Below are 57,356 nucleotides of genomic sequence, written 5' to 3'. Positions count from 1 at the left end.
ATGTTTACTGCATGTACCTGACCGATGCGGCCAGCGCCAAGCAAACCCACTCTTAGCATCTGCGTCTCCCCCGATTCGCAATTCTGTTGACGTCTGTATCCTCATTTTTGCTCTCGTGTGCAAGAATTTTTGCACACGAGAGCAAAATTCATTGGAAGTTGGGGTCGTACAGGGTAGAAGGGCTGTGGAGGAGAGGAGCATCACCCATGGCGAGAAGCACCGAACCCGGAGACAGGGGCAATGTCACGGCCGATGAGGTCGCCGCCGTGGCAGGTGTATCGCGCTGGACGGTGAACCGTGCGTTTCGGCCTGATGCCTCAATTTCCAAGCGCAGCCGGGAACGTGTCATGCAGGCGGCGCAGCAGCTGGGTTATGTGCCGGACCTGATGGCGTCGAGCCTGCGTTCGGAGCGCTCGAACCTGGTTGCGGTGCTGGTGGATGATTTTGCCAATCCACATAAGCTTGTGATGATGGAGCGGCTGACGCGTATTTTGCGCAAGGCGGGGTCGGATACGCTTCTGGTCAATATGGTCGACGAGTCCGATGCCTCCGCGGCTTTGCTGAGCGCCAGTCAGAGACGGGTGGATGCGACCATTCTGATCGGCAGCGAGTTTGGCGAGGAGGTCGTGGCGACGGCGCTGGGGGCGCAGAGGGCACGAAAGCTTATTGTGTTCGCGCGGTATTCCGAAAACCCCAACACGATATCGATCTGTTGTGATGACGTGGCCGCAATGACCACGATCACCGACTTCATTATGGACAGGGGCTACCGGAACCCGCTGTTCCTGGCCGGGCCGCAGACGGTTTCGGCGCATCTGCACCGCAAGGAAACCTTTCTGGACCTCTGGTCCGCGAAGTTCGGGAGCAGGCCGGAGAGCACCTGGGTGCGGGCTTACGATCCGCAACTGGCCTACGAGCGGGTGTCGGAGACCCTCGGTGGCCGGAGCCGCGGGGAGCTGCCCGATCTTTTGGTTTGCGAGAACGACGCGCTGGCCGTGGGTGCGATTGACGCCATCCGGTTCAGTCTGGGTCTGAGGGTGCCGGAGGATATTGCGGTGACCGGGTTTGACGATGTGCCCCAGGCGTCCAGCCCGAACTACCGGCTGACCACGTATCGACAGCCGGTGACGGTCATGGCCGAGGCGCTGGCCGCAATTTTGGCGGGGAATGAGCCATCCGGTGATCTGAGCCGGTTTGAGGGTGAGCTGGTGGTGCGCGAGAGCGCATGACCGCGGCTACATCACCGACGTAAATCCTCCATCCGCGAAAATGAGCTGACCAGAGACGTAGTTTGAGGCATCGGAGGCGAGGAAGATCGCGAGGCCCGCGAGTTCCTCGGGTTTTCCCCAGCGGTGGACGGGTGTGCGGGATTTCACCCAGCTGTCGAAGTCCGGATTGGAGGTCAGGGCCTCGTTCATTTCGGTGTCGAAGAAGCCGGGGCCGATGGCGTTGGACTGTATGCCAAGCTCGCTCCATTCGGCGGCCATGGCCTTGGTGAGCATTTTGATGCCGCCCTTGGAGACCGCGTAGGGTGCCACGGTGGCGCGGGCGAGGTCGGAGGTCAGGGAGCCGATATTGATTATCTTGCCATGACCCCGGACGGCCATACGCCGGGCGGCCTCGCGACCGATTACAAAGGCGGCGGTCAGGTTGACGTCGAGAATGCGCTGCCAGTCGGCGGTGTCGAGGTCCAGCATGGGTTTGCGGAACTGGATGCCCGCGTTGTTCACCAGGATGTCGATGGTGGTGCCGCTGGCGTCAAAACCGGCGAAGGCCTCGCGGATGGCGTCCTCGTCCGTCACGTCGAACAGCGCGCCGCGGACGTCGTGGCCGGCGGCGGTCATTTCCTCCACGGCGGCGTTCAGCCGGTCGCCATTGGAGCCGTTGAGGATGACGCGCGCACCACAGGCGGCGAGGCCCTCGGCCATGGCGCGGCCCAGACCACGGGACGAGCCGGTGACGAGGGCGGTGCGGCCGGTGAGGTCAAACAGCTTTAAACTCATGAATTATTCCTTCGATATACGGGACGTGAGATCGCTTCGTTCAAAAAATGCGGGCAGGAGTTCGGTGCCGAGGCCTGGGCCCTCCATGGGGTGGATCCAGCCGTTTTCGATGCGCGGGACCTCGGTGACCAGTTCGCGGTACCAGCCGTTGTAGAAGGCGCGGACGCTTTCCTGAATCAGGGTGTTGGGCTGGCTGAAGGACATGTGCACGGCGGCGGCGAAGCCCACGGGACCAATGCAGTCATGGGGCGCAAAGGGGCGGTGGTGGGTGTCGGCCATGGCGGCGATCTTACGGCCTTCGGTCAGGCCGCCGGTCCAGCAGAGATCAGCCATCACGACATGGGTGGCGTCGCGGTCGAGATACTCCTTGAAGGCAAAGCGTGAGCCCAAAGTCTCGGAGGCGCAGGTCCAGACCGGGGTGGAACGGGCGAATTCGGCGAGCGCCTGCGGGTTGTTCATGCGGATGGGGTCCTCGTACCAGCGCGGGGCGTAGGGCTCCACCGCGCGGGCGATTTCCATGGCCGTGGGCAGGTTCCAGAGCGAGTGCAGCTCCAGCATGATTTCCATCCTGTCGCCCACGGCGCGGCGGATTTTCTCGAAAGGTGCAATGGCCGCCTTCATCTGGTCGGCGGTGATGTACATGCCGCGGTTTTCGATGCCCGCGGGATCGAAGGGCCAGATTTTCATCGCCGTGATGCCGTTGGACAGCAGATCCTCGGCCAGTTCGTCGGCGCGGTTCATAAAGGCGTCGAGATCCTCGTATGGCGAGGCCTCTTCCCCGAAGTTCCAGGTGTCGACGGGTTTGATATTGTTCGTGCGCACGTAGCGGGTGCCGGCGCAGGTGTTGTAGGTGCGGACCCTGTCCCAGCTCTGACCGCCGAGCATGGTGTGGACGGGCTGGCCCGCCACCTTGCCGAAAATGTCCCAGAGCGCGATGTCGATGGCGGAGGCGGCGCGGTACTCGACGCCGGTTGAGGCCTGGGCGTTGGGCAGGCTGACCATTTCGCGGTGAAGCAGTTCGATGTTGAGCGGGTTCTGTCCCAGCAGGCGCGCGGCGAGAGTGTTGTGGATATGCGCCTCGCAGGCCTCGGCGCCGTAGAAGGTCTCACCCAAGCCGGTAATGCCCGCATCCGTTTCCACATGGACCCAGAGGACGTTGGCAAATTCCTCCGCACGGAATGTGCCGATTGCGGTGATTTTCATGGATGTCTCCCCCCGGTGCCCTGACGGCCGGATTTATGTTGTTCGGGTAGAGGTTTATTGCGCCGCCCGGGTGGATTGCAAACCGAAAGGACGGTTTTAGTACGGAGTTTGGTGCGGCGGGCTGGTGCGGGAAATGATCCAGCGCGGGGTCTGTCGCGTATCTCACGCAAGCGACGGTACCGGCTGCACCCGTCCATCACCGCAAAGTGCCGCCCGTCAGGAAGGGAACCATGCTACAGATCTCGATGCTCTACGCCATTACCGCCGGCGTTTTTCTTGCGCTGGATGCGATCGGCATCCGGTATATCGTCAAGCCGGTTTTCGACCGGCACGTGGGGCATCTGCTCGCCGATCCGCTGCGGCTTGGGCCTGCGGCGCTGTTTTATCTCGCGTATGTTGGTGGCGTGTTGTGGTTCGTGTCCTGGCCCGCTCTGCGCGATGGTCTTCCGTTGCAGGCGTTGCTGGGCGGGGCACTGCTGGGGCTGATGTGTTACGGCACCTATGAGATGACGAATTATGCCACGCTGGCCGACTGGTCGCCACAGCAGGTGATTGTCGACAGTATCTGGGGCATGACGCTGACCGGTTTTTCGGCCTGGTTGGGAGTTGCGATCCTGTCGGGCAAAATGGCCTGATCAGCCGATCCGGCGGGTGAGCCGCAGCATCAGCGGATAGGGCAGGATCCGCAGGAACTTCATTGCAAAGGTAAAGCGGCGCGGGAAATGGATTTCGAAGCCGCTTTTTTTGAGGCCGCGGATGAGTGCATCGGCGGCCTCTTCCGGTTCGATCATGGCGGGCATGTCGAAGTCGTTCTGGTCCGTCAGACGGGTCCGGACGAAGCCGGGGCTGACGAGGCGCACGTCAACGCGCGGGGCCAGTTCCACGGCAAGGGACTCTGCGAGGCTGTTCACGCCCGCCTTTGTGGCGGAATAGGGCTGACCGGCGGGGAGACCGACATATCCCGCGACGGAGCCGAACAGCACGAGCTGGCCGCCATCGCGCAGGAGCGGGGGGCAGAGACGGCCGATATCGATCATGCCGAGCAGATTGACCCGGACCATGGCCTCGGCGTCCTCATGGGACAGTTCGCTGACCTTTTTCGGCTTGTAGAGCGCGGCGGTGCAGATGATTTTGTCGAGCGGGCCGTTTTCAGAGATGCGCTCGATCGCATCGCGCAGGCTCTTCTCATCCGCGAGATCCAGTGGAATGACACGGGCGCGGCCACAGTCCTGAGCGACCTCGGCAAGGTCGTCGCTGTTGCGGGCTGACAGGATCAGCTCCGCGCCGGTTTTGGCGTAGGCTCGTGCAACGGCCGCACCGATGCCGGAACTGGACCCGATGATCCAGATGCGTTCAGCCGAATTTTTCATGTGTCAGATCCGGAAAATCGGTTGCAAAAGACGCGGCAGCATGGAGTTGAACCGAAGCGGCGCGTCGGTCGCTGCGAGGCAGATGCAGGGATCGCCCTCACCGGCAATGGGCTGGTGGTCGATCTCCGCATGGGCGGTTTCAACATCGCCGCGGTGAAAGGAGCCGCCGCTGTCGGAGAAGCTGCCCTGAAGGACCAGTGTCAGCTCAAGGCCCTGGTGTCCGTGTTCGGGAACGGCCCGTCCCGGCGGGATGTAAAGCAGACGCAGGGAGCCGGCCTCATCCGACATCAGGATTTGCTGCCGGATGCCGCCGCCGAGCATGCGCCAGCGGGGCGGACCACCGCCAAGCGCTTCCATCACGGCGGAGGGAAAGATGCCGGAGGGTGCGGGCGCGGGTTTGGGCATGGGCCCGTCGAGTGCCGCCATCATGCGGGATTTCGCGTCCCCACTCATGGGCGCACCGCGCTCGTGATCGAGCACTACACCACCCAGCATGTCGATGGCTTCCATACGCGCACGGCAGGTCTCACAGATCGAGAGGTGCGTGGCAACAACCACGGCAAACGGTTCGGGCAGGGTGCCCGCGTGCCACTCGTCGAGCAGATCGTCGGGAATGTGATGGTTAACACCGCTCATGGCGCTATCCTTGCGAGTTCGTGCCGGAGGCGTTCGAGACCAAGGCGAATGCGGGACTTTATCGTGCCCAGTGGCATCCCCGTCATCTCGCTGATCCGGCTGTGTGAGAGTTCTTCAAAATAGGCGGCCCTGAGGGCCTCGGCCTGTTCCGGTGCCAGCCTGCCAAGAGCCTCGGCCAGGTGGCCGGCCTCCTCCTGCATGGCGAGAACCTGTGCCGCGTCGGGCTCCAGGCTTTCGGGCTCATACAGCTCATCGGGCTGTGGCATGGGTTTGCGTCGGGCCAGGTCAATGCGCCGGTTGCGGGCAATGCCGTATATCCAGGCGGACGCGTTGGCGCGATGCGGATCGAACTGTGCGGCCTTGTGCCACACGGAGAACATGACGTCCTGCACCACGTCCTCGGCGCTTCCGTCCCGCAGCCCGCCCGCCAGCATCATCGCCTTGAGACGGGGTGCGAAATGATCGAACAACCGGCCAAATGCCTCCCGGTCCCGGTGATCGCGCACTGCGAGCAGCGCTTCGGTCATGTCAGACACGGAAATATCAGCCTCGCGTTTCAAACCCTTACGCGCACCCGGACGGGGACGGGCCGAGCCGACATTGCGGAGCCTTGTGGGGCATCCGGATGCATCATCCGTGCCAGGTGCGAGAACAGTTTCCATACCGGGATTACGGGACGCAACCCCGACTGGATCACCTGGCGGGAATTTTTTTTGATTGTCGATGCGGGATGGGGCGTGTCCGGTTGCTGAAAAGCTGGCGGCGAAGACGTTGGAAACGCCGATGCAAGCAGTGGTGCACCAGTCATCTTCCCTTTAGCAAACTACTGCCTGCCGGAAGGTTTCGACAGCCGGATCTACACCTATGGACACCGGAATGTTCAGGGGATCGCCTTTCATCCGGAGACCGGGGCAGCGATCGCGGCGGAACATGGCCCGTGGCACTCGGATGAGATCACCATTCTGGAGAATGGCGGCAATGCCGGATGGGATCCGCGGCCGAACATGGCGGGGCGCGGTGACTGTCCCGATGACTATTGCGGCTACAGCCCGAACCAGGAAGAGGGCATGAACCGCTATGAGCGGGCGGCATGGATGCCGATGACCGATTTCGAGACCTATCCGGACGCCATGCCTCCGATCTGGAACAACAATGGCTGGTCGCAGGGTACGTCATCGGCCGCGTTCCTTGAGGGCGAGGCCTGGGGTGACTGGAATGGTGCCATGGTTGTTGGGATTATGGGGATCGGCTTCGGCGGCACGCCCATTGGCCAGCGCATTGATGTCATCGAATTCAATGACGGGAATACGGATGTCGAGGACGTGACGGAGATGACCCTGCCGATGGAGCCGGGCCGGTTCCGCTCCGTGGTCATGGGGCCGGATGGCAGCCTTTACACCTCGATTGACGAGGGCACGATCTACAAACTGACCCCTGGCAGTTGATCGGGGTTTAGGCCGTGCGGTGACTGCGCGGCCCATGTGAACCAGACCGGTGGCCCCATTCAATTGGGGGCGCCGGTCGTTTTGGTTGGGGTCTTTCCTTAAGTTGCGGGAAGATCGAAAAAATGTTTGATCCAAATGGCATCCCGGCGCGTAACCTCTCCTGAATAAACAAGGAGGCGGCATGCCGTTTGATCTGACGAGGGGCGCACCGAAGCGCATTGCCATTGTGGGTGGCGGAATTTCGGGGCTGGCATCGGCCTGGCTGCTTTCAGGCAGCCATCAGGTCACGCTGTTTGAGGCGGAAAAGCGGATTGGTGGCCACGCGCGGACCGTGATGGCGGGGCGCAACGGGGATCTCGCCGTTGATACCGGGTTTATCGTCTTCAACCATGTGAATTACCCGCATCTGACCAGCCTGTTTCGGGATCTGGAGGTGCCGATTGCGAAGAGCGACATGGGATTTGGCGTGTCGCTCGATGGTGGCCGGGTTGAATATGGACTGCGTACGCTCAACACGATCTACGCCCAGCGGCGCAACCTGCTCAGCCCGCGGTTTCACGGGATGATCCGGGACATTCTGAAATTTCATGCCGAGGCGGAGGCCTGCGTGGAGAATGCGCCGGACATGACGATCTCGGGCATGGTTGAGGCGCTTGGGCTCGGCGCGGCGTTTCGGGATGATTACCTGTACCCGTTCTGCTGCGCGATCTGGTCGACGCCAATGGAGGATATCGACCGCTTCCCGGCCCAGGCTCTGGTCAGGTTCATGGGCAACCACGCGCTCCTGTCGAGCCGGGACCAGCATCAGTGGTGGACGGTCGATGGCGGTTCGGTAGCCTATGTCGAGCGGCTGGTGGCGGCGTTGCTGCAGCGGGGTGTGACCCTGCGGGCCGGGTCGCCGGTGCAGGCGGTGACGCGGGACGAGGCGGGTGTGACGGTCCGGAGCCTCGGCGGTGAGCCGGAGGATTTCGATCATGTGATCATGGCGACGCATTCGGATCAGACACTTGGCATGCTCGCGGATGCGGATGAGGCAGAACGGTCGGCCCTGTCTGCCATTCGGTTTCAGCCGAACCGCATTGTCTTGCACCGGGATCCGACGGTGATGCCGAAGCGGCAGTCCTGCTGGAGTTCATGGATTTGTCAGAGCGAGGCGGGTAGTGGTCGCGAAGGCATGAAGGTCAGTTACTGGATGAACCAGTTGCAGAACCTGCCCAAGGATGACCCGTTGTTTGTGACGCTCAACCCCGACCGGGAGTTTGATGAGCGGATGGTTTATGACGAGAACTGGTTCGATCATCCGATGTTCGACCATGCGGCTCTCGAGGCGCAAAAGCGGATTCGGGAGATGCAGGGCAACCGCAACACCTGGTTTGCGGGAGCGTGGCTGCGTAACGGGTTCCATGAGGACGGATTTGCCAGCGCGGTGCGGATCGCGCGCAGGCTTTTGCCGGCAGAGGTGGCGATTTGACACTGGCGGAGCGCCTTGCCGGTGGTGACGTGCTGGCCATGCCATCAATGGTTACCCATGCCCGGCGCGGCAGTGTGCGGCATAACCTTAAGGTCCGGGCGGATTTTGTTCTGTTTGCGCCCGAGACGTTCCGGCCCCCGGCACTCATGTCCCATAACGGGTTCAACCTGACGGCTTGGCATGACGTGGATCATGGCGGCGAGCGCGGTGCGGGTCGTGGCGTGGCCTGGGTGCGGGAACAGATGGATGGCGCGGGCATAGCGACGGACGGGGACCGGGTGGTCGCGCTGCTGACGCAGCCGCGGTTTCTGGGCTACTGGTTCAATCCGGTCAGCTTCTGGATGGTCATTGAGGGCGATGACGTGGTGGCGGTGATTGCGGAGGTCAACAACACGTTCGGTCAGCGGCACAGCTATCTGCTGACGCCCGGTGCGGGGGATGTGATCGGGCCGGATGAGACACTGACGGCACGCAAGGTGTTTCATGTCTCGCCGTTCCAGGATGTCTCCGGCGAGTACCAGTTCAATTTCACGTTCCGCCCGAACCGGATTGCGATTGCCATTCGGCATGTAGATGGCGCGGATGGGGTGAACACCGCGATGGCGGGCGATCTCAAACAACTCGACAACCTGACCATACTGGCGGCGGCGCTGCGGCGGCCGGGTGGTCCGATGCGGGTGATTGCCCAGATTTACTGGCATGCCCTTCAACTTAAACTCAAGGGAGCGCGCTGGCGTGCCCGTCCCGCACTGCCCCATGAGGAGGTAACCCGATGACAGCCGTTTCCCAACAGTTACAGACCCGTTTTCTGGACAGCCTCGCGGGGGTCCGGAACGGATCGCTGCTCGTCAATACGCCTGACGGGGCAACGCACCGGTTTGGGGATGGTGGGCCCGAGGCCGAACTGCACATCCGGGACTGGCGTATGCTGTCGCGGCTGGCGCGACGGGGGAATGTGGGTCTGGGCGAGGGTTGGATCGCCGGGGACTGGCACAGTGACACGCTGGAAAACCTGCTGGTCGTCGCGCTCGACAACCTCGACCGGCTTGGGTCCTGGGCAACGCCTGGGCCGCTGGCGACCCTGCGGATGCGGCTGCATGACGGGCTGTCGCTGAGGCGGAACCACAGGGCCGGTGCGTCGCGCAACATCAAGGCGCATTACGACGTGGGCAACGAGTTTTTCCAGCAGTGGCTCGATCCGGGCATGACATATTCCTCTGCGCTCTTCGATGAGGGCGTTACCGATCTGGGTGCGGCACAGGCGCGCAAGAACCGCCGTATCCTCTCGCGACTTGGTGAGGGGGGGGACATTCTGGAGATAGGCTGCGGCTGGGGCGGTTTTGCGGAACAGGCGGCTGAAACCGGCCGCGACGTGACCGCGATCACCATATCGCCGTCACAGAAGGGCTATGCCGATGCGCGGCTTGACGGGCGCGCGGATGTTCGGCTGCAGGATTACCGGGATGTTCAGGGCAAATACTCCAACATTGTGTCCATCGAGATGATGGAGGCGGTTGGGGAGCGGTACTGGCCGGATTACTTTGAAGCGATCAAGGCGCGGCTGGCCGATGGAGGCCGGGCGGTGTTGCAGGTGATCACGGTGCCGGATGCGGAGTTCTCAGTGTACCGGCAGCAGACGGATTTCATCCGCCGGCATGTGTTCCCGGGTGGGATGCTGCCCTGTATGGCCGGGATCGGTCTTGAGGCCTCGCGGGCGGGCCTGACGGTAAGGGCGACCCATGCGTTTGGGCAGCATTACGCCCGGACGTGCCGGATGTGGTCGGACCGGATGAGCGCGGCGGAGAGCCGGATCCGGCGGCTGGGGTATGATGAGGCGTTTTTGCGTGGCTGGAAGTTCTATCTCGACGGGTGTGCGGCCACGTTTGCGACGAAACGCTGCGACGTGCTTCAGATCGAGCTGGAGCACACGGCCGGAACCTGAACCGGATCAGACGCCATTGGTGAGGTGGGGTTTGCGGACCACGATCTCCGTGCCCCACCGCTCGCATTTTTCCGGCAGTCCCTCGGGAAGCGTGTCGTCCGTGAAGAGCGTGCTGACATTGCGCAGAGAGCAGATGGTGATCGGGGCCTTGCGGCGGAATTTGGAGCTGTCGGCAACGACGAGAACCTGGCGCGAGCGTTCGATGGCGGTTTGGCTGACGAGGATTTCGCGGGCGTCGAAGTCGAGCAGGTCGCCATCGGGATCGAGCGATGAGCAGCCGATAATGGCGAAGTCGAACTTGAACACCTTGACCATATCAGCGGTCAGGTTGCCGACGAGACCACCATCGGTACGGCGCAACTCGCCCCCGGCCACGACGATTTTGCAGTCGTGGTTGGAGGAAAGCGTGTTGGCGATGTTGAGGTTGTTGGTGACCACGAGCAGGTTGCGGTGGGCCACAAGCTCGCGGGCCACGGCCTCGGTGCTGGTGCCGATGTTCATGAAAAGCGATGAGCCGTCGGGAATACGGTCGGCGCAGACGCGGGCGATGGCGCTCTTGTTTTCCTCGTTCAGGAGCCGGCGCTCCTCATAGCCGATATTCGACACGCCCGAGGGCAGGACCGCGCCGCCGTGCACGCGCTCAAGCTTTCCCGCATCGGCCAGTTCGGAGAGGTCTCGGCGTATGGTCTGGACCGTGACGTCAAACTCGCGGGCGAGGGCGTCGACGGTGACCTTCTGGTCGCGCTTGGCAATCTGTAAAATGTCCAGTTGTCGGATGCTTGTGGCCATGTGTTCTCCTGCTCGGAGCCCGAGGATAGGGTCGTTGCCTGGCAGATGGCAAGGGGGAGAGGCAAGCGACGGTCCGGCACGGGGGCATTGGATAAATCAGCTTTGGTGAATATATCAAAGAGAGTCCGGCCGGCCCGTGCCGGATGTTCTCTGCATGGAATGGTGAAATGACGGAACGCAGCGGTTTGAGATATTCGGTGAGCGGACTGTCCTGCGCGTCCTGTGCCGTGCGGCTGGAAAAAGCCCTTGCGGAGGTTCCGGGCGTTCGGTCTGCCCGGGTGAATTTCGCCACTGCGAAGGCGGTTGTGGAGGCCGATGACGCTGTCGGGGATGCGATCCTGAGTGCGGCCGAGCGTGCCGGCTATCCGGTGGAGCCGGCAGAGGAGGCCGGGCGCAGCGTTGGGCAGCGGGAGAACGAGACGCGGGATGCCGGACAACGGGCGCTGGTTGCGGCGGTTCTGGCCGTGCCTCTGGTGGTGCTGGAAATGGGCGGGCATCTGTCCCCCGGGTTTCACCACTGGATCGGTGAGGTCATCGGCCATCAGAACAGCCGGGTCATCCAGTTTGTGCTGACACTGCTGGTGCTGGCGGGGCCGGGGCGGCAGATTTACGCGAAAGGCTATCCGGCGCTGTTCCGGGGTGCGCCGGACATGAACAGTCTGGTGGCGCTTGGTACGACGGCCGCATTTGTGCACTCGGTTCTGGCCACGTTTGCGCCGGGGCTTATGCCACAGTCGGGGCAGGCGGTGTATTTTGAGGCGGCGGCGGTGGTTGTAACGCTGATCCTCGTCGGACGGTATTTTGAGGCGCGGGCGAAGGGGCGCGCGGGTGAGGCGATCACGAAGCTCCTGAGCCTGGCACCGGATACGGCGCAGGTGGTGGAAGGTGACCGGGTCGTGGAGACGCCGGTGGAGCGGATTGTTCCCGGCGACGTTTTGGTGGTGCGTCCGGGGGAGCGCGTCGCGGTGGATGGTGTTGTGGTCTCCGGCGCGAGCCACGTGGACGAGAGCATGATTTCCGGGGAACCGGCCCCCGTCAGGAAGGAAGCCGACGATGCGGTGACGGCCGGGACCGTGAATACGACGGGGAATTTTCGGTATCGGGCGACGCGGGTGGGTGCGGATACGACGCTTGCGGGGATCATTCGCATGGTGGAGAGCGCCCAGGAAACGCGACTGCCCATTCAGGGTGTGGTTGACCGGGTAACGCTTTGGTTCGTGCCGGCCATTCTGGTTCTGGCGCTGGCGACGGTGCTAGGGTGGCTTGCCTTTGGGCCGGACCCGAAGGTGTCTCATGCTTTGACCGCCGGTGTTGCGGTGCTGATCATTGCCTGTCCCTGTGCCATGGGCCTGGCGACGCCAACCTCGATCATGGTGGGGACCGGACGCGCGGCGGGGCTGGGCGTTTTGTTCCGGCAGGGAGATGCGTTGCAATTGCTGCGGGATGTGGACGTAATTGCTTTCGACAAGACCGGGACGATTACGGTTGGCGAACCGATTTTGACCGCGTTCGAGGTGTTTGACGGGTTTGATGAGGGCGAGGTTCTGCGCCTGGCGGCGTCGCTTGAGGGTGCTTCGGAGCATCCGGTGGCCAAAGCGGTGGTGGCGCGGGCGGATGAGGCCGGACTGTCGCTCGGCCAGGTTGCGGAGTTTGCGGCGATACCGGGCCGGGGCATAGCGGGGCGCGTTGAGGACCGGGACGTGGTTATCGGGACGCGGAAGCTGATGGAGGAACGCGGCATCAACGTGGTCGACCGCGCGGGTATACTGATTGCTGTGGACGGACGGGTTGCCGCGAAAATGGAGGTGCGGGATGCCATTCGGGCAACTTCAGCCAGGGCGGTGGCGGATCTGAAAGCACGGGGCCATGAGATTGCGCTGATCACGGGTGACGCGCAGGAGGCTGCGGACGTGATCGCGGCCGAGGCCGGGATTGCGCGGGTGATTGCCGGGGTTGATCCGGTGGGCAAGGTGGCCGCGCTGAACGAATTGCGGGCCGGTGGGCGCAGGGTGGCGTTCGTCGGTGACGGGATCAATGACGCACCGGTGCTGGCCGAGGCGGATGTTGGGATTGCGCTGGGGACCGGGACCGATGTGGCGATTGAGTCGGCGGATGTGGTTTTGATGTCCGGTGATCCGGGTGCGGTGGTGAATGCGGTTGAGGTGTCCGACCGGACCATGCGCAACATTCACCAGAACCTGTTCTGGGCCTTTGCCTATAATGTGGCACTGGTGCCGGTTGCGGCGGGTCTGCTCTATCCGTTTTTTGGGATCCTGCTTTCACCGATGCTGGCCGGGGGTGCGATGGCGCTTTCGAGCCTGTTTGTGGTTGGGAACGCGCTGCGTCTGAGGGGTATTCGGCCCGTGCATGAGGTGTCGAAAGACGCCACGGATGCGGCCGGGGCGGGTTTTGGAATGCGCCAGGCGGCGTGAATGCCGGGATTGCCCGCGCGGATAAACACCGCGCGGACAGGGTAACCGGCGTTTACAGGATAAAATCGTCCGCCGTGTAGTCGGACGCGTCGATGCCGTTGCCGTCCTCAATCACCAGGAAAAACTCACGCCAGTTGTCGCCATCCACGTTGCCCTGAACGCGGGTGTCGCCATTGTAGTTGGACAGCCAGAGCGCACCGGCGCCGAGGGCCACGCCCTGCGCGTAGGAGAGTTCGCCATGAAAGGTGAACGTCTGGTTGCCTGGAAGGCCCGTGTTCGCGTCGATGCCCGAAACATCGATCGTGTCCCCCGGTGCATTGCCCGCGCCATTGAAACCGATGATGTGGTCGTAGGAGAAGGGCTGGCTCTCGTCGGTGTCATTGAAATCGAAGGTATCGTCACCGGGCCCGCCAATCAGATGGTCCGCGCCGTATCCACCAATCAGCCGGTCATGGCCCCAACCGCCCAACAGCGTATCATCACCACTACCGCCGTGGATGTAGTCGTTCCCGGCGTTGCCGTGCATCCAGTCGTCGTCATTGCCGCCATAGATGTCGTCATCGCCCTGGCCGCCGTAGATTGTGTCGTCATCGTTGCCGCCGAGCAGGAAGTCATCGCCACCGGAGCCTGAAATCTCGTCATGTCCGTCGGAGGCATTGATGGTGTTCGCGCCGTTGGTGCCCTGGAGCACGTCGTTTCCGTCGCCGGTCACGAGGTTTTCGAACTCGGTGAAACTTTCTCCGACATAGTTGGTCAAGCCGGTCGCGAGGTTGATCTCGTAGTCAAAGTTCCAGTGCGTGGTGAACAGCGTGTCGATGCCGGTCCCGCCGCGCAGGTCCTCCTGTGTGCCGGTCGCGGCCCAGATCAGGTCGTTGCCGGCATTGCCGTTATACACGCCACGGCCGCTCGAATAGATCAGGTCGTTGCCCTGGCCGCCATAGACGGTGTCGCCGCCGCCCCAGTTGTGGGTGCCGGCGTAGAGGATGTCGTTGCCACTGCCACCCTCGATGTAGTCGTTTCCGCCGCCGCCATCGATGGTGTCATTGCCGCCGTTGCCGGATATGTTGTCGTTGGCAGCACCTGGTGTGCTCCAGAACGGAAACCTGAAGACGCCGGGCGAGACGTATCCGGGCTCAATGCTGTCCGCGCCGTTGGTTCCAGTAAAAAATGCCATTGGGAATATCCTTCCGCTGAAATCCTGATGTGGCATGGGGACGGGTTGATGCCTTTTGGTGTCCGGACCCGGATTGTGGTATAATCCGGGTGAGACGCGGGCCCGGTCCCATGCGCTCACCGCTTCATTGGCCCATCGGAATGGGTGAACCGGTGATGTGGCGCAGAATGACGCAAACGGGCCGTCCCGGGCATCGGGCAGATGCCGTATTTTTCTGGGTCATTTGCAGTATTTGGAGTTCAGGTCATTGATGGAACGGGGGAAAAATCCGGGCGGACCGCCGCCGCGGGAAGAGTTGACGCGCAGGGAAATGCAGATAGCCCGCGCCTATGCCGATGGTGGCAGCTACAGGGCTGTGGCGGAGGTTTTTGGGATTTCTCCTGCCACGGTGCGGACCCATATTGGCACGGTTTACCGGAAACTGGGGGTGGGCTCAAAAATCGAACTGCTCAGGGCGATCGGGCCTTCGGCGCGGGATGGGCGCGACGTGACGGAACATGAAGCCGACAGGCTCAAGCGCGAAAACCGGCAGCTTCGTGAGGAGCGGGAGGCGTTGAGGATGGCCACGGAGATTTTCGCCCGTCGCAGGTCTTAGGATTGCCGCGCCCGGATTTAGGGGCGCGGCATTTGCGTGTCAGATCGCTTCGGTGGAAACCTCACCGGGCATGCGCTGCGGCTTCGATCCGGACTTGCGGCCGAAGAGGCGCATGACGATCACGAAGAACAGCGGCACGAAGAGAACGCCCAGGACAGTCGCGGAGATCGTACCGCCCAGCACGCCCGCTCCGATTGCGTTGCGTCCACCGGCACCGGCGCCGGTACTGAGCACGAGCGGCAGCACGCCGAGAGAGAAAGCCATGGATGTCATGATGATCGGGCGGAATCTCTGACGGGCTGCTTCGCGGGCGGCGTCGAGCAGGGATTCGCCGGACTGAAAGCGCTCGCGGGCAAATTCCACGATCAGGATGGCGTTCTTGCCCGTCAGACCAATCACGGTGAGCAGGCCCACCTGGAAGAACACGCCGTTCTGGAAGCCCCCGAGCCAAGCGCCGACGAGCGCACCAAGCACACCGATGGGCATGGCCAGCATGACTGCAAACGGAATGGTCCAGCTCTCGTAGAGGGCGGCAAGGGAGAGGAACACGGCGGCCAGGGACAGCGCGTAGAGCAGGGGCGCCTGGTTGCCGGATTCGACCTCTTCCAGCGACAGCCCGGTCCATTCAAGCGAGAAACCGGGCGGCAGCTGTTCCGCGAGGCGTTCCATTTCCGCCATGGCCTCACCGGTGGAAACACCCTCAGCGGGCGAGCCCTGGATCTGGAGCGAGGGCACGCCGTTGTAGCGGTAGATGCCCTGCGCGCCCTGCTTCCAGGAGCCGGTGGCAAAGTTGGAGAAGGGCACGAGTTCGCCCGACGCATTGCGCACGCGCCAGCGGTCGAGATCGGTGGGGGCCGTGCGCGAATCCGCCTGGCCCTGGACGTAGACGCGTTTGATCTGCCCACGGTCGACGAAGTCGTTCACATAGGACCCCGCCCAGGCGATGGAGAGAAGTGAGCTTACATCCGTGGCGGAGACACCCATTGCGCCGGCCTTGCGCCAGTCGATGTCGATGTCGTACTGCGCCGCGCTTTCCAGACCGTTGGGACGGGCCGAGGCAATCAGTTCGCTCTGGGCCGCCATGCCGAGCAGCTGGTTGCGGGCCTGGACGAGCTGGTCATTGGTCTGACCAGCGCGGGCCTGGAGGTAGAAGTCGAAGCCCGACACGTTGCCAAGCTCGATCACCGCAGGGGGAACGATGGGGAAGACCATGGCGTCACGTATCTGGCTCAGTGCGCCGAAGGCACGACCGGCAATGGCCTGAGCGCTCTGGTCGGGGCGGGTGCGTTCCTCCCAGTCCTTGAGGCGCACGAAGGCGATACCCATGTTCTGGCCCGCACCCGCGAAGCTGAAGCCGCCAACGCCGAAGACGGAGTCGACATTCTCGCTCTCGTTTTCGAGGAAGTGGGTCTCGACCGCATTCACCACATCCATGGTGCGCTCAATGGTTGAGCCGGTCGGGGTCTGGATGAGGGTGAACATGATGCCCTGGTCCTCATCGGGCAGGAACCCGGTGGGGGTACGAACAAACAAAAGCCCCATGGCCACGGCCATCGCGATGTAGATCACACCCACACGGAACGGCCGCCGCACGATCCATCCCACGCTGCCGGAATAGCCGCCGAGTACCCGGTCGAAGAACCGGTTGAACAGGCCGAACGGGCCCTTGGCTTTGGCGCCGTGGCTTTTTTTCAGGAGCGAGGCGCAGAGCGCGGGGGTGAGCGTCAGGGCCACGACCACCGATAGCGCCATGGCTGACACGATGGTAATGGCGAACTGCTGGTAGATCACGCCGGTTGAGCCGCCGAAAAAGGCCATCGGGACGAACACGGCTGAGAGGACCACGGCGATACCGATGAGGGCGCCGGTGATCTGACCCATGGATTTGCGGGTGGCCTCGCGGGGCTCGAGCCCGTCCTCCTCCATGACGCGTTCCACGTTCTCAACAACCACGATGGCGTCGTCCACGAGCAGACCGATGGCCAATACCATGGCAAGCATGGTCAGGGTGTTGATGGTGAAACCGGCCGCGGCCAGCACGCCGAACGTGCCGAGCAGAACAACGGGAACCGCGAGGGTGGGGATCAGCGTGGCGCGCAGGTTCTGAAGGAACAGGAGCATCACGAGGAACACCAGAACGATGGCCTCGATCAGGGTTTTCACCACCTCCTCAATGGAGATCTCAACGAAGGGTGTAGTGTCATACGGGATCACGTAATCCACGCCTTCGGGGAAGAGCTGCGCGAATTCCTCGACGCGTTCCTTGACCAGTTCGGCGGTCTCAAGAGCGTTGGCTCCGGTGGCGAGGCTGATGGCCATACCGGCGGAGGGAAGCCCGTTGAAGCGGGTCTCGAAATTGTAGGATTCCGCGCCAATTTCGACCTCGGCCACATCGCTGACCAGCACGAGCCCGCCATCGGTTTCAGCGCGCAGAACGATCTGCTCGAAGTCTTCGGGTGTGGAGAGCAGCGACTGTGCGGTTACCGTGGCGGTCAGGGCCTGGCCGTCGACCGTGGGACGGGTTCCGAACGCACCGGCGGAGATCTGGGCGTTTTCCGCGCTGACGGCGGCGACCACATCAGAGGGTGAAAGCTCGTAGGCCGCAAGCTTGGACGGGTCGAGCCAGATGCGCATGGCGTAGGGCGAGCCGAACACCTGGACGTCACCCACACCCTCGATCCGGCTGATGTCATCGACCATGTTGGAGTTCAGGTAGTCCGAGAGGTCAGCCTGATCGTAGCTGCCATCCGGGGAGATCAGCGAGATCACCTGAAGGAAGCCGGACGAGGATTTCTGTACCGTCACGCCCTGTCTCTGCACCGGTTCGGGCAGAAGGGGCGTGGCCTGGGACAGTTTGTTCTGAACCTGGACCTGCGCGATGTCGGGATCCGTGCCGGTCTCAAAGGTCAGCGTGATGTTGGCGGACCCGGACGAGGTGGAAGTCGACGAGAAGTAGCGCAGGCCATCGAGACCGGTGAGCTGCTGCTCGATGATCTGCGTGACGGTGTTCGACACCGTCTGGGCCGATGCACCGGGATAGTTCGCCTGCACTGTGACCGTGGGCGGGGCGATCTGCGGGTACTGGGCAACAGGCAGGCTGAGAACGGACAGCACGCCGATACCCATCAAAATGATGGAGATAACCCAGGCGAAAACCGGGCGGTCAATAAAATAGCGTGACATGTATCAGCCCCTGTCGGCCTGGTTCGGTGTTTCAGCGGCCCCGACAACGGGCGGCTCCATCTCCTCCGGCGCGACGGTTGCGCCGGGTGCTACTTTCTGAAGTCCCTCAACGATGACGCGGTCACCGGCCTCAAGCCCGCTCTGCACGACCCAGTTGGAGCCACGGTCTTGGAGCACGGTCAACTGGCGCAGTTCAACGACATTGTCGTCATTGACCACGAGCGCCGTCGGGTTGCCCCGACGGTCGCGGGAGACGCCCTCCATGGGGGTGAGGAACACATCGTCGATGGTGCCCGTGGGCATTTCGACCTGGACATACATGCCAGGAATGAGAAGCTCTTCAGGGTTGTCGAACTTTAGGCGCAGCACAACGACGCCTGTGGCTTCATTCACATGCGGCTCGGCAGCGGTGAGCATACCAACCTGGTCGTAGTCGGAGCCATCGGCGAGACGCAGGCGCACCTCGTTATCGGTCATGTGGGTTTCGCCGCTTTTCATCCGGCGATGCCAGGCCAGAACCTCGGCCGCCGACTGGGTCACGTCGACATAGACCTCATCTATGGCACGGATGACGGCCATGGGGTCAGCCTGACTTGCGGTGACGAGGGCGCCGGCTGAGACGTCGGAGAAACCGATTTTGCCGGAAAGACGCGCGCGGATGTCGGTACGGTCGAGTTCAAGCTGCGCCGAGTCCAGCTGCGCCTGGGCGAGCGCAAGGGCAGCCTTGGCGGCGTCGCGGGCCGAGATGGCGTTGTCCTCGGTTGCGGCACTGCTGACGCCGCGCTCGGAGAGGGTGCTGACGCGGTCCGCCTCACGCTCGGCGGCGCGGAGCTGCGCCTCGGCCTGGCTGACACTGGCGCGCGCCTGTGCCAGAGCGGCCTCATAGGTGCCACGGTCGACGCGATAGAGGACCTGGCCGGCCTCCACGTCGGAGCCTTCCTCGAAGAGGCGCTCAATAATGATGCCATTGACCTGGGGGCGAACCTCGGCCTCGTCGGAGGGGCGCACACGGCCCGGCAGGATCGAGGTGAGGGTAACGGTTTCGGGCTGAACGGTTTTGACGGTGACTGCCGTGGGCGACGGCCCGTCCTGTGCGGATGCGCCGGTGGTAAGGGAAACTGCTGTAAGGACAGCCGCGATGAAGCCGGTAATCTGACGGGAGACCATAGTGCTGAGTCTTTCGTTTTTGACACGGCTTGCGAACGGAGCCGGACCGATTTAAGAAACTTAAGGGTTTCGTAAATATCAGTTCAGTCCGGATTTCAAGCGGATTGCTGCGACGCAAAAGGAAAAAAAGCGAATTGAGGTCAAAAATCTGCACCAAACGCGAGTCACGGGGCAGGCCGGTGGTGATTCCATCGGAGGAGAGGCGCGACCGGGTCCTGGATGCCCTCGACGCGGTTTACGCAAAACACGGCATGGCCGGTACGACGATGGACGCGATTGCGGCTGAGGCCGGCATGTCGAAGAGCACGCTCTATCGACTGTTTTCGGACCGGGATGCTCTGTTTCGCGCGCATATTGAACGCATACGCTCCAGCCATGTCAGGCCGTTGAAGGTGGAGGACCGGGCGCTTCCGATTGAGGGGCGGTTGCGGAAGCTTCTGACGCCGGACCCGGCAATTCATCATTCGGGCCTGCCGATTGCGGTGCTGCGCCATGTGATCTCGCATGAGGACGGTCAGGCGGAAATCGGGCAGGCCTGCGTGCTCGACATGATCCTTGAGGACCGTGCGCTGATCCGCGAGGTGCTGGATGAGGGCGTGGAGCGGGGCGAGGTGGAGATTTCAGACACCGAAAGTGCGGCGGCTCTGCTGCAGAGCATGATCAAGGTGCCGCTGCTGGAGCTGCTCCTGCGTCCGGGTGTGTTGCCGGATGCCTGTGAAATGCGGGAGCGGTTTGAGCTGGGTCTGGGGGTTTTCCTGACCGGTATCGGTGCGCGGCGGGCGGCTTAGAGGCGCCGCTCAAATTACTGCAAAACGGCGGAACCGCCCCTCATGTAGAATATGAGGGACGGTCCAAATGCATCTGATCCTAGACGAAAAGTGTATCCTCGACCACGAAGTTGAGATCCTCGGGGGCAAGGTCTTGGCCGACCAGTTTGAGTTTGTCGCGGTCGCCGTGGAACGTGACCGTGACGCCGATCCATGTATCCTCGATCTTCTTCACGGAGGTGCCGTCGGTCAGGACAAGCGTATCCTCGTCGTCATCGTAATCGCGGACGACATCGATCTCGCGGCGGCGGTTTTGGGTCTCGGCACCAAAGACGAACTCATCCGCTCCGCCACGGCCACGCATGACGTCGAGATAGCCCGCGCCGCTGACGATGCGGTCGTCGCCATCGGTGCCCTTGAGCCAGTTGCTGAAGCGGTTGCCCTCAATGAGGTTGATGTCATTCTCAAACCCGAAGGCCACGATGACCGGGTCATGGTCCGAGTTCCGGGCCGCGTTCTCCCCGTTGTAGATGTCGGGGTTGCGGGTGCCAAACTCGAAACCGCCATCATTGCTCCGGATGGAGAGTTCGTAGTCGATGGCGTCAGCCTCGTCGGCGTTGATGTGCCATTCGGTTACGCCCGCGATGTCATCCAACAGATCACCACTGCCCATCACATAGTCCAGCGTTCCGGTCTGGCCGTCAAAGACATAGGACCGGGCGTCAGAGCCGAGCGCGTCATAGGCGATGTCGGAATAGCCTTGGTCGCGCAGCGCGTTGATCGGGTCTTCCTGGGCGTAGGAGTTCAGATCACCCACGATCAGGATGTTGTTTGAGCCCGAGCCGGTCGGGTCCGTGGCGAGATGATCGGCCAGGTATTCGGCCGCCGCCTCACGGGTGCCGTTGTTGTTGCCCGCGCCGTCGCCCTGATCCTCGTCCACGGCCAGTCCGGAGAGCGAGCCCTTGGATTTCAGGTGGTTGACAGAGACGGTTACGACCTCACCGCTTTCGACATGCTCAAATGTCTGGGTGACCGCCGGACGGTTCAGATCTCCACCGGAAGACAGGGGATCGGTGAAGGCGCTGTCGTCGAGAATATCCACGTCGCCGAGCGGGTTAGCCGTTTCAGTTTTGTAGATCAGGGCATTGGTGATGGCGTCTCCGCCGACCTGGCCCGTGTAGATGTAACCGTAGACATCCGATCCAAGCTCGGCGTTGACGGCATCCACAAGGGTTGCCAGCGGGGCGGAGGTGACGTCGTTCTCGATCTCCAGAAGGCCGACAACATCCGCTTCCATTGCAACGATGGCGTTGACGATTTTGGCTTCCTGGCGGACGAGTTCCTCTGCGGTGTTGGCACCGCGCGGCCCCTGGCCGGTAGTCGTGGAGTTGGAGCCGTCATTGAGCGTGGTGAAGTAGTTCAGCACGTTCAGGCTCGCGACCTTGAAGTTCCCGCCGAGATCCTCCGGCGCTTCCTCGCGGGGATTGGTGTTGGCGTAGTCGCCGGTGGCATCCTGAAGGCGGAACTCGTCGAAGGAGTAATCCACGACGCCCGTGAGGTTGGTCAGGGTGTCGCCCATCCGGAAATCGTCACCGGCATCGAGGATGCCATTGTCGCCGTCGATGATTTCGATGGGATCGGAGTAGCTGTCGGACGATCCGTCATCAATGACGAGGGACCGGGCGGCGTTGTCCTGCAGGTGCTGGTCGTAGCCATCGGCATCCGGGGCGTTGTTCTGGGTGAACTGTTCAAGCTGTCCGCCGGAGGTGACGGTGTACTGTCCGAAGCGGTCGAGGTTGAACATCTCGGTCACCGACATTTCGGTCGGGACCGTGATCATCATGCTCTCATAGGCTTCAAGATCGACCACGTAGTTGCCGTCGTCATCGAGCATCACGCCGGTGGTTGGGAAATTGACCTCGACAGCCTCCGGAATGTCGTTGCCGGAGCTGACAACCGTCACTTCGGTGGGTGTCAGCTGCGTCAGGCCAAAGTATTCCGAAACCTCACCGGTGACGCGAACGAGGTCGCCGGCCATCACGTCCTCGGCGGAGTAGATGAAGAGACCCTCGGAGGACCAGACATCGGCATCCCAGTCGCTTTCCTCTTCCATGACGTAGAAGCCGGTGTAGTCCGGGATCGCCGTCACGACAGCCTCAATCGTCACGGTCATGCCGCTGAAGGGGGAGACGTCGTCAACGCCGACCTGTGCAAATTCAGGTAGAGCGGAGAAGTCGGTGGAGCCCTGAATGTCGGAAATCAGGGTCAGTTCCGGTGTCTCGACCGGGACCGTGATCTCATGGAAGGTCAGCGTTTCCGAGACCTCGCTGGCAACGGCCAAGATCGGGGTGCCGGTGGGGCTGTCCCCGGCGGAGATGAATTTCAGCCCTTCAGGTGCGATGTCCCCCTCGGTGCGGACATAGGTCACAAGTTCGGAGTTTTCCGGCTCGGAGATGTCATAGACCATGACGCCGCCGACGCGCTCAAGTCCGACGAAGGCAAAGGTGCGGCCCTCAACCTCGCCGACCACGACACCCTCGGGCTCAGCGCCCTTGTTGTCGGACCGGCCATCGAAGGTGTCAGCGTCGCCTTCTGAATTGTGCAGTTCGGCGAAGTCGGCTGCGATTTTTTGGGCGAACTGGTCGCCGCTGTCGAAGACCTGGTTTCCGTCCGCATCCCAGATCGAGAAGGAGCGGGCGCCGTAGACATAGAGCTCATCAAAATCGCCATCGCCATCCGTATCGCCGTCAATGGTCGAGGCCTGGAGACGGCCAATGCCCTCGTCGGTCTGGAGCGTTGCGGCGTCGGGGAAGGCATCCGGATCGAGAACCAGATCCTCAATACGCTCGTCCTCATCACGGGCGTCGCCCTCGTTGGCGGTGACGTAGTAGGTCTGACCATTGGCAGTGTAGGACGCGATGGCGTCGGGCATGTAGAGGCCCTTGACCGGCGCGGTGACGATGTTGATCGCTTCGTCCGTGTCGGACGTGTCGAGGCCGTTGCCGGGCAGGCTGTGGTCCTTCGCGCCGAGGGGCTGAATGTCCTCGAGGTCAATGGTGCCGGGCTGCGTGATGTCGTCGATTACAGCGACCGCGTTGGCCTCCTGCACGGTGATGAAGGCGGTTTTGCCCTCGATCGTGATGTATTCCGGTTCGAGATCGGCAGCGGCCGACCCTGTTCCGCTGTCGAAGACGCGCACACCCTTGGCGGCAAGCGCGTCGAATGTCACGTCTGCACCGAAGCTGAAGGTGTTGACGGTGGAGGCGGAGAAGTCGGACGTGTTGAGCGTGATGACCGAGATGCTGCCTTCCGGATCGACACCGTCATCGGCCTCGCCTTCATTCGCGACCACGGCATGGGTGCCGGTTTCATCGAAGGTGACCATATCGGGCAGGGCGCCCACGGTGACGCTTCCGAGGAAAGCGGAGGTTTCGGTGTCGTAGAAGAAGACCGCGCCCGGGGCCTGCTCGTTGTCGCCGGGGACGGCGGCGGCGAGGATGCCGTTTTTGACAGAGACGGAGGTGACGGCCGCGTCCGTCGCGCCATCAACGGTCGGGTCGATCAGTTCGATTTCAGAGAGGCTGGACGGATCGGAGGCGTCAACGACCTGAATGCCGTCGCCGGACGAGATGAAGGCGCGATCCGAGGTCGGATCGAAATCAACGATTTCCGCACCGCTGGACAGGGAGAGCGTGTTGAGCGCGGTGAGTTCGAGCGGGAACGGTTCGGGAAGCTCTTCGCCGCCACTGCCGTTATGGGAGCCGAGGTCGTCGAAACTGTCCTGGTCGGTGCTGGTCCATTCATTCGCGAGGCTGGAGAGATCGGAGCCGAAGCCGTCGGGATTGCCTTCGGTGATGCCCTCATTGCGGATAAGTGTGTTGTCACGGCTGCTGTTGCCGCCGCTGGTCCAGGAGGAACCGGGATCGACGAAACCGGCACCATCGTCGGGCGTTCCGATCATGTCGATGACAGTCGCGCCACCGGCGATGCTGGTGCCGCCCGTCAGGAGCAGCAGGTGATCGTCGCCGTTGTGGGACAGGGTCCCGGAGGTCAAATCAGCCACGTCGAGAATTGCGGCATCGGCTATGGGGTTTGCCACAACGAACACGGCACCGGCGGCGAGCGTGCCGCTCAGGGTGATTGTGGCCTCAACATCGGTGCCACCATTCGAGATGCGGCCGATATTGTAGTCGGCGAGATCAATCTCAGCGCCGGTATTGTTGAAAATCTCAACGGCCTTGTTGTTGCTGGAACCTTCGACGTATTCGGAGAAGAACACGCCGCCGGCGGAGCTGTCGTCGTCGATGACGGTGTCATCGGCGAAGGCAAGGTTCTGCATCCGCGTGTCGCCGACACGATCGGTATCGGCCTCGCTGTAGGGATTGTCCGCGTCGAAATTTGCGGCGAGGTATTCGGCCAGCGCGTCCTGCTCGGAGCCGTCCGGTGCAAAATCGGCGAGGCCTGTGCGGGGGTCGGATTCCTCCCGGTCCAGGTCAATGCGGTTCACGCGGGCCGCAATGTCGGCGTCGTAATTCGGGTCGGTTGGGTCGGTCACCGGGAAGGGGTAGCCGTCGCCGCCGCTTGCCAGGAAGCCGAGTGTCACGATGCGCACCTCTGCGGAGCCGTCGCCCTGAAGCACGCCATCACGCAGCAGAACGTCGATGTCGTTGCCCTCCGCATCCGTGATGGCGGCGTTCACGAGGCGGGAGCCGGGATCAGCGGTCAGATCGAAGCTGAACTGCACGCCTGAAACCTGGGGGAAGCGGCCCTGGGTGTTGGTGTCGTCAGGGGAGGAGGCCTCAAGGCCGTATTCGAGAATATCCACCAGTTCGGCGCGGGTCAGGGTTACCAGCGACAGGCCGTTGTTGAATGACAACGCATTGGAAATTGCCGTTTGGCTGATGCCGCCGTCGGGACGACCGGTCAGCTCATTGCCTTCGGGCGGCAGGAAGGACGGTTCGGTGTCGCCGGGCAGAACGGTGGTTTCGCCGATATCGTTGCGGACGCCGCCGCCGTTTTTGATAGAGACCAGCACGGAGCCATCGGTTTCCAGGGCCAGCGCGAGGTTGGCATCGGCGGTCAGGTTGCCAAGATTGGTTTCCTGGATGCGGACCGACTCGCGGGTGCCGTTGAGGAAGACCTCGGTGATGCCGAAATAGTTGCCGTCCTGGGCGATGATTTCAGCCTCAAGCTTTTCGACGATCTCCTCAATCTCCGGGTCGATGAGGTCCTCGCCGCCAACTGCGGCCAGACCGGCCTCATCGGTGGCATAAGCGCCGGAAACGGTTTCATCGTAGCTTTCGGCGATGACGTTGCCGTCCGCGTCAAAATCGAGCACGAGGCGGCCGACATATTTGTAGTTGCCGTCCGTGTTGACCAGCGCGACGTCATTGCCATCCGCGTCCTTCAGGAAGGTCGGGTACTGGCCCTGGTCGCTGTCATCGGTGCGGGGCGTGTCGTTGTCATCGAAGAGACGGGTATTGGAGCCGCCTGCCACCACGATATCGACACCGGACAGGCGCGTGGCGAGTTCCTGTTCGATGGAAATCTGCTGCATGTGGGCGAGCAGAACGACCTTGTTCATGTCGGGATTGTCGGCGAGCAGGCTGTCGACCTCGCCCTGGATGATGGCGGCCAGCGCATCGAGTTCGGCGTCGCTGGGGTCGCCGCCGAATTCGGTCGGGAGAATGGTCATGTCACCTGGGGAGGAAATCGACCCGAGTGTGGGTGTGGTCGCACCGATGACGCCGACCTTTTCAGCGTCACTGCCGGTTTCGATTACTACGGAAGAGGTGACGGTATTGGCCAGCGGGCTGCCACCACCGGCGACTTCCAACGGCGCCAGATTGGCATCGGTGGAGTAGTCGAGGTTTGTGGAGAGATAGGGGAAAAGGGCACCCTCATAACCGGTCGTGGCGTCGGCAGCGATCAAACCGGCCAGTGCCGCGGTGCCCTTGTCAAATTCATGGTTGCCGAGCGCGACGGCCTGAACGCCGAGTTCGTTCTGGATCATGATATCCGCGCGCCCCTCGCCACCATAGGTGTTGAAGGAGGCGGAGAAGAACACACCGGGGATGAAAGCGTCACCGGATGACAGGATCAGCGTGTTGTCGGCCTCGCCGTCATCGCCGATGTCCTCGGCCTCGAGAGCGTTGAGGACACCGGAAAAGCGGGGGGCGTCCTCAAGGGCGTCGAGGTTGCCTTCCTGATCCGCGAAATGAAACAGTTCGAGAGTAAAATCACCCGTATCCGCCGCCGCATTGCCAGGCGTGCCCCCCGTCAGTTCCGAAAAATCGTCCTCAGCCACATCAAAATCAGTCGTGGAACCGTCGTTCAGCATTGGGCATCCTCTCCCGTTATTCACCCGGCAGTTTTTGCCCGGGCACACCAGCAACAGTCTGTTAACGATTCAGTATGACCGAATTGTAACAGCAGTTTTGCGGTTTTTGGTTGGGGTTGGACGGCGTGCGCGTCGGTTGAGCGGTTTCCCGCGCGTTCTACCGTAATGCGGTAAGGGACGATGAGGCGGAATCCGTGGGCGGTTTCTGCAACATCTGGTTAAACTATCGGGGGTTTTTTGGCTCCGGCGGTAGGGTTCGAACCTACGACCAATTGATTAACAGTCAACTGCTCTACCACTGAGCTACGCCGGAACATCTGAAGTGGGGGCGCTATAGCAAAGGCTTTCGGGGGCGTCCAGAAGTTTTCAAAGGAAAATTTCGGGTTTTTGACATTTCCTGGTTTCGCGCCCGCCGGGGTGGGCGCGGCATCGGGATGGCGGCGGTTTTTGTGCCGGTCAGCACGGCCAGAGCGTCGTTGCCCATAACGTCGGCAAAGGCCGCGTCAGTGGTGCACAGACCGCCGGTAAAGGCCCCAAAGGCGGGCAGGATCAGCCGACTGCCGTCCACGAGGAAGCAGGGGCGGGAAATGCCCACGCCGCGCAACCTGAGTCGGGCTTTGGGGTGGTAGTGGCCGGAAATCTCCCCAACACCATCCGGCTCGGCAATGTGCCGGAAGACAAGGCCATTCAGATGATGTTCGGCACAATGGGTTCCGGGCAGGGTGACCGGCCCGGGATCGTGGTTGCCGGTAATCCAGATCCAGTTTCGGCCCGCCATCATGGCCAGCAGGCGTTCGGTATTGGCCTCACCCAGCGCACCTGCGCTTTCCAGATCATCAAAGCTGTCTCCGAGGCAGACCACGTTGCGCGGCTCCAGGGCGTCGATCTCGCGGGACAGGCGGTCGAGGGTCTCGGAGGTCTCATAGGGAGGCAGAAGGCTGCCGCCACGGCGGGCCATGCGTTCGGATTTCCCAAGGTGCAGGTCCGCGACGCAGAGCAGGCTTTCGCCTTCCCACCAGAGCGAGCCGGTCGGGTTCAGGGAGAGATTTGCGTTATGGAACAGAAGCGGCCAGTGCGACATGGGGTTGGGATGTCACGACGCCATGACGGGTGCAAGAGGCTCCCCACGTCATGCCGCCGGTACGGCCAGCCCGGCCTCCGCGAGAAGTTCCTCGACGGCCTGATCCTCGAGCTTCTGACGGCCGCTGCCGCGGATTGGGACCTTGCCGACCTCGAGCAGCAGGGGCGCGGCCAATGGGGTCAGGTGAGGGGCATGGACCATGTCAATGCGCCCCTCGACACGCGACAGCATGTCTTCGATCCGGCCGTAATCGACCAGACCGCGCGCGGCCTCATCGCGGGTGATACGCATCAAAAGATGATCGGGGTCGTATTTCAGCAGGGTGTCGTAGAGAATGTCGGAGGAGAATGTCGCCTGCCGCCCGGTTTTGCGCTGGCCGGGCATGTTGCGTTCGATAAGCCCGGCCACGGTTGCCACATTGCGGAAGGTGCGTTTCATCACGGCATTGCTGGCGAGCCAGCCGTCGAGACCGGCACGGAGATCATCCGCGGTGAGCATTGCCGCGGGATTGGTGACAGGCTGCAGCCCCCAGATCAGCAGCGCGTAGTCGTTGGAAACAAAGCCAAGCGGGTCGAGGCCCGCTTCCTCCATGCGGCGGGTCAGAAGCAGACCCAGGGTCTGGTGAGCATTGCGACCGGCGAAACCGTAGACGCAAATATGGGCCCGGTCCTGACGTTGAAAGGTCTCGACCAGCAGGCGGCCGGGTGTTGGCAGGCGGCTGATGTGGTTTTGCAGGTCGAGCCAGTCCCCGATGTAGCCGGGCATTGATTTCCATCGACCGGGGGCGTCGAGGATGCCGATCACCCGTTCCGAGAGCTTGGTGGACGTGGCGAGTTTGGTGCCCATGAACACGGCGATACGCGGCTCGCGTGTGGGCTGGCGGCTGACCTGCACCACCATTTCGCGGAGGTTTTCGAATTTGACGGTCTGGCCCCCAATGAGAAAGGTATCGCCCGGGACAAGACTTGCGGCGAAGGATTCCTCGACCTCTCCGAGGGGTGTGCCACCTCCGCCACGAAGCCGCACGGGGAGGGTTTCGGTGCCGACGATGGTGCCAACATTCATGCGCAGGTTGCGGGCGCTGCGGGGGTCGCGGAGATGATAGAGACCGTCCCGCTCAACCAGCCGGCGCCACCGGTCATAGGCCTTGAGCGCGTAGCCTCCGGTCGCACAGAATTCCAGACAGTCGTCAAATTCCGCACGGCTGATCCCGGCATATGGTCCGGCCGTGCGCACTTCCGCGAACAGCGCGTCCGGGTCCACCGGGCCGGAACAGGCCATAAGAAGAATGTGCTGGCAGAGCACGTCGAGACCGCCGGCACGGCCGGTGTCTCCGTCCAGATCATGCTCCGCGACCGCATCCAGCGCCGCCCGGCATTCCAGAACCTCAAACCGGTTGGCGGGAACCAGCACGGCGCGGGAGGGCGCGTTGTAGGTGTGGTTGGCACGGCCAATGCGCTGGACCAGGCGTTTGACATTCTTGGGCGCACCGACCTGGATGACGAGGTCAACATTGCCCCAGTCGATGCCGAGATCGAGGCTGCCGGTGCAGACGATGGCCCGCATCTCACCCGCAACCATGGCCTGCTCGACCTTCAGCCTGGCCTCCCGCGACAGTGAGCCGTGGTGGAGGCCGATGGGCAGGTTTTTGGAATTCACAGCCCAGATCGCCTGGAAGAACAGTTCCGCCTGGGCGCGGGTGTTTATAAAAATGAGGGTGGTGTTGGCATTTTCTACCAGGTCCATGACAGCCCGCGCCGCATGACGCCCGCCCATGCCCGACCAGGGTGGCAGCTCAGCGGTCTCGAGCATGGCGATTTGCGGTTCCGGACCAGGATCGGCCAGCAGGACACGCGAGCCATGGCCCAGCACGCCGGCCAGCGCCGGGGGATCCTCGACCGTCGCGGACAGGCCGACGCGGCGCATGTGGGGCGAGATTGTCTGGAGGCGGGAGAGACACAGCATCAGCTGGTCTCCCCGTTTGGATTCCGCAAGCGCATGTATCTCGTCCACCACGACCCGTTGCACACCACCGAAGATCGCCGGGGCTTTGGGGTAGGAGAGCATCAGGGCAAGCGATTCCGGCGTGGTCAGCAGAATATGGGGCGGATCGACCCTCTGGCGTGCTTTTTGCGTGGCTTTTGTGTCGCCGGTTCGGTCCTCGACGCGAATGGTCAGCCCCATGTCATTGATGGGAGTGGAAAGGTTGCGGCGAATGTCGGTGGCCAGCGCCTTGAGTGGCGAGACATAGACCGTGTGGAGGCCTGGCTCCGGATTTTCGCCAAGTTCCGCCAGGGTGGGCAAAAAACCCGCGAGGGTTTTGCCGCCACCTGTGGGCGCGATCAGCAGCATGCCGGGGTCGTCACGGCGCTCATAGAGGTCAAGCTGATGCCTGTGTGGTGTCCATCCGCGATCCGCGAACCAGCGGGTCAGGTGTTGGGGCAGGCGGGTCGCGTCGCTTGGCTGGTCAATCGGCATTTACAGAGATTAGGTACGGTGGCCCGCGTCCTCAAGAGACGGATGTTGCGCATGTGTGCAATGGGGGCTTTGCAATCCCCGGGAACCCGGTCTATCAGGCGGGGACTGCCGCAGTGGAGTATCCCCGTATGATCCTTTATCCAGCCATTGACCTTAAGGATGGCAACTGTGTTCGCCTGTTGCGTGGTGAAATGAGTGAGGCCACGGTTTTCGGCGATGATCCCGCGGCTCAGGCCCGCGCCTTCGAGGCGGCCGGGTGTCAGTGGCTCCATATGGTGGATCTGAACGGGGCCTTCGCGGGCGAGCCGGTCAACGGTGCGGCGGTTGACGCAATTCTTGGCGCGATTTCGATCCCGGCGCAGCTGGGCGGCGGTATCCGCAACCGGGAGACCGTGGAAAGCTGGCTCGAAAAGGGCCTGGCGCGGGTGATCCTCGGCACGGCGGCGCTGCGCGATCCGGATCTGGTGCGTGAATGCGCCAAAGCCCATCCTGGCAAAATCGCGGTGGGGATTGATGCCCGCGGCGGGAAGGTTGCCGTTGAGGGCTGGGCGGAGACGAGTGAGACCATGGCGGTCGACCTCGCGAAACGCTTTGAGGATGCCGGTGTGGCTGCAATCATTTACACTGATATTGAGCGCGACGGCGCAATGCAGGGACCAAACGTGGCGGCGACTGCGGATCTTGCGAATGCCGTTGGTATCCCCGTGATCGCCTCGGGCGGTGTGTCGTCGATGGATGACCTGCGGAAACTCAAGGAAAGCGGTGCGCCGCTCGATGGGGCCATTTCCGGGCGGGCGCTCTACGAGGGCGCGCTTGATCCGGGCGAAGCCGCGAAATTTTTGGCGGAATGACGGGAGACCGTGGATGCTGAAGGTACGTGTCATACCCTGTCTCGACGTCAAGAACGGGCGTGTGGTCAAGGGGGTCAACTTCGTTGATCTGATCGACGCCGGCGATCCGGTGGAGGCCGCCAAGGCTTATGACGCGGCCGGGGCGGATGAGCTCTGTTTTCTGGATATTTCGGCCTCGCAGGAAAACCGCGGCACGCTGCTCGACCTGGCGCTGCGCACGGCGGAGCAGTGTTTCATGCCCCTGACCGTTGGTGGGGGTGTGCGCACGCCCGCGGATGTGCGGGCTCTGCTGCTTGCCGGTGCGGACAAGGTAAGCTTCAACACCGCGGCGGTGAACAATCCGGATGTTGTGGCCGATGCGGCAAACAAGTTTGGCAACCAGTGCATCGTGGTTGCGATTGATGCCAAGACCGTCGCGCCGGGGAAATGGGAAATTTTCACCCATGGCGGCACGAAGGGCACCGGGATCGATGCGGTTGAATTCGCGAAGGGCATGGAAGCGCGTGGTGCGGGAGAGATCCTTCTGACCTCGATGGACCGGGACGGGACCAAATCAGGTTACAACCTGCCCCTGACGCGGGCGGTGTCGGATGCGGTGCGTATTCCGGTAATCGCGTCCGGTGGGGTTGGGACGCTTGACCACCTTGTCGAGGGTGTGACGGAAGGTCACGCCTCCGCGGTGCTTGCGGCATCCATTTTTCACTTTGGCACCCACACCATTGGCGAGGCCAAATCGGTGATGGCGGAGGCGGGCATTCCCGTGAGACTGACATGAGTGACGTACTGGAGCGGCTGTTTGCAACCATTGAGGCCCGTGCCGGAGGCGATGCTGGCAAATCCCATACGGCAGCAATGCTCGCCAGGGGACCGGCGAAATGTGCCGAGAAGTTCGGTGAGGAAGCCGTCGAGGCCATTGTCTCCGCGGCCCAGGGTGACCGCGAGGGGCTGGTGAGCGAGGCCGCGGACGTGCTCTACCACCTTCAGGTGATGCTGAAGTCGGGAAATGTCTCGTGGGGCGACGTTCTGTCGGAGCTTGAACGCCGGGAAGGGCGCTCGGGCATCGAGGAGAAGGCCTCGCGCGTTTAAGTTCATCCGGCGGTGAAATCGTCATTGCAGCGCAATTCGACCTGTCCTATAGACGTCCCGCACGATGTGCCTGATACGGTCCGTTAGCTCAGCTGGATAGAGCGCCGCCCTCCGAAGGCGGAGGCCAGAGGTTCGAATCCTCTACGGACCGCCATTATCATCCATTGGTTCTCAGCTTTATTCACTGTTTGTGATCCGTTAGCGAACTCAAGCTACCGGCAATGCTTGACGTCACCACAGGTCGTGCAGTCACGAATTACCGGTTCACTTGGAGCAGAACCTTCTGAGGATCCATTCCTACTCTTCGGTTTTCCACTCAGTTCACCCTTCGCCAGTCCCAGGGCATGTCGAAATCAGTGGCCCAAATGCCGCGTCCGGCGCGACGTGCCTCGGTTTCGGCGCTGACATAACGGCGGGTGTACTGGCGGTAGGCGACGGCGTGACCGGACCGGACCATCATCTCGTTTAAATCCGTGCCGTCCTGGTAGCAGTAGGCCAGCATGCGTCCGTAGCGGTCATATCCCTGACTGGCGCACTGGACCGGCTGCCAGCCGATCTCGCTGCGCAGATGCGAAGCCGCAATGCGCCCACAGCGTTCGGTTTTGCCGTCACGGTCGCAGGTCTGACCGTATTCGGGAGCGTCAATTCCCTCGAGACGAATTCTCTGCCCCCGGATCTCCAGACTGTCTCCATCCTGCACCGAGGCGCGGCCGATGATGCAGTCATCTCCAAAGTCAGGCGCGGTTGTCGGCTGCGTGGCGCAGCCCGCAGCGACGGAGAGCCAAAACATGGATGCTGCGACCCTAATGCCTTTTCCCCTCAAGGTTGCCTCCGGCTCATAATTGGATCGTAAAATAACTGTTCGTCCTGTTTATCCAGACGCCCCAAAAGTGTTGAGGATGCGCGCAAAAGTCCGGTGTCGCATCGGAGCGGACCATCCGCGTACCATTTCCCTGGATGCCGAAAATTGCGGGAAATCCAACCACCAACGGACGCTGACAAGATACTCGTTTGTTCTCAATATTTTACCCTTGTTTCATCGCACAACACTTCAGGTTCAGCCACAAAACCGAAACAGTTGACTCCGTCGATGCGAAACGGAATTGTCGTGCAATCGAAAGGATCTACCAAAAAAATCGGGAAGGTCGCGAAACTGTCATCAATCTGACACATTCAGATGGAATTAGACGCACCTGCCGAAACTACGACCCGGAAAGGGAGCAAAAAATGAAACTGATCACCCTGCTTGCAGCAGGACTTGCCGGCACGGCCGGTGCAGCCAGCGCACAGACCGAAATTCACTGGTGGCACGCCATGAGCGGCCATCTTGGCGAGGTCGTCGAGGAAATCGCCGCGCGCTATAATGACAGCCAGGACGAATACACGCTGATCCCCACCTACAAGGGTGGTTACGAGGACACGATGACCGCCGGTATCGCGGCGTTCCGTGCAGGCGAACAGCCGAACCTCATCCAGATTTTTGACGCCGGTGCGGCAACGATCATCAACGCTCCCGGCGCGACCATTCCGGTTGCGGACCTGATGGCCGAGCATGGTGACGGTTTCGACCCGACCGACTACATCGAGGGTGTCCGCTATTTCTACGCCGACAGCGACGGCAAGATGATCGGCATGCCGTTCAACTCCTCCACGCCGCTCCTGTACTACAACAAGGACGCTCTGGCGGAAGCGGGCTTCGATGCTCCGCCGTCAACCTGGGAAGAGTTTGAGGAAATGGCTCCGGCCATCAAGGAGGCCGGCTACGAGGCCCTGGCCCAGAGCCACAGCCCCTGGATCTTCGCCGAGAACTTCCACAGCCGTCACAACATCCAGATGGCAACGGAAAACAACGGCTACGATTCCACGGATGTTGAGATCCTCTACAACAATCCCGACCTGAAAATGCACTGGACCAAGGTCAAGGAATGGCTCGACAACGGCTGGTATGGTTTCTACGGCCGTGAGTGGGGCGACAACCAGGATGCGTTTGTCCAGAAAAAAGCCGCCATGTGGCTGGGCTCCTCCGGCTCGTTTGGTGGCCTGCAGGCCAGCGCCGATTTTGAGTTCGGTGCGGCTTACCTGCCTTACTGGACCTCGATCACCGAGGAGCCCTATGGCACGTTCATCGGTGGTGCGGCACTCTTCACCCTGTCGGGCAAAAGCGACGAGGAAAATGCCGGTGTTGCCGACTTCCTCGACTTCCTGACCAGCCCGGACATGCAGTACTACTGGCACAAGGAAACCGGTTACGTGCCGATCACGTCCGCAGCCTATGAACTCGCAAAATCCGACGGTTACTACGAAACCACTCCGGATGCGGAAATTGGCATTCTTCAGCTGACACAGCCGGGTGGCGAATGGACCAAGGGTTACCGTCTTGGCTACTACGTTCAGATCCGCGAAGTGATGTACAAGGAGTTTGACAACATCTTCTCCGGTCAGTCTTCCGTGGACGAGGCGTTTGAGGCCATCGAATCCGAGAGCAACGATCTGCTCGAGCGTTTCAACGCAACCTATCAGTAATCCCTTTCCGGCCGCCGGGCATTTGTTCCGGCGGCCGGTATCCGCATTCCGAAAGCCTGGTTCCGATGAAGCGCGTTCAGTTTGAACACAGTCCCATTCCGTATCTGTTCGTTGCCCCCCAGATCATCATCATTCTGGTGTTTTTCATTTGGCCGGCTGCTCAGGCGGTCTACCAGTCGTTTTTGCTGGAGGACGCATGGGGACTGTCCTCGCAGTTTGTCTGGTTTAAAAACTACGTCGATACAATCGGTTCTTCGTCCTGGCTACAGGCTGCGGGATTTACGATTATATTCTCGACACTTGTCACGTTTCTCTCACTGTCGATAGCTCTCCTGCTGGCCGTGAAGGCAAATGAGGTGATCCACGGCGCGAGCACCTATAAAACGCTGCTGATGTGGGCCTATGCCATTGCGCCGCCCGTGGCCGGGCTCATGGGAAACCTGATGTTCAGCCCGCTGATCGGTGATCTCTACAAGTTCATGAATTTCATCGGGTTTGACTTTGATCACAAACTCGATCCGTTTGATGCGGGATTTGTGGTGGTGCTGATTTCCGTTTGGAAACAGGTCAGCGTGAACTTCATTTTCTTCCTGTCGGGGCTCCAGGGCATTCCCAAATCCGTCAACGAGGCGGCCGTGATGGACTGCCGCAGCCCGACACGCCGGTTCTGGACCATCACCTTCCCGCTACTGGCGCCGACCACGTTCTTCCTGATGGTCATCAACATCACCTACGCCTTCTTCGAGACCTTCGGCATCATCGACACCACTACGCGCGGCGCGCCGGGCGGGGCGACCAACACACTGGTCTTCAAGGTGTTTCAGGACGGATTCCGTGGCGCGGATATTGGCGGTTCCTCGGCGCAGTCGGTGGTGCTGATGCTGATGGTTCTGGCGCTGACCGTGATCCAGTTCCGGTTTATCGAGAGGAAGATACATTACTGACATGCAACGTTCCTCCATCTCCACACACATCATTCTGATCCTCGGCGCGCTGTTCATGACGCTGCCGATCTGGGTCGCCTTCGCAACCTCGACCCATGCGCCGGACACCATCCTGCGCGAGGGGCTTCAGATCATGCCGGGCGGGCATTTCCTTGAGAACTACAACGAGGTTCTGTTTGTTGAGGGCGGCGTGATGAAAAAGGTCACGGCGCTGGCCATGCTCAAAAACAGCATGATCCTCGGGATCGGCTTTGCGGTCGGCAAGGTGGTGATTTCCATGCTTGCCGCCTATGCCATCGTGTATTTCCGCTTCCGCCTGGCCGTGCCGCTGTTCTGGGTCATCTTTATGACGCTGCTTCTGCCTCTCGAGGTTCGGATTATTCCGTCGTTTGAAGTGGTGTCCGATCTTGGCCTTCTGGACACGCATACCGGGCTAATCGTGCCGCTGATTGCCTCGGCCACCGGCACGTTCTTCTTCCGGCAGTTCTTCCGCTCCGTACCGGATGAGTTGCTGGAGGCCGCGCGGCTTGATGGCGCAACATCCTGGGGGTTCTTCAAGGACATTCTGGTGCCACTCTCCAAAACCATGATCGCGGCGATTTTGATCATCATGTTTGTGGTCGGCTGGAACCAGTATCTCTGGCCACTGATCATGACGACGAAAGAGGAAAACTACACGCTGGTGATCGGCATCAAGCAAATCTACCAGGTGCTGTCCGAAGGTGGGGAACTGCCGCAGTTCCAGAAAGCGTTTGCCCTGACGATCCTGGCCACACTGCCACCGGTTCTGGTGGTTCTGGTGTTCCAGAGGTGGTTCGTCAAAGGTCTTGTCGAAAGTGAGAAATAATGTCGGGTGTTGAGTTAAAGGGCGTCCAGAAAGTCTATCCCAATGGCGCGAAGGCGATCCACGGGGTCGACATGAAAATCAGCGACGGCGAAATGATCGTGTTCGTCGGACCGTCCGGATGCGGCAAGTCGACGCTGCTGCGCATGATCGCGGGCCTCGAAACCATCACCGAGGGCGAAATTTCCATCGGTGGCAAATCCGTCAACAACGTGTCGCCCTCCGAGCGGGACGTGGCGATGGTGTTCCAGAACTACGCTCTTTATCCGCACATGACCGTGCGCGGGAACATGTCCTATGGTCTGAAGAACCGCGGCATCGACAAGGCGACCATCGAAAAAAAGGTCGGTGAGGCTGCGAAGATGCTGAAAATCGACAGTTTTCTCGATCGCCAGCCCAATCAGCTCTCAGGCGGTCAGCGCCAGCGGGTTGCAATGGGGCGGGCTATCGTGCGGGACCCCAAGGTCTTTTTGTTTGACGAACCGCTGTCCAACCTCGACGCCAAACTGCGTGTGCAGATGCGTATCGAAATCAAGCGTTTGCAGCGGCGCATGAAAGTTACCAGCGTTTACGTCACCCACGACCAGACCGAAGCCATGACGCTCGCGGACCGGCTTGCGGTGATTAATGAGGGGCGCGTGGAGCAGATGGGCGCGCCGATGGAGCTTTACTCCAACCCCAGAACGCTGTTTGTCGCGTCCTTTATCGGAGCGCCGCAGATCAACCTGGTGCCCGTGCGCCACGATGGCAGTTCGCTGATTGCCGGCGCACTGACCCTGTCCGGGTTCCCGGATCTGCCGCGCGACGCGGACATGATGCTTGGCATTCGGCCGGACATGCTGAAACGCGACGACGCCGGTCAGTGCGAGGTCCGTGTAGACCTTGTCGAACAGCACGGCGGCGAGAACCTTATCTACGGCGCCCTGACCGGAGCAACCCTGGCGGATGGCGAGGAGCAGGAGATCTGCGTCAAGGCCGGCCAGGACCTGTTGCCCGCTCATGGAGAAAACCTGAGGTTCTCGTTTGACCCCGCCTCGGCTTTCGTATTTGACAGGGCGACGGGAGAACGTTTGCTGTGAATGATTTGAAAATCCGTAAGACCTCCGCAATTTCAATTGCCCGCGATGCAGGTGCGCTCGCGCTCGACTATTTTCGCGATATCGGCGCGCTGGAAATCAGTTCCAAGGGCGTTCAGGACATGGTCTCCAACGCCGACATGGAGGTTGAAACCTTCGTGCGCAAACGTATTGCCGCCGAGTTCCCCGATGACGGGATCGTTGGTGAGGAGCACGAGACCGTGCCATCCCAAAGCGGCTGGACCTGGGTGATCGACCCCATCGACGGCACCGCAAACTTCGTCAGGGGCATTCCGCAGTGGTGCGTGATCCTGGCCTGCGTGCATGAGGACCGCACCAAGATCGGCGTGATTTTCGAGCCTTCAGCCGGCGAGATGTTTGTGGCCGCACTGGGCGAGGGCGCAACGGTCAACGACCGACCCATTAAAATTGCCGACACGACCGGCCTGAACGACGGAAGTGTCGGGGTTGGCATGAACAGCCGGACACCGGCCAGGATGGTGCCCCGTCTGATCGGAGACCTCGCGGACCGGGGCGGGATCTATTTTCGCAACGCCTCAGGCGGGTTGATGCTGTCCTATGTCGCGGCGGGCCGCCTGATCGGCTACACCGAACCGCACATGAACGCATGGGACTGCCTCGCCGGGCAACTGCTGGTCTCCGAGGCCGGCGGCCGCATCGAGCAGCAGAGCGCGGAAGACATGCTGGCCAATGGTGGTCGGGTGATCGCCGGAGCACCGATCATCTTCGATGAACTTCTGGCCATGTCCGAAGCCGCCTTCGTCGAGTGATCCCGGGCGAAAACCGTCTCCTGCGCCAGATTGTCTGCCACCTCATTCTCGGGGCCGGTGTGATATTCCTTGTCACACCGCTTCTGACGATCCTGATGGCCTCCACCATGTCATCGGCGGATATTCGTGAGGGCGGCATCCACTACTTGCCCGGCGACGATGCACTGCGAAACTTTGCGCGGATTTTCTCGCTGAAGGCCGGGTTCACCGAGCAGATCACAACAGCCCGGATGCTTTGGAATTCGGTGGTGGTGGCAACGGGTGTCGCCGCCTTCACCACCGTGTTTTCACTGCTGGCGGCCTACGCGCTGGTCTATTTTCGTCAACACTTTGCCGGTGCATTGTTCGCCCTGATCTTTGTGACGCTGCTGTTCCCGATAGAGGCCCGGTTCGTGACCACGTTTCAGGTGACATCGGCTCTGGGTCTGATCGACACCCGCATCGGAATGGTACTGCCAGCCATCGCAGCCGCGCTGGGTACGCTGTTTTTTCGTCAGCTGTTCCGAAGCTTTCCGGAGGAGTATCTCGAAGCAGCGAAACTCGACGCGGCCGGTCCGTGGCGGTTTCTAATCGACATTATCGTGCCGCTGTCGCGACGTCGGGGCATGGCCCTGTTTCTGGTGTCCTTCATGATTGGGTGGAACCAGTATCTCTGGCCGCTGATGGTCAGCACGACCGAACAGAACTATACTCTCGTGCGTGGCGTACAGTTGATCGGGCAATTAAGCGGTCCGGGCATGGCGCTGGCGACGCTGACCATTCTGCCACCCCTGCTGCTCCTGCTGATGTTTGGCCGTTCGCTGATGCGGGACCTGACCGCCACCGGCGATCAGCTTCCGTGAGCGGCGGGGATTGATCTCAGTCAGCATCCTCAAGGATCATATCGGCCGCTTTTTCGGCAATCATCATGACAGGCGCGTTGGTGTTGCCGGAGACGAGGCTCGGCATGATCGACGCATCCACCACCCGCAGACCCTGCAGCCCATAGACACGCAACCGGGCATCGACCACGTCGCCGCTGCGCGGGTTCGGTCCCATCCGGCAAGTGGATACCGGGTGATAGAGCGTGACGCCCGTGTTGCGCGCATAGTCGAGCAGTTCGTCGTCGGTTGCCAGGTCCGCACCCGGTTTCATCTCGCTCTCGACGACTTCACGCATCCGATCGGTTTCCATGAGTTTGCGCGCGATCCGCATGGCCGCGACATGCACCCGGCAGTCCTCCTCGTGCTGAAGGTAGTTGGTCACAATGTCGGGCTGCACCGTGACGTCTCGGGAGGACACATGCACCGAACCGCGGCTCAGCGGTCTGAGCTGACAGGGGCCGATGGTCATGCCGGGGAAGTCATGGAAAATCCGTTTGGCGGGGTTCGAGAAACTGGCATTGGCAATGTGATACTGAATGTCAGGCGTCTCAAGCGTGGGCGAGGAGCGCACAAACCCCATCATCATTCCCGCTGGCATCGACAACACGCCGTCACGTCGGAACGTAAAGCGCAGGATCTCACCCAGCAATGGAAGCCCCCGCGAAAGATGGTTGACCGAGAGCTTCTGGTTCAGCCGCCAGGAAAGTCTTGAGATGTAATGATCCGCCAGATGCTCGCCCACACCCACCAGATTACGCCGAACCTCAATACCGAGACCGTGCAGGTGCCCCGCACGACCGATCCCCGACAGTTCAAGGATCTGGGGCGACTGGATCGCGCCGGCGGACAGTATAACTTCCCGGTTCGCGTGGGCTTCCAGCACCTGGTCGCCACGCCGGAATCGAACGCCCGTCACCCGCTCATCCGGTGCAAAAAGCAGTTCCGACACCTGGGCGTGCTTTTCCACACGAAGGTTTTTGCGCCCCCGTGCCGGCTGCAGATAGGCCCGTTTGGCGGAGAAACGCAGACCGCGTTTCTGCGTCACCTGGGAATAGGCGAGCCCCTCCTGGTCCCTACCGTTGAAATCCTGACCGCTTGGGTAGCCGAGAGACTCCGCGGATTCCATGAGGCGATCAAGAACCGGATAGGTGCTGCGCACGGTGTTGACCGCCACAGGGCCGTCGCGGCCGTGGCAGCCGTCAGAGTCGTTAGCCAGTATTTCCGCGCTTTCACAGCCCTCGGATTTGCGAAAATAGGGCAGAATTTCGTCATAGGACCAGCCGAAATTGCCCGCCGCGCTCCAGGCGTCGTAGTCCTGCGGCTGGCCGCGCACGTAGAGCATGGCGTTGATCGCCGAGGATCCACCCAGAACCCGGCCGCGCGGGAAATCAATGGCCCGGTTGCCGGAATGCCCATCCGGTTTGGTCGTGAACATCCAGTTTACACGCCGGTCGACCATGGTTTTCACGTAACCGGCCGGAATGTGGATGAGCGGGTTCCAATCCTCTCCACCGGCCTCGAGCAGCAGAACGCTATTGGCCGGATTTTCACTCAGGCGATTGGCCAGCACACAACCGGCGGAGCCTCCGCCGACGATGATGTAATCAGCTCTCATGCTGTCCGGCCCCTTAGCGGCGCCACGCCTATTCGAAACCGACGAGGGCGACTTCGCTGTGATCCACTTTCGGCGGCTCCGCGAAGAAACCGCCCACCAGTCCGCGCCATGCCTGGAAGCCGTCCGACTCGCGGAAATCGACCATGTGGTTTTCAAGGGTTTCCCAGATCACGATCAGCCTAAAAATCTCCGGAGCCTCGACCACGCGCTCAAGCCGCATGGATTTGCAGCCCCTGGCCGTGCGAAAATGCGGAACGGCCTCCGCCACGGCCGCAACGAAGGCCTCTTCCTCACCGGATTTGATTTTGAGCTCGGCAACTTCGCGGATCATGTTGAGGTTCCTCTCCTGTGCTCCGGCAGAAAAAATTCAGCCGGATTTATGCGTCAGGGAAATGGATAACCGCCATCGCGGAGGAATGTCCATGCGCCCAGTGCCGTGGCCTCAGCCGGTGGCGCCAGCCGGGTGAAGAAAAGTGCTGACATTATCCGGCACATGATTGACCCGCAGCGGACAGTTATAGGCGCGGGACAGGTTGACATCGGTCATCACGGCCTCTGCGGTTCCATGTGCCAGAACACGGCCACCGGAGATCAGTGTCATGCTGTCGGCAAACATGGCGGTGAGGTTCAGGTCATGCATGACCGCCACAACCCCACCACCGGCCTGGGCGTAGTCGCGCAACAGGCGCATGACCTCGAGCTGGTGTCCAATATCTAGGCTGGCCACGGGCTCATCTAACAGTATCCAGCGCGGCTCGCCGTTTTCAACGGGTTGCCAGACCTGGGCGAGCACACGGGCAAACTGAACCCTTTGCTGCTCGCCGCCCGATAATTTCTGGTAGTACCGACCGGCGTAATCCGCCAACCCGACAAGGCCCAGCGCGTCCATGGCCCGACGGTCGTGATTACCGGACGTTCCGCGCAGGAGCCCCATGCGGACGACCTCAATCACCGTAAACGGGAAGGCGAGAACCGTGCTTTGGGGCAAAACCCCGCGCATTGCCGCCAGTTGCCACGGGGGCAGGGTGCGGGTGTCGTAGCCGTTTAGCGTAATGTCTCCGGTCGACGGAACCTCGCCGGTCACGGCTTTCAATAGCGTGGTTTTCCCCGATCCGTTGGGACCGGCTATCGCGGTGACCTCGCCCGGACGCGCAGTGAAATCTACGCCATGCAGAATTGCGGTGCCGCCAATATTAACCCGGATGTTTCTGGCGCTCAGCATGTCACACCTCCAGAATGCCGCGACGGCGCAACAGAATCCACAGGAAGACCGGAGCCCCCAAAACCGCGGTGATAATGCCAATGGGCAGTTCCGTCGGCGCGACCACCACCCGGGCAATGGTATCGGCAATCACCAGCAAAATGGCCCCAAGCAGTGCTGAATTGATCAAAAGCGGCCCATGATCCGGCCCGGAGGCAAGACGCAGAAGGTGTGGCACCACGATCCCGATAAACCCAATACCGCCTGACACCGCCACAGCGGCACCGGTAGCGGCCGCGACGGTCACAATCGCCATGTTCTTCAGCCGCTGCACCCGGATCCCGATATGCGCGGCGGTGGCCTCACCCAGAGCGAGGCCGTTCAGACCGCGACCAAGGGTGAACGCAATCAGCATGGCCAAAACCATGATCGGCCCGGCGGCAAGCAGTTTTGCCCAGCTCGCCCCGGCCAGAGAGCCCAGACCCCAGAATGTGAGATCCCGCAACTGACGGTCATCGGCCAGATAAATCATCACCCCCGACAGCGCCGCAAACAGCGCGCCCAAAGCGATACCCGCGAGAAGCATCGTCGCCACGGACGTAAAACCGCGCCGGGTAGCCACACGGTAGAGCGTCAGGGTCGTGAGCCAACTGCCGACAAATGCCGCAACCGGAACCAGATGAGTGCCGACCACAGCCTGAACGGACACGGGCAGCGCGGCACCGAGCACGATGACCCCAATGGCCCCAAGCCCGGCACCGGAGCTGACGCCGACAATCCCGGGATCCGCAAGCGGGTTGCGGAACAGGCCCTGCATCACCGTGCCCGACACCGCCAGGGCGGCACCCACACACATGCCCAGAAACAGACGCGGCAAACGAATGTCGAACAGTACCGTACGCTCCACCGCTGACAACTCACCCCCTCCGGCCAACGTGCCCAGAAGATGGGGCAGGGAGAGCCCCGTGGCGCCGGTGTCCAGACTGGCGAGCGCCACAACAGCCAACGCCGCGGCCAGCCACAGATGCAACCGTCGCGCCCGCTGACGCCGGTCAACGGGCAGCGCGAGGGTGGTGCTCACCGCCGTCATTTCCCGTAAAGCCTGCTGTTGAGCTCCGTCACGGCCGATGCGGTACGCGGACCGAACCCCAGAAGCAGGAGGCCATTCATCCGGATAACTTGCCCCTGGCCTGCCGCAGGCGTATTGCGCAGGGCCGGCATGGCCAGAAGATCCGCGTCCTCAATGGCATGATCTCCGGTCCGGTCCATCATCAGGATCGCATCAGGGGCGGCGGCGCTCACGGCCTCGTCCGACACGGGCTTGTAGCCCTCGAAACCGGACATGGCATTCACCGCTCCGCTCATACGGATGATGGCATCAGCGGCGCTGCCCTCACCAGCCGCCATGATGCGCCCGCCCTGGGTCGACAGGATGAACAACACGCGCTTTGGATCGCTGACGCCGGAGGCGGTCGCCTGCGCAGCCTCGAGTTCGCGTTCGACCTGCGCGGCAAGGACGTCGGCCTCGTCCCTCACACCCAGCGCCTCACCGACAAGCCGGATCTTTTCCGAGATGCCCTCGCTGCTGTAGACCTCCGGCACCGTCACAAACGGCACCGACGCGGCCTCAAGGACGCTGATGGTCTCGGGCGGCCCGGCCCCTTCCTCCGACAGAATCAGCGAGGGAGACACCGACAGAACGCCCTCAGGCGAGAGCGCACGCATATACCCGACATCGGGCAGGGCACTGACCTCTTCAGGCCAGGTGGAGGTGGTGTCACGGGCGACAAGCCGGTCCTCCTGACCGAGCGCATAGACGATCTCCGTCACGGACCCGCCGATGGACACCACGCCCCCCTGATCCTGCGCGGCCAGGGGGGCGGCACCGGTCAACAGGAGACCCGCCATGACACCCGAAAGAGCTGAAATCCGTTTCATGCAGTCAGGGAAACCGATTGAAAGCTGCAGACCAAACCGCATGGTTCAAACAGCCTCCGCCTGAAGGCCTTCAAGGCCGGCCACAATCTCCTGCCATTGCGGTCGGCTGTCCCGGCCTTCCTTGCCGACACCGAACACCTGGAAAATCAACGCGCCCTCGGCATCGAACGCCTCCAGCGACACCGCCGGACCGCGCTGCGTGGGCTTTGTAACCGCCCAGACCTCGGCGACGTGATCGAGGCGCAGATGCAGATTAAATCCGGGATCCATCACGTTCTGCCACGGCCCCATGGGCGAGAGCGTTTCAACCGGTCCCGAGTGGATCTGAATGCAGCCCCGGTTCCCGACAAACACCATAACCTCAATGCCGGAGTTCTTCACCTCAGTCAGCATCTGGTTCACCGACCCGGGCGTCAGCGCCCGAACAAACGGCTCACCCACAATCCGGTAAGCGCCAAGCCGGTTCATTTTGAGTTTCGACGTCAGGCGAAGGAACTGGTGCGTGTCCGTCATTCGCGTCCATTCCTTCCGAAGGATCTCGACCTTCTCCGGCACGGATTTGGCGACCTCAACCGGTTTGCGCGGTTCCACCTCGATCACCGGCGACTGGTCATCAACCGCAAGATCCCAGCGGGCCTGCTCCCATGCGCTCAGATCGGAGCTGTCGCGCAGGTGAATTTTGTGCACGGCGTCTCCTGCGGCGTCAAAAACCTGAACACTGCGCCGTAGCCCGCGGTCGCTTTCCCGCTCCACAATAAACGCATGGCACCAGTGGGCGGGGAACATGCGCAGGTCGATATCTTCGCCGAGGACCATCGCCGCATGGTGGCCGGTATGATACTTTTCGTAGACGCCGACCTTCTCGTTAACACAGGACACGTTGCGGGTCAGGGCCATGACCTCGCCGAGGCTCTGGGCCAGGGCCATCACGTTATCGGGATGGGATGGAATGCGTGTAACGCCCTCACCGCACCAGGCGGCCACAAGCTGAGCCTCGCTGATCCCGAATTTCTCGGCAAAGTCGCGGTCCCGCAAACCGGGATGCTCGGCCCGGTGCTCTCTGATTTGGGCAGGGGACAGTGATGAATTTTCAGCCATTGCGCACAACTCCGTCGCGTTATGTGATGGCTGAGCGATGACCGGGTCACGCGTCGCTGTCTGATTTCGTGAATTATCTTGACGTTTTTAGTCAAGTTACGTAACCGCTGCAAGTGGCAAGCGCGACCGCGCTGCAAATCAATCCAAAAACAGCCTCCCGCCAGCCTTTCGCGAGCTTACGGCCCCTTCCAAGCTGAACTCACGAAAGGACAGCCGCCATGACATTTTGTCAGTCGCGAACCATGCTCTTTGGTTCCACGGCCATGATCACCCTTATTGCCGCCTCCGCTTCTGCACAGGACGCGGAAGGTCTTCACCTCGGTACGATTGTGGTGACCGAAAGCAAACGCGAGGTTCAGACCGACACGGCGGTCCCGATTACGGAAATCGACCAGGACGAGATGGACGACCGCCAGGCCGGCACCGTCGCGGAACTCATCGACAGCGTACCGGGCGTAAACCTCGTGAACGGCTCCACCCCGCAGGGATCGGGCATCAATATCCGCGGGTTTGGTGCGAACGGCACTTATGGCACGGACCAGAAGGTCGCGGTTCAGATCGATGGCGCAAGCGTGGGGTCGGAGGAAATCTACCGTCTCGGCACGCAGATTTTCACGGATCCCGAACTCTATCGCGAGGTCAACGTGATCCGCGGAACGGTTGGCAGTTTTGAGTTTGGCTCCGGCATCGTCGGCGGTGTCGTGCAGCTTGAGACCAAGGACGCCAGTGACTTCACGTTTGGCGAGATCGGCTTCGCGGGTCGGGAATCGCTACAGTATTCCAGCAATGGCGATGGGTTTGTAAGCTCCACCATCCTCGCATGGCAGCCTTCGGAAAATCTTGAAATGCTGGGAAACTTCACATGGCGGCAACAGAACGAGCAGACGGACGGGGACGGCAACACGATCGGGGCCAGCGACTACGAGCTTCCGTCGCGGCTGTTGAAAGGTCGTTACAGGTTTGGTGTGGAACGTGACCAGGCCCTGACACTGTCCATCACGGACACCAATACCGATGAAAAGGACGTACCCTACGACACGTTCCAGACCACCGGCGGCACGTTCGGCAATGTCGACCGGACCGTTGAGTCCCGGACCGTTGCCCTGAACTACGACTGGCAGCCGCTCCGAAATGACCTGATCAACCTGAACGTCAATCTTTCCTATGCGGATCAGCAGATCGACCAGGAATATGTTGAGGGCAGTTCCATCTGCGATTCTCCGGCGAACCCCTGTAACTTTCCCGGCGGGTTTCCGGACGGTGGTTTTGGTACGGTGAATGCCGACCATCAGTACGAAACCACCAAACTGACGGTGAAAAACACGAGCTTCTTCAGTTCCGGTTTCGCGGTCCACGACCTGCGCACCGGCTTTGAGGTCTCCCGGCGGGAGAGGAAGGACGCAAACTCCGCCCCCGGTGGCACTGACGACCGGGTCGCGGTGTTCCTCGTCGATGACATGCGCATCGGAACCGGCTGGACGATATCACCCGCACTCCGTTACGAGCACTCGCATATCGACGGCTCGACCGCGCCGAATGACGGGACCTGGAACAACAGCGCCCTGATGGGCGGCCTGTCGGCCCGCTACGAGTTTGCCAATGGCTTCGCGCTGTTTGCGAGCGGTGCCTACACCGAAAACCTGCCCATTATTGACGATCTCGGCGATCCGGTTCTGATGCACCAGCCCGAGAAAGCCCGCACCTGGGAGGCCGGCGGCTCATTCGACAACCTGTCCGTTTTGACTGACGGTGATGCTTTCGCGATCAAGGCGAACCTGTACCAGACCAAACTCTGGGACGTGACGTCCTATACGACCGACAGCCAGAACATCGATGATGTCGAAACCGAAGGTCTGGAGGTCGAGGCGTCCTATTCCATGCCATCCGGCGTCTACATAGACATGAACCTCAACATCGCGGATGGCGAGGAAACCCTGCTTGGCAACACCATCGATTGGCGGAGCACACCGGCCGACAGCATTCAGGTGACAGTGGGCAAAACCTGGGGTGATGTCCTTGATCTGAGCTGGGAACTCGTGGCCGACCGGTCCATTGATTTCAACGGTCAGGAAACCCCTGGGTTTGGAGTTCACAACATCCGCGCGACATACGTTCCAGAATACAATGGTATACTGTCAGGAACGGTCCTCCGGGTCGGTGTCGAGAACCTGTTCGACCACGACTACACCCCACATCTATCAACCCGTCCGGCGCCAGGCCGCAACATCAAACTGCAGCTGGCCAAGGCTTTCTGACGCATCAGGTGGCCGGGTCACCGGCCACCATTGTCCAGTCGGCGCGTTAGTGCCGTGTTCGTTGGCTCATCTGCGCAACGGGCATAAGCGCTTTACTCGCCTGAAAATTGTGCCACGTTTGACCTGATCAGGAATCGTGTGGTGGCATTTCATGACCAGTATATCCGCGGATATAATTGCTCTCACCTCGGGTGTAGCAGTGCAGGATGCCGCCGTAGTCTGTTCCGTAATCCACGGTCGTTATGGCGCACCGAAAGCGATGATGGACACTCTGGTGAGGCATCTGACGGCCCCGGACGTCCACTACGTGCTGCCCCGCGCCGCGGGAAATGCCTGGTATGCGGCCCCCACCAGCGCCCCCATGACGGATGAAACGCTGGAAGAGATATCCAGGTCGCTTGCACAGATCAGGGGAGATATCGCGGCCACAATGGCGGCCGCGCCCGAGGGTGTACCGCTGGTTGTGGGAGGCTTCAGCCAGGGGGCCTGCATGACCATTGAACATGTGGCGCGCGACGGATGCAACTGTGACGCCTTCTTCGCGCTGACCGGGTGCCGGGTGGGAGCTGCAGGCAATCCAAGACCGATACGGGATCTTGATGGGCTGGAAGGTTTTGTCAGCACCGGCAGTCGCGATCCGTTCATTCTGTTGCCGGAATATTCAGAGACGCTTCATGGTCTGGCAGATGCCGGAGGACGGATCAGGGCGGACATGTTTCCGCGCAGCGATCATGTAATGTCGCAGCCGGAAATCGCGACCGTGGACAGCATGCTCCGGCGCATGGCGCGGAGGGAGCCGCTGTTGCAAGGCGGAGCGGTGTAGGCGTGACCACACCTATGCCACGGGTTTGATCCAGGGAGATTTGAAACCCAGCCGTTTCAGGCCGTTGATGATTTCCGGGCGGCTCATGCCGAGTTTCCAGATCAGGCCGCTGCGATGGTTTTCGAGGCCAACTACGATCGGGCCCTGATCAATCGCAAGATTGGTTGAGGCAACCCAGTCACGCGAGGGACAGAAAGCATCGTAGAAACCGTATTCCCCCCACAAACGGTCGCCAAGATCGTCGTGCAGGTGGCGCAGGACCGGCATGGAGTGTTCCGGGCAATAGGGGAATGAGGAGAGGGCGGCTGTAGGTGTTATGGTGCCGTTGTCCCGATCGGGCGCGTGTGCGGCATAACCGTCAGGATCGTCGCTTGCCGTGAGCCCCCAGCACCGCGGCCCGTAACCCGCGTGACCATGCGGGTTTTCCAAGCAATGCCAACGACTTACAAGAGAATGCGCTCTGGCCTGAGCACCATAATCGGCGTAGTCATCCACCAGTCCGCGCGGGTCAATGGCAAGAAAGGGGTACTGTGACAGGAACAGGGGGCCGCCCCGGTCGGGTCCAAGCGGGAGGGTGATACCGCCATAGCTGCGACCATTGAGGAAGACCGGAGTTTTTGCCCAGACTTCATGATAGCTGCGCGTTGGAAGCGGGTGTGTCGGCGATCCTGCGCCGAGGACAAATACCGGCAGACATTCGTTCCAGCCGCCAAGGGCGAGGGCGTGTTCCTTCCAGGGACGATCAGGGTGACGGTGCCAGATCACCGCCCCGTCGGATTCCCTGACATGGGCGAGCCAGTTGACGTCGGCGTAAAGCCGCTCGATCCGGGCCACGAGTTGCGGGCACTCGTAAAAATATGCTGCCGCAACCAAAAGCCCGCTCATCAGAAACGCGGTCTCGACAATGTCTCCACCATCATCTTCGTCCGAAAACGGAAGAACACGACCGGACCGGCCAGAAAGGAAATGCGGAAAAACGCCGTCAAACCGGTCCGCTTCCTCAAGGAAACCAACAAGCCGGTCGAGGCGGTCCTGCAGGCTTCTGCGGGGAAACCAGCCCCGCTCGGCTGATACAACCTGTGCCATCAGGCCGAACCCGGTCCCGCCAGTGGTTACCGTATCCTCGACATCATATCCAAACGCGCCACCGCTGCGTTCGCGGGCCATGCCGCTTTCGGGATGGCTCCAGTGGGTAAAGTAGCGCGCCGTCGCCTCAGACACACGGTCGCAGAGAGCCCCGTCGTCGAGACCACGAACTATTCCAACCATTGCAAACTAACCGTCTTTGTGTCCCGGCTGTTGGGGCCGATATGAATCTGAAATTCGCCCGGGTCCCATTCCAGAGTTGCGTTGGCCAGCGACGGTGCGACCCAGTATGACAGCATCCCGCGTGTGATGGTGAAGGCCACCCGCTCAGTAGCGCCTGGGGCGATCCGGACCTGCCGGAAATCCGCGAGCCAGCGGGCAGGGCGGGTGATCCAGGCAACCGGGTCGGAGAGGTAGAGCTGAACGGTTTCAAGCTGTTCCCGCGAACCGGTATTCATTACCTCCACATGAACCTGCAGCTGGCCGTCGCCGCTGATCTGCGCGCTGTTAACGACAGGCGTTCCGTATTCGATCTCGGAATAGCCAAGGCCAAACCCGAAGGGATAGCCCCGGAAACCGTCGGGCAGGTCGAGCCAGCCGGTGCGAAATTTCTGAAATCTGCCGGGATCAGGACGACCGGTTGCCTCCTCCGAGTGATGCAGGGGCGTCTGGGCGGGATGCGCAGGCAGGGTGGTGGCGAGACGGCCGGAGGGGTTGCTGCGGCCGAAGACGAGATCCGCAACGCCGTCAGGCCCGCGCAAACCTCCATGCCAGCAGTAGATAACGGCATCCGCATCATTGACCTCGGGGCCAAGCGCAAGGGGTCTCCCGGCAAAGACGAGAACGATAAGGGGTTTGCCGGTGCGCGACAGGGCCCTGAGCAACTCACGCTGGGGAAAGGGCAGGTCGGGGACGAGGCGCGACGAACTCTCGCCCGCATGCTCCTTGGCCTCACCCACTGCTGCGATCACCACGTCGGCATCCCGCGCGGCGTCCAGGGCCTCGGCGATCATGTCGTCCGGGTCCCGGTCATCGAAGCTGACGGTTTGTCCGTGAACATTGAGCCGGTCGACAAGCCAGGGCTCGTCGACGATGTTGGCGCCAAAGGCGGTGGGCAACGCACGGCCGGTGATGTCCTCCATCGCTTCCTGAAGGGTGCGGACCTCACGGGCGTCTCCGGACACGGCCCAGGTGCCGAGCATGTTCGCACGGTCGGCCACGAACGGCCCAACGAGAGCGGGATTTGCCTCACCGGAAAGGGGCAGCACACCGTTGTTGTGCAGCAGAACCGCGCTTTGGGCCGCCGCCTTTTGGGCTAGAGCCAACCCTTCATCACGGGGTGGCGTCGCAACACTGCCGCCGAGGCGCGCAAACGGATCGTCCAGCAGGCCGACCCGTGCCTTAAAGGTCAGAACCCGCAGGCAGGCCCGGTCGATCAGGTCCAGGACCTCGTCGGCCCCAAGCGACAAACCGGAATCCGCCGCATCAATACCGTTTTCGGCCAGTTGCGGAAGCGCGTGCAGGTAGTCCTCGCCCACCATGTCCATGTCCACACCGGCGAGCAGCGCCCGGATCACGGCGGCGTCGCGATTGCCGATGCCATGCGCCGTGAGTTCCATAACGCCGGTGTAGTCCGACACCATCAAACCGTCGAATCCCTGACCGGATCGCAGCCAGCCCTCGATCAGGTCTCCGTTCGCGTGCATCGGGACCTTGTTGACCGCGTTAAACGCGGCCATGACGCTTGCCGCGCCCGCTGTCACACCATCGGCGAAGGGGCGCAGATGCACTGTCAGGAGATCCTCCAGCGCCATGCTTGCATTGTCGTAATCGCGCCCGGACTGCGTGGCACCGTAAGCGACGAAGTGTTTCAGACAGGCGGCTACGCGGTCCTGTTCCGAGGGATCCGTACCCTGAAATCCCCGGACCGTGGCTGCGGCTATGCGACCGGCCAAAAACGGGTCCTCGCCCGGGCTTTCCGCGACGCGCCCCCAGCGCGGGTCGCGGGAGACGTCGATCATCGGTGCGAAGACCTGGTTCAGCCCCTCCGACGCGGCCTCGCGAGCGGCGAAATGCGCAGTTTCCTCGATGAGGTCCATGTCCCAGGAACAGGCGAGCGCGACAGGCAGGGGAAACACGGTCCGGTGGCCGTGGATCACGTCCTCCGCGAAAAACAGGGGGATGCCGAGACGGGAGCCGCGAACCGCGCGTTCCTGCATCGCCTTTGCCGAGGCGAGGGATTTGATTCCGAACACCGCCCCGATCATTCCGTCATCTAGGCGTCGTGCCAGTGGCGTCTCTGCTCCGGCTCCGGTTGCCAGCCCCTCACCGGCTGCGAGAAGGTTGAGTTGACCTATCTTCTCGATGGTGGTCATCCGGTCGAGATACGACCGGGCCTGGGCTTCATGTTGCACGACGCTGTTCCTTCCGGCCTGCCGTCAGTTCATTCCGCGGCAAAATGGCGGAACCCTGCGGCGTCACTTCCGATGTCACTTACCTGCCCGATGCCGTCGCGCACGTCGAGAACCCTGTTGTAGAATGGCTCGCCTTCCGGACCTTCCGGCAAAAACCCGCCATGAAGGACGGAGAGGATCGCCGCATTTGGCAGGCGCTCGGCCAGGGCGATATGGAAATCTGCGGCTGCTTCCGTGTCGAGTGCGGAGGTGGCCTCATCGAGCAGAAGAATATCGGGCTCCTGCAGCAGGATGCGCGCAAGGACCAGACGCTGCTTCTGACCGCCCGAGAGGACATTACGCCAGTTCTTGCCCTCATGGAGCGGCTCGCGGATGGAGGAGATGAAGCGACCAAGGCCCGCCCGCGAGAGGGCGTCCGCGATCGAGATGTCGTCGAAATCCCCGGGCGCATCCGGGTAGCAGACGAGTTCACCCAGAGTCAGATGGTCCGGGAGGTCGGGTTCCTGGCCCGCGAAGAATGTGCGCGCCCCGCGCTTCAGGTCGATCTGTCCCGCGCCATAGGGCCAGATCCCGGCCACGGCCTTCAGCAGGGAGCTTTTGCCGCAGCCATTGCAGCCGCGCAGATAGACCCGGTCGCCAGGACCGAGGGTGAGTTTCGGGACACTGAGAAACGGGTCGGTGTCCTTTCCGCGATGGTGGAGGGCCAGGTTTTCGAGCGAAAGAAGCGGGCCATTTTCGCGGAAACGTCGCTGGAAACGGCTGACGCCGGTTTCGCCGTAAAACGCATCCCGCTCGCGCACACGCTCAATGGCGCGGGCCAGTTCGGTCAAACGCCCAGCATTGGCGCGCAGCATGGCGATGGCCGGCATGACGTTGATGAACCAGGAAATGTCACCGATAAGTTCAGCCGTCAGCTCGGAACTGGCCGCAAAATCGCGGAAGCTCATGGCGCCGGACATGTAGCCGGGCAGGGCGGGCAGGTAGGCGAGCATGCGGTGTGAGAGGAAATTGTAGACGTTGGTGAACATCATCATCACCGCGCTCCAGCCGTTCTGCCGGTGCCAGGTCCGGTCCAGTCTGCTGTAGAGGCGCGAGTTGATCCGGCGCTGCGCGCGTTCGCCCTTGGAGATCGCCATCTGGGAGACCCGGCCCAGCATGGCGCCGATCTCCGCACGCCATGCGCCGTCGTGTTTCTGTCGCTCGAGCTGCAGACGCTCCAGAACCCGTCCGATCAGCCAGGCGAGGGCCGTGAAGGTCGGAACATATACGAGCACCAGAAGGCCGGCGAGGAGCGCGGTGCCATAGATGCCTGGACTGAGATCAAAGCGCGCGGCCATATCCGCGCCGACAACCGGGGCCACGAGATCGGGAATCGCAGCGCCCAAACGGTCGAGCAGTTCGACCGGCTGGCTGCGTTCGATCAGGGCCTGCGACACGAACCAGATGGACGCGACCGAGCCCCAAAGGCCCATTGCCAGGCCGATGACACCGCCATAGAGGCCGGCCGTACACTCATCGACCCGCTGGTCGATGGCGTCGGGCAGGCTCGCCGCGTTTCCGGTGCCGGAGCGGTCGCTCATAAGGTCATAGGCCACCTTGCGGTCGGAGAGAACAGCGGCATCAAACTGGTCGGCAAGCCAGGCCCGTGCGCGGCGGTGGAGCGTTGTGGACAGCACGTGGCGCACGGCCACGCCGGTCATTCTTGCGACGTAGATCCCAAGATAGGCCCCGGCGGCGAGAAGGAGGATTGAGGCCGCCTCGGCCCTCGTGCCCAGAAGATGAAACTCGGCCAGAGCCGCGATGAAATCGGCACTTGCCGTGGCCGTCCAGACGCTTGCCTTGCTGAGAACGGTGGTCATGCCGAAAATGACGACCGTCAGCGCCCAGGCCTCCAGCCAGCGGTCCGATCGCCAATAGGCAAAAATCAGACCCCAGAAACTCCCCAGTTTTTTCATGTGTTAACCATGCGCCTGCTCGTTATGGGCTCGGGCCCCCGGCAGTTGATCTGCTGGCGCGACGGACCGGCCTCTTTTTATTGGTTCTGGTACGTTTTTATAAATCCTTACCCAAAAGTGTTAACAAACCTTAACCAAACGTGGATTTGGGGAAATTTAATTAAATTGTGTGGAAGGGTCCGGGGCTGCCGTGACATCCAGGAGGGCCGTTTGAGTTCCTGATAGAACCAACGGAATCAGCGCACCTGGGCGAAAGGAACCAGCTCTCGGAAGCATTTCAAATTTGCGCGACACCCGAAATCTGGAGTCAGCACGGGTGTGCGGGACAACAGAGGCGGACAATAACCACGTGCCGGTCAGTCAACGCAGCAATACGCCGACTGCGATAAATTTATCAATTTTGAGGGAAGTTGGCGGACTGGGAAGGATTCGAACCCTCGGCCCCTTGATTCGTAGTCAAGTACTCTATCCAACTGAGCTACCAGTCCGCGTGGCGCTGGAGATACTAGTCCGTTTCGGGCTTTGCAAGGGCAATCGGGCGGAAATGTTTTGCGCGACGCAGATTTTTTTTGGGGGCCTGTAACGCATCCGTCCGGTGTGGATGCCTGGCGCTGATCAAATCGTGGGCACACTACGGATGAGCGGCGGAAACAGGCTCAAATGACGGTGTACCCGGGCCAATATGGTTGAAAAACCACCTCGATGCGGTTACGGGCCGGGAGTTAACCGGAGTGGTGTGTGCAAGCGTGCTGCAGCGCGACCGGCCCGTTCTGGGGGAGAAGAGAATGAACCGGATTTCCGCAACCGCAATCGCACTGGGCGCAGTGATCGCCACGCCCGGCACGGGTTATGCGCTCGAAGCGGTCAGCTTTGGCACGAACTGGGTCGCACAGCCCGAACATGGCGGATTTTATCAGGCGGTAGCGGATGGCACCTACGAGGCCTGTGGTTTGGATGTGACCATCGTCCCCGGTGGGCCGCAGGTCAACAACCGCGCCCTGATGATGGCCGGCAAGATCGACTTCTATATGGGCGGTGATCTGCTTCGTTCCTTTGCCGCAATCGAGCAGGGGGTTCCCCTGATTACCGTTGCCGCCATCTTTCAAAAACACCCCCAGGTGATCCTGACCCACCCTGGTGCGGCGGAAACCTGGGAGGACCTGAAGGACCTGCGTCTGATTATTTCCGAGAGCGGTTTTCAGACGTTTTATCAGTGGATGATGAACGATTACGGGTTCACCGAGGAACAGCGCGAGCCATACACCTTTAACCCGGCGCCGTTCCTCGCGGACGAGGGAATGGCGATGCAGGGTTATCTCTCTTCGGAACCTTACGTAATCGAACGGGAAGGGGGCTTCGTGCCACAGGCCTTCCTGATCGCCGATGCCGGTTTTTCGACATATGCCACGACGGTTGAGACGATGACACAGACGATCTCCGAAAGGCCGGAAGTGGTTGAGTGTTTCGTCGAAGGCTCGATTGAGGGCTGGTACAACTATCTCTACAACGACCCGAGCGCCGGGAACGCCCTGATCAAGGAAGCGAACCCCGAAATGTCTGACGACAAAATCGCCTTCGCCATTGAGAAGATGAACGAATACGGGATCGTCGACAGTGGTGAGGCGCTGGAACGCGGCATCGGCGTCATGACGGCCGAGAAGGTTCAGGACTTCTACGACAAGATGGTCGCAGCTGGTATCGTCGAGGGCGGGCTTGACACTTCAAAAACCTTCACGACCGAGTTTGTCGGCAAGGGACATGGAATGGACCTGAAACCCTGATCGGTTCCGCAAACGCGCACTCTCCGGAAAAGGGCGTTTGAGCCGCATGGCTGGTATGGAATGACAGCATCAGTCGACTCCGCCACCCCCAGGGCGCTGGAACTGCGAAATGTGGAGAAGGTGTTTGGGGAGAATGCCGCGGCTCTGCGCGGGTTGTCATTTGACGTGTTCGAGGGGGAATTTGTATCGCTCCTCGGGCCATCGGGCTGTGGGAAATCCACGGCGCTGCGGCTGATCGCCGGGCTGATCCAGCCGACATCCGGGACCATCAAACGACGGTTTGGAAAGTCGGAACTGGCCGTTGTGTTTCAGGAACCAACACTGATGCCCTGGACCACGGTCGAGAAGAATGTCTGGTTGCCGCTTAAACTGCGCGGCATGAGCTTCGGTGAAGCGAAACCGGTTGTTGACGAGGCGTTGCGCCTTGTGGGCCTTGAAGGGTTTCGGGGTGCCTGGCCGCGTGAGCTTTCGGGCGGAATGAAGATGAGGGTCTCCATCGCGCGGGCGCTGGTAACCCGGCCCAAACTCATTTTGATGGACGAGCCGTTTGCCGCACTGGATGAGATTACCCGGTTCCGGCTCAATGATGACCTGCTGTCACTGAAGTCGAAACTGGGATGTACGGTCGTTTTTGTCACGCATTCGGTTTTTGAAAGCGTGTATCTCTCTGATCGGATTCTTACCATGGGAACGGCGCCCGGGCGGGTTGTTGAGGAGACCGTTATCGACACGGAAAGGAGCCGGGATGAAACGTTTCGCACATCGGCCGAGTATGCCGGTTGGTGCCGGAACGTCTCGGAAAGCCTGCGCCGTGGTATTGGAGCGGCGGTATGATCGACAATGCGGATGGCTCCACGACCGGAATGGTGGACCGCGAAGAACTTCGCCGTTCCCGCCGTACCCGGTTTGAGAGGATCGGCCGCTGGCTTCTGCCGGTGCTGGTCATCATCGCGGCGGTCGTTGCGTGGGACCGGCTGGTCGTCTGGAATGAAATCCCGCACTACATACTTCCCGGACCGAAACTGGTTGTACAGACCCTGATTGAGGATTGGCCGATCCTTTACCAGTCGTTCCTTGTCACACTGAAAATCACGGCGCTTGCGCTGATACTCGCGGTTGTCGGTGGCGTAGGGATTGCGGTGCTGTTTTCCCGCTCGCGGATACTGGAAATGTCGTTCTTTCCGTTTGCGGTTGTTCTTCAGGTCGTGCCTATCGTCGCGATTGCCCCACTTATTTTTATCTATGTGGATTCAAAGGTTGCGGCCCTGTTGTTATGCGCTTGGCTGGTGGCGTTTTTTCCGGTGCTGTCTAACACGACGCTGGGACTGAAATCGGCGGACCATAACCTTCGCGATCTGTTCGACATCTACGGTGCCACACCCTGGCAGAAGCTCATCTATCTCCAGGTTCCGTCGGCCCTGCCATATTTCCTCGGCGGGCTTCGGATTGCTGGCGGTCTGAGTTTGATTGGCGCGATTGTGGCTGAATACGTGGCCGGTACGGGGGGTATCGGGTCCGGGCTGGCATTCCGCATTCTGGAATCGGGTTACCGGCTGAATATCCCACGCATGTTTGCGGCACTGCTGCTCGTCGCGTTGACCGGGGTGATCATCTACACGGCGCTGAGCATTGTCAGCCATCTGCTGCTGCGACACTGGCACGAAAGTGCTACGGATAAGGAACGCTGATTGCACTCTCGATGCGTACTGCAAAATTTTCGGAGTGATGGTTAAGCGCGCGTTAGGACTTAGATACGATTTTCGAGGGGCAAACAAAATCAGGTTCCCGGAGTATCCCCCCAATGTCCTCAACACGGTCGCTGCGTCTTATCACTGCCGGACTGGTCGCAAGTGTGATTGTCTGGAGTTTGATACCCGCGGCCACCAGTATTCTGGTGCGGACCGAATGGGTTGAGGTGCCGGGCGGCTCACCGAACGGCCCGATGGCAACGCTCCAGGCGAACTCCGGTGACACTGATCTGAACTGGATCCCCGCTGCGGGAACCGCGCAGGTGGATCAGGCTTCCGGCACCGAACCGGAATAGACACTTACACCTTCATAAAAAATGGGGCCGGAGTAGAAATTCCGGCCCCATTTTTTGTGCTGTGAACGAGGTGGTTTTTCGGGACGATCAGC

At 61.5% G+C, this 57,356-nt stretch carries 48 protein-coding genes and 3 tRNA genes (2 of these 51 only partly in view); 25 read left to right on the top strand and 26 right to left on the bottom strand.

The features are described 5' to 3' along the window. Window positions 1–59, bottom strand: partial view of an inositol 2-dehydrogenase gene (gene iolG, locus ACP15P_RS10050; protein ID WP_424928316.1) — the 5' portion only. The gene continues 934 nt to the left of window position 1, outside the view; the window shows 59 of its 993 coding nt (coding positions 1–59); its start codon is at window positions 57–59; the stop codon falls past the left edge of the window. Between the two features lie 147 nt (window positions 60–206). On the opposite strand from iolG, the gene ACP15P_RS10045 reads away from it, so the two are divergent. Continuing rightward, window positions 207–1,229: a LacI family DNA-binding transcriptional regulator gene (locus ACP15P_RS10045; RefSeq protein ID WP_424928315.1), complete on the top strand. Its 1,023-nt coding sequence runs from the start codon at window positions 207–209 to the stop codon at window positions 1,227–1,229. 6 nt (window positions 1,230–1,235) lie between these two features. On the opposite strand, the gene ACP15P_RS10040 is transcribed toward ACP15P_RS10045, so the two are convergent. Together ACP15P_RS10040 and ACP15P_RS10035 are read right to left on the bottom strand one after the other, a co-directional pair. Further along, window positions 1,236–2,003 (bottom strand): SDR family oxidoreductase, encoded by a 768-nt coding sequence (locus tag ACP15P_RS10040; RefSeq protein WP_424928314.1) that lies wholly within the window; start codon window positions 2,001–2,003, stop codon window positions 1,236–1,238. 3 nt (window positions 2,004–2,006) lie between these two features. Further along, on the bottom strand, window positions 2,007–3,206 hold the full coding sequence (locus ACP15P_RS10035; RefSeq protein ID WP_424928313.1) for a mandelate racemase/muconate lactonizing enzyme family protein: 1,200 nt from the start codon (window positions 3,204–3,206) through the stop codon (window positions 2,007–2,009). 230 nt (window positions 3,207–3,436) lie between these two features. On the opposite strand from ACP15P_RS10035, the gene ACP15P_RS10030 reads away from it, so the two are divergent. Beyond that, window positions 3,437–3,841, top strand: coding sequence for a DUF2177 family protein (locus ACP15P_RS10030; protein ID WP_424928312.1), 405 nt, complete (start codon window positions 3,437–3,439; stop codon window positions 3,839–3,841). Here ACP15P_RS10030 and ACP15P_RS10025 read toward each other — a convergent pair whose 3' ends face one another. Genes ACP15P_RS10025 through ACP15P_RS10015 form a run of 3 tightly spaced genes read right to left on the bottom strand, consistent with a single transcriptional unit; the run spans window position 3,842 to window position 5,874 of the window. After that, window positions 3,842–4,576: an SDR family NAD(P)-dependent oxidoreductase gene (locus ACP15P_RS10025; protein ID WP_424928311.1), complete on the bottom strand. Its 735-nt coding sequence runs from the start codon at window positions 4,574–4,576 to the stop codon at window positions 3,842–3,844. 3 nt (window positions 4,577–4,579) lie between these two features. Next, entirely contained in the window at window positions 4,580–5,212 is a 633-nt protein-coding gene (locus tag ACP15P_RS10020) for a ChrR family anti-sigma-E factor (protein WP_424928310.1), read from the bottom strand. Then, window positions 5,209–5,874 carry a sigma-70 family RNA polymerase sigma factor gene (locus ACP15P_RS10015; protein WP_424928309.1) on the bottom strand — a complete coding sequence of 222 codons (666 nt, stop codon included), beginning with the start codon at window positions 5,872–5,874 and terminating at the stop codon, window positions 5,209–5,211. Before ACP15P_RS10015 ends, ACP15P_RS10020 begins: the two co-directional genes overlap by 4 nt. A 144-nt stretch (window positions 5,875–6,018) precedes the next feature. On the opposite strand from ACP15P_RS10015, the gene ACP15P_RS10010 reads away from it, so the two are divergent. The 4 genes from ACP15P_RS10010 (at window position 6,019) to ACP15P_RS09995 (ending at window position 10,070) form a co-directional block, all read left to right on the top strand. Then, complete coding sequence (locus tag ACP15P_RS10010) at window positions 6,019–6,657, top strand: PQQ-dependent sugar dehydrogenase (protein ID WP_424928395.1); 639 nt, start codon at window positions 6,019–6,021, stop codon at window positions 6,655–6,657. Window positions 6,658–6,838: 181 nt separating this feature from the next. Continuing rightward, window positions 6,839–8,128 (top strand): NAD(P)/FAD-dependent oxidoreductase, encoded by a 1,290-nt coding sequence (locus ACP15P_RS10005; protein WP_424928308.1) that lies wholly within the window; start codon window positions 6,839–6,841, stop codon window positions 8,126–8,128. Then, window positions 8,125–8,904 carry a DUF1365 domain-containing protein gene (locus tag ACP15P_RS10000; protein ID WP_424928307.1) on the top strand — a complete coding sequence of 260 codons (780 nt, stop codon included), beginning with the start codon at window positions 8,125–8,127 and terminating at the stop codon, window positions 8,902–8,904. The genes ACP15P_RS10005 and ACP15P_RS10000 overlap by 4 nt, the downstream gene beginning before the upstream one ends. Beyond that, window positions 8,901–10,070 carry a class I SAM-dependent methyltransferase gene (locus ACP15P_RS09995; RefSeq protein ID WP_424928306.1) on the top strand — a complete coding sequence of 390 codons (1,170 nt, stop codon included), beginning with the start codon at window positions 8,901–8,903 and terminating at the stop codon, window positions 10,068–10,070. Before ACP15P_RS10000 ends, ACP15P_RS09995 begins: the two co-directional genes overlap by 4 nt. Window positions 10,071–10,076: 6 nt before the next feature. Here the strand turns inward: ACP15P_RS09995 and ACP15P_RS09990 are convergent, their stop codons facing one another. Beyond that, on the bottom strand, window positions 10,077–10,859 hold the full coding sequence (locus tag ACP15P_RS09990; protein WP_424928305.1) for a DeoR/GlpR family DNA-binding transcription regulator: 783 nt from the start codon (window positions 10,857–10,859) through the stop codon (window positions 10,077–10,079). 167 nt (window positions 10,860–11,026) lie between these two features. Here ACP15P_RS09990 and ACP15P_RS09985 point away from each other — a divergent pair, with 167 nt between their 5' ends. Continuing rightward, window positions 11,027–13,291: a heavy metal translocating P-type ATPase gene (locus ACP15P_RS09985; RefSeq protein WP_424928304.1), complete on the top strand. Its 2,265-nt coding sequence runs from the start codon at window positions 11,027–11,029 to the stop codon at window positions 13,289–13,291. A 52-nt stretch (window positions 13,292–13,343) separates the two neighbouring features. Here ACP15P_RS09985 and ACP15P_RS09980 read toward each other — a convergent pair whose 3' ends face one another. Further along, window positions 13,344–14,465: a calcium-binding protein gene (locus tag ACP15P_RS09980; protein ID WP_424928303.1), complete on the bottom strand. Its 1,122-nt coding sequence runs from the start codon at window positions 14,463–14,465 to the stop codon at window positions 13,344–13,346. A gap of 250 nt (window positions 14,466–14,715) precedes the next feature. On the opposite strand from ACP15P_RS09980, the gene ACP15P_RS09975 reads away from it, so the two are divergent. Next, window positions 14,716–15,060 (top strand): helix-turn-helix domain-containing protein, encoded by a 345-nt coding sequence (locus tag ACP15P_RS09975; RefSeq protein WP_424928302.1) that lies wholly within the window; start codon window positions 14,716–14,718, stop codon window positions 15,058–15,060. Between the two features lie 39 nt (window positions 15,061–15,099). Here the strand turns inward: ACP15P_RS09975 and ACP15P_RS09970 are convergent, their stop codons facing one another. Both ACP15P_RS09970 and ACP15P_RS09965 read right to left on the bottom strand, forming a co-directional pair. Continuing rightward, on the bottom strand, window positions 15,100–18,243 hold the full coding sequence (locus tag ACP15P_RS09970) for an efflux RND transporter permease subunit (protein ID WP_424928301.1): 3,144 nt from the start codon (window positions 18,241–18,243) through the stop codon (window positions 15,100–15,102). Between the two features lie 3 nt (window positions 18,244–18,246). Then, a complete protein-coding gene (locus ACP15P_RS09965) occupies window positions 18,247–19,410 on the bottom strand; it encodes an efflux RND transporter periplasmic adaptor subunit (protein WP_424928300.1) in 1,164 nt (387 codons plus the stop codon). Between the two features lie 179 nt (window positions 19,411–19,589). Here ACP15P_RS09965 and ACP15P_RS09960 point away from each other — a divergent pair, with 179 nt between their 5' ends. Further along, complete coding sequence (locus ACP15P_RS09960; protein WP_424928299.1) at window positions 19,590–20,198, top strand: TetR/AcrR family transcriptional regulator; 609 nt, start codon at window positions 19,590–19,592, stop codon at window positions 20,196–20,198. 79 nt (window positions 20,199–20,277) lie between these two features. Here ACP15P_RS09960 and ACP15P_RS09955 read toward each other — a convergent pair whose 3' ends face one another. The 4 genes from ACP15P_RS09955 to ACP15P_RS09940 all read right to left on the bottom strand — a co-directional run bounded on the left by ACP15P_RS09955 (window position 20,278) and on the right by ACP15P_RS09940 (window position 30,076). Then, complete coding sequence (locus ACP15P_RS09955) at window positions 20,278–26,517, bottom strand: ExeM/NucH family extracellular endonuclease (RefSeq protein WP_424928298.1); 6,240 nt, start codon at window positions 26,515–26,517, stop codon at window positions 20,278–20,280. Window positions 26,518–26,755: 238 nt separating this feature from the next. Continuing rightward, a tRNA-Asn gene (locus tag ACP15P_RS09950) sits at window positions 26,756–26,830 on the bottom strand. An 18-nt stretch (window positions 26,831–26,848) separates the two neighbouring features. Then, window positions 26,849–27,598 carry a ligase-associated DNA damage response endonuclease PdeM gene (gene pdeM / locus ACP15P_RS09945; protein WP_424928297.1) on the bottom strand — a complete coding sequence of 250 codons (750 nt, stop codon included), beginning with the start codon at window positions 27,596–27,598 and terminating at the stop codon, window positions 26,849–26,851. Window positions 27,599–27,646: 48 nt separating this feature from the next. Next, window positions 27,647–30,076, bottom strand: coding sequence for a ligase-associated DNA damage response DEXH box helicase (locus ACP15P_RS09940; RefSeq protein ID WP_424928296.1), 2,430 nt, complete (start codon window positions 30,074–30,076; stop codon window positions 27,647–27,649). A gap of 128 nt (window positions 30,077–30,204) precedes the next feature. On the opposite strand from ACP15P_RS09940, the gene hisA reads away from it, so the two are divergent. The 4 genes from hisA (at window position 30,205) to ACP15P_RS09920 (ending at window position 32,167) form a co-directional block, all read left to right on the top strand. Beyond that, on the top strand, window positions 30,205–30,927 hold the full coding sequence (gene hisA / locus ACP15P_RS09935) for a 1-(5-phosphoribosyl)-5-[(5-phosphoribosylamino)methylideneamino]imidazole-4-carboxamide isomerase (protein WP_424928295.1): 723 nt from the start codon (window positions 30,205–30,207) through the stop codon (window positions 30,925–30,927). A gap of 13 nt (window positions 30,928–30,940) precedes the next feature. Further along, window positions 30,941–31,702, top strand: coding sequence for an imidazole glycerol phosphate synthase subunit HisF (hisF, locus tag ACP15P_RS09930; RefSeq protein WP_424928294.1), 762 nt, complete (start codon window positions 30,941–30,943; stop codon window positions 31,700–31,702). After that, window positions 31,699–32,013 carry a phosphoribosyl-ATP diphosphatase gene (locus ACP15P_RS09925; protein WP_424928293.1) on the top strand — a complete coding sequence of 105 codons (315 nt, stop codon included), beginning with the start codon at window positions 31,699–31,701 and terminating at the stop codon, window positions 32,011–32,013. Before hisF ends, ACP15P_RS09925 begins: the two co-directional genes overlap by 4 nt. Window positions 32,014–32,090: 77 nt before the next feature. Continuing rightward, window positions 32,091–32,167, top strand: a tRNA-Arg gene (locus ACP15P_RS09920). Between the two features lie 162 nt (window positions 32,168–32,329). Here ACP15P_RS09920 and ACP15P_RS09915 read toward each other — a convergent pair. After that, on the bottom strand, window positions 32,330–32,803 hold the full coding sequence (locus ACP15P_RS09915; protein ID WP_424928292.1) for a thermonuclease family protein: 474 nt from the start codon (window positions 32,801–32,803) through the stop codon (window positions 32,330–32,332). A gap of 437 nt (window positions 32,804–33,240) precedes the next feature. Here ACP15P_RS09915 and ACP15P_RS09910 point away from each other — a divergent pair, with 437 nt between their 5' ends. The 6 genes from ACP15P_RS09910 to ACP15P_RS09885 all read left to right on the top strand — a co-directional run bounded on the left by ACP15P_RS09910 (window position 33,241) and on the right by ACP15P_RS09885 (window position 39,033). Next, window positions 33,241–34,536, top strand: a complete 1,296-nt coding sequence (locus tag ACP15P_RS09910) for an extracellular solute-binding protein (RefSeq protein ID WP_424928291.1) — start codon at window positions 33,241–33,243, stop codon at window positions 34,534–34,536. 65 nt (window positions 34,537–34,601) lie between these two features. Then, the gene (locus tag ACP15P_RS09905; protein WP_424928290.1) at window positions 34,602–35,480 is read left to right on the top strand and encodes an ABC transporter permease subunit; all 879 of its coding nucleotides are present in this window, start codon (window positions 34,602–34,604) and stop codon (window positions 35,478–35,480) included. A gap of 1 nt (window position 35,481) precedes the next feature. Then, a complete protein-coding gene (gene ugpE, locus ACP15P_RS09900; RefSeq protein ID WP_424928289.1) occupies window positions 35,482–36,327 on the top strand; it encodes a sn-glycerol-3-phosphate ABC transporter permease UgpE in 846 nt (281 codons plus the stop codon). Beyond that, window positions 36,327–37,403 (top strand): sn-glycerol-3-phosphate ABC transporter ATP-binding protein UgpC, encoded by a 1,077-nt coding sequence (gene ugpC, locus ACP15P_RS09895; RefSeq protein WP_424928288.1) that lies wholly within the window; start codon window positions 36,327–36,329, stop codon window positions 37,401–37,403. The genes ugpE and ugpC overlap by 1 nt, the downstream gene beginning before the upstream one ends. After that, the gene (locus ACP15P_RS09890; RefSeq protein ID WP_424928287.1) at window positions 37,400–38,191 is read left to right on the top strand and encodes an inositol monophosphatase family protein; all 792 of its coding nucleotides are present in this window, start codon (window positions 37,400–37,402) and stop codon (window positions 38,189–38,191) included. Before ugpC ends, ACP15P_RS09890 begins: the two co-directional genes overlap by 4 nt. Beyond that, window positions 38,188–39,033: a carbohydrate ABC transporter permease gene (locus ACP15P_RS09885; protein WP_424928286.1), complete on the top strand. Its 846-nt coding sequence runs from the start codon at window positions 38,188–38,190 to the stop codon at window positions 39,031–39,033. The genes ACP15P_RS09890 and ACP15P_RS09885 overlap by 4 nt, the downstream gene beginning before the upstream one ends. A gap of 16 nt (window positions 39,034–39,049) precedes the next feature. Here ACP15P_RS09885 and ACP15P_RS09880 read toward each other — a convergent pair whose 3' ends face one another. From ACP15P_RS09880 to ACP15P_RS09855, 6 genes are all read right to left on the bottom strand, one after another. Then, entirely contained in the window at window positions 39,050–40,669 is a 1,620-nt protein-coding gene (locus tag ACP15P_RS09880) for a GMC family oxidoreductase (RefSeq protein WP_424928285.1), read from the bottom strand. A gap of 28 nt (window positions 40,670–40,697) precedes the next feature. Beyond that, on the bottom strand, window positions 40,698–41,000 hold the full coding sequence (locus ACP15P_RS09875) for an antibiotic biosynthesis monooxygenase family protein (protein WP_424928284.1): 303 nt from the start codon (window positions 40,998–41,000) through the stop codon (window positions 40,698–40,700). A gap of 111 nt (window positions 41,001–41,111) precedes the next feature. After that, complete coding sequence (locus tag ACP15P_RS09870) at window positions 41,112–41,891, bottom strand: heme ABC transporter ATP-binding protein (protein WP_424928283.1); 780 nt, start codon at window positions 41,889–41,891, stop codon at window positions 41,112–41,114. A gap of 1 nt (window position 41,892) precedes the next feature. Further along, entirely contained in the window at window positions 41,893–42,960 is a 1,068-nt protein-coding gene (locus tag ACP15P_RS09865) for a FecCD family ABC transporter permease (protein WP_424928282.1), read from the bottom strand. Beyond that, window positions 42,957–43,808 (bottom strand): heme/hemin ABC transporter substrate-binding protein, encoded by an 852-nt coding sequence (locus ACP15P_RS09860; RefSeq protein ID WP_424928281.1) that lies wholly within the window; start codon window positions 43,806–43,808, stop codon window positions 42,957–42,959. The genes ACP15P_RS09865 and ACP15P_RS09860 overlap by 4 nt, the downstream gene beginning before the upstream one ends. A 45-nt stretch (window positions 43,809–43,853) precedes the next feature. After that, complete coding sequence (locus ACP15P_RS09855; RefSeq protein WP_424928280.1) at window positions 43,854–44,906, bottom strand: hemin-degrading factor; 1,053 nt, start codon at window positions 44,904–44,906, stop codon at window positions 43,854–43,856. 218 nt (window positions 44,907–45,124) lie between these two features. Here ACP15P_RS09855 and ACP15P_RS09850 point away from each other — a divergent pair, with 218 nt between their 5' ends. Beyond that, on the top strand, window positions 45,125–47,161 hold the full coding sequence (locus tag ACP15P_RS09850; RefSeq protein WP_424928279.1) for a TonB-dependent receptor domain-containing protein: 2,037 nt from the start codon (window positions 45,125–45,127) through the stop codon (window positions 47,159–47,161). A gap of 151 nt (window positions 47,162–47,312) precedes the next feature. Then, window positions 47,313–47,984 carry an alpha/beta hydrolase gene (locus tag ACP15P_RS09845; protein ID WP_424928278.1) on the top strand — a complete coding sequence of 224 codons (672 nt, stop codon included), beginning with the start codon at window positions 47,313–47,315 and terminating at the stop codon, window positions 47,982–47,984. A gap of 12 nt (window positions 47,985–47,996) precedes the next feature. On the opposite strand, the gene ACP15P_RS09840 is transcribed toward ACP15P_RS09845, so the two are convergent. The 4 genes from ACP15P_RS09840 to ACP15P_RS09825 all read right to left on the bottom strand — a co-directional run bounded on the left by ACP15P_RS09840 (window position 47,997) and on the right by ACP15P_RS09825 (window position 53,927). Continuing rightward, complete coding sequence (locus tag ACP15P_RS09840) at window positions 47,997–49,253, bottom strand: glucoamylase family protein (RefSeq protein ID WP_424928277.1); 1,257 nt, start codon at window positions 49,251–49,253, stop codon at window positions 47,997–47,999. Continuing rightward, entirely contained in the window at window positions 49,241–51,484 is a 2,244-nt protein-coding gene (locus tag ACP15P_RS09835; protein ID WP_424928276.1) for a glycoside hydrolase family 3 N-terminal domain-containing protein, read from the bottom strand. The genes ACP15P_RS09840 and ACP15P_RS09835 overlap by 13 nt, the downstream gene beginning before the upstream one ends. A 29-nt stretch (window positions 51,485–51,513) precedes the next feature. After that, window positions 51,514–53,439 carry an ABC transporter ATP-binding protein/permease gene (locus ACP15P_RS09830; protein ID WP_424928275.1) on the bottom strand — a complete coding sequence of 642 codons (1,926 nt, stop codon included), beginning with the start codon at window positions 53,437–53,439 and terminating at the stop codon, window positions 51,514–51,516. Window positions 53,440–53,850: 411 nt separating this feature from the next. Further along, window positions 53,851–53,927 (bottom strand) — tRNA-Arg (locus tag ACP15P_RS09825). 297 nt (window positions 53,928–54,224) lie between these two features. Between ACP15P_RS09825 and ACP15P_RS09820 the strand changes: the two genes are divergently transcribed. The 4 genes from ACP15P_RS09820 (at window position 54,225) to ACP15P_RS09805 (ending at window position 57,264) form a co-directional block, all read left to right on the top strand. Then, entirely contained in the window at window positions 54,225–55,220 is a 996-nt protein-coding gene (locus tag ACP15P_RS09820; protein WP_424928274.1) for an ABC transporter substrate-binding protein, read from the top strand. Between the two features lie 60 nt (window positions 55,221–55,280). Next, entirely contained in the window at window positions 55,281–56,054 is a 774-nt protein-coding gene (locus ACP15P_RS09815; RefSeq protein ID WP_424928273.1) for an ABC transporter ATP-binding protein, read from the top strand. Further along, entirely contained in the window at window positions 56,051–56,908 is an 858-nt protein-coding gene (locus ACP15P_RS09810) for an ABC transporter permease (protein WP_424928272.1), read from the top strand. The genes ACP15P_RS09815 and ACP15P_RS09810 overlap by 4 nt, the downstream gene beginning before the upstream one ends. A 113-nt stretch (window positions 56,909–57,021) precedes the next feature. Next, a complete protein-coding gene (locus tag ACP15P_RS09805) occupies window positions 57,022–57,264 on the top strand; it encodes a hypothetical protein (RefSeq protein WP_424928271.1) in 243 nt (80 codons plus the stop codon). 87 nt (window positions 57,265–57,351) lie between these two features. Here ACP15P_RS09805 and ACP15P_RS09800 read toward each other — a convergent pair whose 3' ends face one another. Continuing rightward, window positions 57,352–57,356 carry the end of an HlyD family type I secretion periplasmic adaptor subunit gene (locus ACP15P_RS09800; RefSeq protein ID WP_424928270.1) on the bottom strand. The gene runs 1,303 nt beyond the window's last position, so 5 of the gene's 1,308 nt are visible here — the last part of the coding sequence; the start codon falls outside the window, past its right edge — the gene reads right to left on this strand; its stop codon occupies window positions 57,352–57,354.

Source organism: Amaricoccus tamworthensis (assembly GCF_049800875.1).
GTDB classification, from domain to species: domain Bacteria; phylum Pseudomonadota; class Alphaproteobacteria; order Rhodobacterales; family Rhodobacteraceae; genus Amaricoccus; species Amaricoccus tamworthensis.
This window is presented reverse-complemented; position numbering and strand designations above follow the sequence as displayed.

Bases quoted from the DNA above. Each gene is read 5' to 3' on its own strand.
- ACP15P_RS10040 (WP_424928314.1), bottom strand. From the start codon at position 2,003: ATGAGTTTAAAGCTGTTTGACCTCACCGGCCGCACCGCCCTCGTCACC.
- hisF (WP_424928294.1), top strand. From the start codon at position 30,941: ATGCTGAAGGTACGTGTCATACCCTGTCTCGACGTCAAGAACGGGCGT.
- pdeM (WP_424928297.1), bottom strand. From the start codon at position 27,598: ATGTCGCACTGGCCGCTTCTGTTCCATAACGCAAATCTCTCCCTGAAC.
- ACP15P_RS09855 (WP_424928280.1), bottom strand. From the start codon at position 44,906: ATGGCTGAAAATTCATCACTGTCCCCTGCCCAAATCAGAGAGCACCGG.
- ugpC (WP_424928288.1), top strand. From the start codon at position 36,327: ATGTCGGGTGTTGAGTTAAAGGGCGTCCAGAAAGTCTATCCCAATGGC.
- ACP15P_RS09910 (WP_424928291.1), top strand. From the start codon at position 33,241: ATGAAACTGATCACCCTGCTTGCAGCAGGACTTGCCGGCACGGCCGGT.
- ACP15P_RS09850 (WP_424928279.1), top strand. From the start codon at position 45,125: ATGACATTTTGTCAGTCGCGAACCATGCTCTTTGGTTCCACGGCCATG.
- ACP15P_RS09965 (WP_424928300.1), bottom strand. From the start codon at position 19,410: ATGGTCTCCCGTCAGATTACCGGCTTCATCGCGGCTGTCCTTACAGCA.
- ACP15P_RS10015 (WP_424928309.1), bottom strand. From the start codon at position 5,874: ATGGAAACTGTTCTCGCACCTGGCACGGATGATGCATCCGGATGCCCC.
- ACP15P_RS10025 (WP_424928311.1), bottom strand. From the start codon at position 4,576: ATGAAAAATTCGGCTGAACGCATCTGGATCATCGGGTCCAGTTCCGGC.
- ACP15P_RS09970 (WP_424928301.1), bottom strand. From the start codon at position 18,243: ATGTCACGCTATTTTATTGACCGCCCGGTTTTCGCCTGGGTTATCTCC.
- ACP15P_RS09870 (WP_424928283.1), bottom strand. From the start codon at position 41,891: ATGCTGAGCGCCAGAAACATCCGGGTTAATATTGGCGGCACCGCAATT.
- ACP15P_RS09810 (WP_424928272.1), top strand. From the start codon at position 56,051: ATGATCGACAATGCGGATGGCTCCACGACCGGAATGGTGGACCGCGAA.
- ACP15P_RS09860 (WP_424928281.1), bottom strand. From the start codon at position 43,808: ATGAAACGGATTTCAGCTCTTTCGGGTGTCATGGCGGGTCTCCTGTTG.
- ACP15P_RS09940 (WP_424928296.1), bottom strand. From the start codon at position 30,076: ATGCCGATTGACCAGCCAAGCGACGCGACCCGCCTGCCCCAACACCTG.
- ACP15P_RS09845 (WP_424928278.1), top strand. From the start codon at position 47,313: ATGACCAGTATATCCGCGGATATAATTGCTCTCACCTCGGGTGTAGCA.
- ACP15P_RS09805 (WP_424928271.1), top strand. From the start codon at position 57,022: ATGTCCTCAACACGGTCGCTGCGTCTTATCACTGCCGGACTGGTCGCA.
- ACP15P_RS09815 (WP_424928273.1), top strand. From the start codon at position 55,281: ATGACAGCATCAGTCGACTCCGCCACCCCCAGGGCGCTGGAACTGCGA.
- ACP15P_RS09980 (WP_424928303.1), bottom strand. From the start codon at position 14,465: ATGGCATTTTTTACTGGAACCAACGGCGCGGACAGCATTGAGCCCGGA.
- ACP15P_RS09875 (WP_424928284.1), bottom strand. From the start codon at position 41,000: ATGATCCGCGAAGTTGCCGAGCTCAAAATCAAATCCGGTGAGGAAGAG.
- ACP15P_RS09865 (WP_424928282.1), bottom strand. From the start codon at position 42,960: ATGACGGCGGTGAGCACCACCCTCGCGCTGCCCGTTGACCGGCGTCAG.
- ACP15P_RS09915 (WP_424928292.1), bottom strand. From the start codon at position 32,803: ATGTTTTGGCTCTCCGTCGCTGCGGGCTGCGCCACGCAGCCGACAACC.
- ugpE (WP_424928289.1), top strand. From the start codon at position 35,482: ATGCAACGTTCCTCCATCTCCACACACATCATTCTGATCCTCGGCGCG.
- ACP15P_RS09840 (WP_424928277.1), bottom strand. From the start codon at position 49,253: ATGGTTGGAATAGTTCGTGGTCTCGACGACGGGGCTCTCTGCGACCGT.
- ACP15P_RS10035 (WP_424928313.1), bottom strand. From the start codon at position 3,206: ATGAAAATCACCGCAATCGGCACATTCCGTGCGGAGGAATTTGCCAAC.
- ACP15P_RS09955 (WP_424928298.1), bottom strand. From the start codon at position 26,517: ATGCTGAACGACGGTTCCACGACTGATTTTGATGTGGCTGAGGACGAT.
- ACP15P_RS09990 (WP_424928305.1), bottom strand. From the start codon at position 10,859: ATGGCCACAAGCATCCGACAACTGGACATTTTACAGATTGCCAAGCGC.
- ACP15P_RS09905 (WP_424928290.1), top strand. From the start codon at position 34,602: ATGAAGCGCGTTCAGTTTGAACACAGTCCCATTCCGTATCTGTTCGTT.
- ACP15P_RS09820 (WP_424928274.1), top strand. From the start codon at position 54,225: ATGAACCGGATTTCCGCAACCGCAATCGCACTGGGCGCAGTGATCGCC.
- ACP15P_RS09830 (WP_424928275.1), bottom strand. From the start codon at position 53,439: ATGAAAAAACTGGGGAGTTTCTGGGGTCTGATTTTTGCCTATTGGCGA.
- hisA (WP_424928295.1), top strand. From the start codon at position 30,205: ATGATCCTTTATCCAGCCATTGACCTTAAGGATGGCAACTGTGTTCGC.
- ACP15P_RS09995 (WP_424928306.1), top strand. From the start codon at position 8,901: ATGACAGCCGTTTCCCAACAGTTACAGACCCGTTTTCTGGACAGCCTC.
- ACP15P_RS09880 (WP_424928285.1), bottom strand. From the start codon at position 40,669: ATGAGAGCTGATTACATCATCGTCGGCGGAGGCTCCGCCGGTTGTGTG.
- ACP15P_RS10030 (WP_424928312.1), top strand. From the start codon at position 3,437: ATGCTACAGATCTCGATGCTCTACGCCATTACCGCCGGCGTTTTTCTT.
- ACP15P_RS09925 (WP_424928293.1), top strand. From the start codon at position 31,699: ATGAGTGACGTACTGGAGCGGCTGTTTGCAACCATTGAGGCCCGTGCC.
- ACP15P_RS10005 (WP_424928308.1), top strand. From the start codon at position 6,839: ATGCCGTTTGATCTGACGAGGGGCGCACCGAAGCGCATTGCCATTGTG.
- ACP15P_RS10045 (WP_424928315.1), top strand. From the start codon at position 207: ATGGCGAGAAGCACCGAACCCGGAGACAGGGGCAATGTCACGGCCGAT.
- ACP15P_RS09985 (WP_424928304.1), top strand. From the start codon at position 11,027: ATGACGGAACGCAGCGGTTTGAGATATTCGGTGAGCGGACTGTCCTGC.
- ACP15P_RS10020 (WP_424928310.1), bottom strand. From the start codon at position 5,212: ATGAGCGGTGTTAACCATCACATTCCCGACGATCTGCTCGACGAGTGG.
- ACP15P_RS09975 (WP_424928302.1), top strand. From the start codon at position 14,716: ATGGAACGGGGGAAAAATCCGGGCGGACCGCCGCCGCGGGAAGAGTTG.